We start from the raw sequence: 52,793 nt of genomic DNA on the forward strand, positions 1-52,793 counted from the left end.
CTCTGCAATCAAAGCCTTGCCTAAAAGCCTTTAAATTCTCACTGAGTGAGCAATAATTTAATGTGATTGGTATTACTTTCGATACCGGATTAACCGGTTATGTCTTTAATATTCTTATCGTTTTATGTGCTCTGCAGCATATATTTTAATCAGCATCGCTATTAACGCCTACCGCTATTAACGCATATTGCTTAGTTAGGTTTTGGAATTTTTGTTACGATCGCCACCACGCGGCAACGTCTCTTCCAGGTCATTCAAACTTTTTTTGCGGATCGGGTGCGCGCTTTTTTGTAGCATCGACAGGTTGCCAATGATGATGCCGAGGCCCAGAACAATGATCAGGACGATTAACCAAGTACTCATTATTTTCCAGCTCTAATATTTGTTTAGTGGAATTAAGCCGTTATTCTAACATACCTTGTCACGATTGAAGGTAACAAGTTTGCAACGTCATCGACAGCATCCGTTGGGTTGTCTGCCAGGCATTGAGACAATATTTCAACAGTCAGTTGTTGTTCAAATTGCTTTGCCAATGGACCATAGGACAGGTGCCAGGGCTCAGGGGCAACGCCACCGCTGAACGAAGCATAGGGTTTATAAAATCCATACTGTTCGATATTGCATTCCAGCCAGGCATTGAGTGGAGCCATCGGACCATTATCCTGGTACTCCCAGGGTTCAAGTTGCAACGATGCGCCATCTAATAAATCCGGATCAAAAACATCAATGTCAGTACCCCAATGGTGGCGACTGGCTCCGGGTAATGCTGAATAGAGTAAAATGGCATGAATTTTCTCATTCATAGGCAATGCGTTCAGGTCCACTCTGCCATTGTTGATATCCCGTACCGGACGCTGACCGCTCAGTTTGGCATTAAAGATACCAAGCTGGCGCTCAAACGATCGAAAACCACTGGCAATGTGTAAATTGAATCCATCGCGGGCGGCCGCAGCCTGCAACGCCTGCCAGGGCTCAACCACTTGATGATGCAAGCCGATATTACCTTCAATAAAAGTAATATGTTGTTGAGTTCTTCCTGTCAGCTGTTCTGGAGTCATGCTATTTCGCCAATAAATTCACTAAGGTGTGGTAATACATGTCAGTTAGCTGCATCAATTCTTCACACTTTACCTGTTCGTTGACTTTGTGAATGGTGGCATTGCATGGACCGAGCTCAACAACCTGAGCACCGGTTGGTGCAATAAAACGGCCATCGGATGTACCACCTGCGGTGGAAGGTGTGGTGCGCAGCCCATTGGCGGTAAAAATGGCATCGGTAACGGCATTTAGCAATAAACCTTCACCAGTGATAAATGGTTGGCCATTGAAGGTCCATTTTATGTCATAGTTCAGTTGATGTTTATCAAGGATATTGGTGACTCTATCGATGATTTGCTGATCGTTGATTTCGGTAGAATAGCGCAGATTAAAAATGGCGTGTAACTCGCCGGGCACGACATTGGTGGCGCCAGTCCCGGAATTAACATTCGATAGCTGAAAACTGGTGGGAGGGAAGTAATCGTTGCCATGATCCCATACGGTTTGACTCAGTTCCGCCAGTGCTGGCGCGGCATCATGAATCGGGTTTTTGACCAGTTCAGGGTAGGCCACATGGCCTTGAATGCCGTGCACGGTCAAATCACCGGTAATCGACCCTCGTCGACCATTCTTTACAATATCGCCAACTTCATTGGTACTGGAAGGTTCGCCAACGATACACCAGTCAATTTTCTCGTTACGCGCTTCAAGGGTATCAATGACGCGGGTGGTACCATTGATAAACGGACCTTCTTCATCACTGGTGATCAAAAATGCAATTGAGCCTTTATGATCAGGATAATCTTTTACAAAACGCTCGGTGGCGACTACCATCGCCGCCAATGAGCCTTTCATATCGGCGGTGCCACGGCCATAGAGAACACCGTCTTTAATGGTTGGTTCAAATGGCGGGGTATGCCATTTATCTAACGGCCCGGTCGGCACAACATCGGTGTGGCCGGCAAAACAGAACACCGGCTTTTCAGTGCCCCGGCGCGACCACATGTTGGTGGTATCTTCAAACACCATGGATTCATTATTAAATCCCAAAGGCGCCAATCGGCTCGCCATTAATTGTTGGCAACCGGCATCTTCAGGAGTGACAGATTCGCGGGAAATCAGATCACAGGCCAATTCAATCACGTCTGGTAGATTACTCATTGGCGAAAATATCCTGATATTGATCGGCCTTAAAGCCTAGGTGAAACTGACCGGCGGTTTTTAACAGAGGTCTTTTCAGTAAGGTGGGGTGCTCGACAAGCACGGCTGCGCCAGCGCTGGTTTCAAGTTGAGCTTTAACGCTGTCTTCCAGTTGGCGAAATGTGGTGCTGCGTTTATTCAGCAATTTATCCCACTCATTACCTTCAACAAATTCGAGAATTAGCTCACAACTAACACCATCTTTTCGTAAATCATGGAATTGGTAATCAATACCGTTTTGTTCCAACCACTTACTGGCTTTTTTCACGGTGTCACAATTGTGGATACCATAGACGACAGGTTGTTTCATAGTTCCTTACTGCTCTTGTTGTTTGATTTGACTGGCTTTATTAAACCATATTCTTGCTGGCTTCGCAGTAATAAGGTGAGGCAAAATTTGATTATCAGTTTTTGGAAAAAACTCCATATTAAGCGCTTGTGAACTATTGTAAATTACTGTTTAATATGCTTTTATTGTTGGCGCTATTAAGAGTTTCGTAGTTTATTTAGCCCCCAAAGGACTGTGAACGTAATGATATTAAGGAAAATAATGAAAGCATTTAAACACCCTTTGGCGTCCGCAGCGCTATTGTCCTCTTTGCCGTTTGCGATATCGGCTAACGCAGAAGAAAACGCTTCTGCTGGTTTTCAACATCAAGTGAGTTACTACAACATAGATAATACGCTTAGCTTACAAGGCTCGGATATTGTTGGTTATCGCTATTACTTCGAACAAGTTGATGACAGCACGATTCCTGTATTACTCGTTGAACAATTGGCACAAACTGGCTTTGTGAATGCTAACTGGGTCACTGGTTCCGGAGCCGATATTTTTGCAGTTTCAGGAGAGGCGTATTTGACTGACGATTGGTATCTTGGTGGCCAAGTATCCTATTTTGACATGAAGAGCTTGTTCGACAGCGTTGATTTAGATACCTATTCGTTTGAAATTTGGGGCGGGTACGATTTCAGCAAGTATACCAGTGTCAGCACTTCAGTGTTCTATTCAAAAGATGACGAACGAGTCTCTAGCTCAGCATCAGCAAGCGATTATCTAGGTGTAGTTTTTTTTGATCCCGGATTTTATAACACGCTTGAACGTTTTGCAGGTGTTCCTCCAGTTGCCGTTCACTTTCGATCTACAAATGATACTCGGGCTTTAGAAACTGAAAGCTACATAGTTCGCCTAGACGCCACCCACTATCTCAAGTTATCTGACAATCAAGGTGTAAATTTTAAGGGTGTGTATAGCTATTACGATGTGCGCAATGTATCAGAGCTAAGCATTCCAATCAGTTCTGGTGGAGGCAGGAGTATCAATTATCATCACTTTGATTTGGCTGCCGATTGGTTTATCACTCCGAACTGGAGTATCGGAGCCACATATAATTACTTGGACACGTCAGGGCGAGACAGTTTGGATTCATGGAGAGCACAAACTGCTTATCAGTATCGATTTGATAACGGTGTTTATCTTGGCATCGAGTATTTGTACAACTTTGAAACCGAAACAGATTTATTCTATTTAAACGCAGGCTGGCGTTTCTAGGGTTGGATCACCATGTAGCCGTCAGCGCGCAAGGCGTTGATGGCTTGCTGCACTTTATCCTGTTTAATTAAAATGTAATCGGTATCGAAGGTTGATATTGCAAAGATACTGATTTGTTCAGCCGCAAGTACGCCGGATATATTTGACATGATACCGGTTAAAGAAAAACCCAGCGGTCCTAACACTTCCAAAGCCCGCCAATCGCTTTCCATTTCCTGGCTGTCTAATGCCAGGGTATTGGGTACGACAACGGATAACTCTTCATAAGTCTTAGCAATGAAAAAAACGGAAGCTGAAAATACCTGTGCCGGAATCGGGGAGTCTTGTTCGAAACTGTGGATGTCGAATACGTCCTCAAGTAATTGCAGGGTTTGTTTGGTCATAGGGGATAAACAACAATTGCTAATATATATGTTGAGCCATTGTTTCGTTATTGAGGATGAAATGCAACTTGCAGTATTTAACGCGCCACGCCCGGGTAATAATTGCCGCAAGCTTTATCCTTCAGCGGTTGTTCCTGACATGTTAACAATGCGTATAGACGATACTGTGGTTTCAGGTTGCTGATGTGGTGATTGTGGATGAAATGGATATCCTCTCGATAATTATCCACACCTGCTGTGGGTAGCCTTGTGAATAAGCTCTGCTATACGCGTTAATGCATTGGATTAAAAGGATATTTTCTCTTGGTTGTATTTCGAACAAATTTTTACAAATTCACAACAATGTTGTAGCTATTACCGCTTTTATCCGTACCACCCGATTGTTGTAATGGTTGTCGTAGCCTTTATCCCAATCACATTAAGTTTGTGCACATCTCAGAGTTAGGGCCGTAAATGGGCCTTAAGGTAAACTCCCTTCAGGTGAGTTTTAAAGGCTTGAATACAGCGTTACTGATTTTGGCCGATTTTGAGATAGTGGAGCGACCATTGTTGGCAATCAACGCCTTGCCAAACAGCATTTTAAATTCTCACTGAGAGGGAAAATAAAAAGCGGAATTGGTATTAGCCTTGGCCAGATTTAAGGTTTGCCGGCATTTGTGAACAATGATTTGCAACTATTTATCAACTTTATCTGTCATATCATGTACTATTAAAGGGTTCGACACGGTTCTTTTATGGCCTATCGCCTGAAGGATTGATTCGAACAGTCAGAAAGCGTTAGTGAATGGGTGATGATGAAAACTTCCTTGATGCAGCAATTAAAACTGGGTAATGACTACGTAAAACTTTGGCCGGAGCGGGTTGAGCTCGGTCGTTATTTTTCCCAATATCAAGCGGTTGTAGCATGTCGATTTACCAAAAAATACTGTCTGCCTCTGGCTTTGATCGTTCTGTTCGTGCCGATTATGGCGTTTGGCAGTGAGTATCTCAACACAAGTTCAGTGTATGCCCTGTTCATCGCGTCTTTGCCGATTCAGGCGCTGTTATTTATGGCCAACCAGTCGAAGCAAACTTTACCACCCTCGCTGGCAAACTGGTACAAACAGGGTGTTGAGCGCATACAGCAGCATGCGGATGAGTCAGGCAAAGTCAACTTTAAGCGGGTAAAGCCTAGCTTTATGGACCTTGCCAAGTTACTCGATTATTCCTATAAAACGATGAAGCATTAACATCGAGTTTATCGAAACTGAGCAAAACAACGCTCTCACTCATCCCTGTTAACACATTCACCGTGCCTTTATTGTGCCGTCTCTGGACACATCAATGGCGTTTATAGCGCCGAATAATAAAATCGGTTTCGCAGGTAAACTGCTGAGCATCGGTCAATGCTTTGGTTAATGCGTCGGAAGATTTAAACGCAAACGGGGTCATGGCTAACAGGTTAAATCTGTCTTCAATATTTGCCATGTTCATCTCATAGGCTAGTCGGGTTTGTTCAATCAATTCAAAACCCGGCATTTGAGGTGGCGACTCATCATGGGGTTGTGGGGTTCGGTAGATAAGCGATTTTAACTGCCACAAATGTTTTTCGCCTGGAGAAACCACGACTAAATCACCACCGGTTTTGATGATCCGATGAAATTCTTCCACTTTAATGGGCGCATAAACCGAATATGCCCAGTCGATGGATGCATCGGCAAATGGCAGTTGGGCGATAGACGCGACACTAAACTGACAATCCTGATATTTTTTTGCTGCGATGCGGATGGCGTTTTTGGCGATATCGATACCATAAACCTGGTTGCCGGGGGTTTTATGGGCCGAGGTGTAATAGCCTTCGCCACAACCGATATCCAGCACGTTAGGCTCAGTGGATTGAACGGCTTCTTTATAGATAGTGACGAGTTTGTTTCGCAGTGGCAGATAGAAATCCTGTTCCAGAAACGCCCGACGAGCATTTACCATTTGTTTGTTGTCGCCCGGGTCTTTGGAATGCTTAAACTGCACCGGTAGCAGATTAACATAGCCTTCTTTAGCCATATCAAAACTGTGATTATTTTCGCACCTGAAGGTTGTTGCGTGCAGGTGCAATGGGTTTTGACACAGCGGACAACGATAGTGTGGATTTTGCATAACAGGGTTCCTACACCAATTCTGTTAGGAACTGGTGTTAAATGTTGCCCAAATTGGCGCGTGATCCGACGGTTTTTCAATGCCGCGTAGCTCATAATCGATATCAGATTCGATGCATTTTTTCGCCAGTGCCGGGGTTGCTAATACCACATCAATCCGCAGACCACGGTTGTCGTCAAAACCGCGTGAACGATAATCAAACCAGGAATATCGTTCCGTAGCCTCTGGCGTTAGTGCGCGGAAGGTATCGACAAAGCCCCAATCCATTAATGTTGCCAGCCATTGTCTTTCTTCCGGTTGAAAGCTGCATTTGCCGGTTTTTAACCAGCGTTTACGGTTCGGTTCACCAATCCCTATGTCTAAATCCGTCGGCGAGATATTAATATCGCCCATAACGACGATTTGTTCGTCATTTTGATGATGTTCATTTAAGTGCGTCATCAAATCTTTATAGAACTGACGTTTGTATGGGAATTTTGTTTCATGAGCGATGTTGTCACCCTGGGGAAAATAGCCGTTCATAATCGTGACATCATTTCCCTGTTCATCGGCAACGGTTACCGTGATCATTCGCCGTTGCGAGTCTTCGGTATCCGTCGCAAAGCCTTTCTGGACGTTTTTCGCTGGGTTTTTACATAGCATAGCGACACCGTAATGGGCTTTCTGGCCATGAAAATAGACGTGATACCCCATCGCTTCAACATCGTCTAGTGGAAAGGCTTCATCATGTACTTTGATTTCCTGCAGACCAATAACGTCTGGCTGATGCTTGTCAATCAGAGCTTGGAGTTGATGTAGTCGTGCTCGCAACCCATTGATATTAAATGAAACAACTTTCATGGCATGTCCTTCTTTGTCGAAATTTTTTACAGTTACAAGTGCGCTTGTTATGAACCCGTCAGGGGGCTTAGCAAGATGACGGCTTAACTGGAAAAATTGCGGTTAATGCATTGATTTTGAGTGCCGGCAATTCTATCACGGGGAAAAAACCAACGGAAGAAACATAGAGAAAGATAAAGGATACTCTGAAACATAGGCCGTTAGCTGAAACGATAAGGAAATTGCTTCAACCTACAGTCATTTTGGTCTCTGGCATTCTTTCGTGTTTACGAGTCATTGTTAGGGTTCTGGGACGAATAAGTTTTTAACAGATTTAAATATAACCAGAATTTGAGACTAAACTTGTATTTTATCTCAACCAATCTATTAAATGGGGGCGAACCCTGTTTAAAGTTTTCATCAAGGCCGGTCAATAGCAACCGGTTTTAGGAGAAAAGGTATGTCAGAAAGTCCAGCGAGCCTAACGAAAATATTGCTTGTCGAGGATGATCGCCAATTATCCGATCTGATCAAAGATTTTTTAGTTGCCGAAGATTTCCATGTAAAGCAGGAGTTTCGCGGTGATACAGTAGAAAAGGTGGTGGAAACATTCTCTCCGGATCTCATTGTGCTAGATGTAATGCTTCCGGGTAAAGACGGCTTTACCGTATGCCGGGATTTACGCATGACGTATCAAAACCCTATTTTGATGCTCACCGCGAAAAGTACCGACTTTGATCAGGTTCTGGGGTTGGAAATTGGCGCTGACGATTACGTGGCGAAACCGGTTGAACCCAGAGTGTTGTTAGCGCGCATCCACGCGCTGCTGCGTCGGGGACGGATGGCTCAGGGCGCACAGGATAAAGGCGAGGTTACCTGTGGCAAACTATACGTGAATAAAAACTCCCGACAGGTGATTCTTGACGGAGAAAACATTGAACTTACATCGCAGGAATTTGATTTGCTCTGGCTATTAGCCAATCGCGCTGGCGAAGTTCAGAACCGTGATTATATCTACAAGGCGGTTGTCGGACGTGAATATGATGGCATGGATCGCAGTGTTGATGTGAGAATTTCGCGGCTGCGCAAAAAGTTACATGATTCCAATGAAAGTCCATTCAGAATCAAAACGATATGGGGCCAGGGATACTTGTTTGTGGCTGATGCATGGGATTAACCCATGAGTTTAGGGCGTTCATTCTTTGCTCTTTATTGTGTGATCATTTTTGGCCTGGGTATTCTTAATTGGGTTCTTGATGAATTCTGGAGTATGCAGGTTGAACAGGATGTCGAATCATATACGGGCTATAAAACAGTATTACGGGCGGTAGAAGAAGATCTTCTTGAACGGCCTGTGTATCAATGGCCTGACATTGTTGAGCAAGCTTCGTTACGGTATGCCTTGCCAATAAAGGTAGAAGACAGGGCCAATATTCACCTGATAGCACCCGATTCGAACCATATCGTGTTTGATAACATCAGCGTTTATTACGATGACAAGCGCATAACCTTATTTCATGTCATGGAAGAGCAAGATAAGGTGCTGGTGTTAGGCCCGGTGAAATCGCCGACCCGGCCGCGAACAGCAGCCATTATCAGGCTGTTTATCATTATGTCTCTTGGTCTCGTGTTATTTGTTTGGATCTGGCCGATTTCCCGAGACTTGACCATGTTCGATCGAGCCTTACAGCAATTCACTCGGGGAAATTTTAACGCTAAAGTGTTAAATACCCGTTCCGCAGTCATTCGCCCGATAGCGCAAACTTTCAATAAAATGTCGGGGCGCATTAATTCGCTTGTCACATCACACAAAGAACTTACCAATGCCGTCGCCCATGAATTGCGTACGCCGCTAGCGCGCAGTCGCTTTTCTCTTGAGGTATTAAAAGCTGCCCGCGATGATAGCGATCGTGATAAATATATAGAAAATATTACAAACGATATCAATGAGCTAGAGATCCTGGTCAAGGAAATGCTGGTTTATGCGTCGTTTGAAAACGAACAACCGAATCTGAGCTTTTCGATGGGCAATCTGACCGAGCTACTACGTCATCAAGTTCATAGCGCAGCATTGCATTTCGATGGTTCATTGGAGCTAAAACCACCGGAATCTGAACTGTTGATAGAATATGACCCACATTTTCTCAATCGGGCAGTATCTAATCTAATCGAGAATGCCATTAAATATACCAAGGATCGGATATTGGTTTCCGTTACGGCTGATAATCAGTATTGCCAGATATGTGTTGAAGATAATGGTGATGGAGTGGATGACCAATTTAAAAAGGTTATTTTTGATGCTTTTTCACGTTTTGACCAAAGTCGGGGTAAAGATACGGGGGGCTTGGGTTTAGGACTGGCGATCACCAACAAAATTATGATTTGGCACCATGGCAAGGCCAGTATTGAAGATTCTCCCCTTGGCGGTGCTAAATTTCTACTCACCTGGCCCCGTAAACAGCAAGGGCAACTAGAAACATTCCGGGAAGATGAATAATGACAATGCCTGTACGATTACTTTTAAACGGAAAAAAAGCAGGATTGGATGCGGTAAGAGCTGCTATCCGTGAATGCCGTAAGTGTTTCGACCTTGATGTACGGGTGACGTTTGAGGGCGGTGATATTCATCGCTTCGTACAAGAAGCCAGTGCAGAAGGGGTGTCGCGTATCATCGCCGGTGGCGGAGATGGCACGGTAAAAGAAACAGTTGCAGCATTAATGGCGCTTGCTAAAGAGCAGCGACCTGAATTGGGGATCATGCCGTTGGGTACAGCCAACGATTTAGCCAGTGCTGCAATGATACCAGAAGATTTGCAGGAGGCTTTAACGTTAGCGGCAACGGGAGAGGTGCATTGGGTCGATGTGGCAAAGGCCAATGATCATTATTTTATCAATGTTGCCAGTGGCGGGTTTGGCGCTCAGGTTACGACAGAAACCCCGGTAGCGTTAAAGAATTTTCTCGGTGGTGGCGCTTATACTTTGTCCGGATTGATCCAAGCGGTTAAGTTCACGCCATTTCCTGGCACCGTTAAAGTCAATGATACCTCAGAAGATATGGATGTCATTGTTGCGGCAGTGTGCAATGGCAGGCAGGCCGGTGGTGGGCAGCTGTTAGCGCCTCAGGCATTTATCAATGATGGATTGCTTGATGTGGTAACCATTAATGACTTTCCCGTTGAAGCGGTATCCGATGTCATCTCTGAATTATTGGATATTCAGGATAAAGCGCAGTTTGAGGGCCGCTATGTAAAACGTTTACAGACCGAATCGGTGATATGGCACTCGAAGGAAGCGATGCCAGTAAACCTAGACGGTGAGCCTATTACCGAGAAGGAAATTACATTCTCGGTATGTAAAGCGCAAATTTCTCTGGTGTTACCAGAAAAATGTCCGCTTCTAACGTCATAAATTAACTAGACTTTATTGAAAACTTCTAAAATTTCGCACTGTTAGGAGGCATGATTGAAAAATGTGCTAATGGTTGTCGTCGTGTTTTTAATATCAGGGTGTGAACAGCGCCGGTCTAACGTTGCACTGGGCACCCTGGAAAGGGATCGTATTGCTCATACGGCGACCATTAATGAAGTCTTGGTGGCGTTGCCAGTCGCCCAAGGCAGCATGGTAGAAAAAGGCACGATACTGGCCAAACTCGACGATACTGCACAAACAGCGGAAGTTGCCAGAGCCCATGCCGATGTTGCCGAAGCAATGGCAAATCTGGATAAACTTCGTAATGGAGCCCGTGAAGAAGAGGTTGCCGCCGCCAGTGCTAAAGTGGCGGGCAACCGAGCAGCCTTGGTTGATAGTCAGGCTAACTACCTGCGGGCAGAGGAGTTAGCGGCACAAAATCTGATGTCGAAAGCGAATCTTTCTAGAGCGTTAGCGAAACGCGATTCTGACCAAGCTGCGTTAGATTCTGCCGAAGAAGAGCTTCGTGAACTTACCAATGGTTCGCGACCCGAGGACATTCAAATGGCAGAAGCACATTTGGATGCCACCAAAGCCGCGTTGTTTTCTCAACAAAAGAAATTGCAAGATTTAACCATTCGCGCCACCCGCAATGGCATTTTAGATAACTTACCCTGGAATCTGGGGGAGCGGGTTACCATGGGCAGCCCCCTTGCCATTGTTATGGCGGGCAATGCGCCCTATGCCAGAGTCTACGTGCCCGAACCTTATCGGGTAAGAATTTCGGTGGGTGATGAACTAACCATGCATGTCGATGGTCTGGAAAAAACGTTAACGGGCAAGGTCCGCTGGATTTCTCATGAACCAGCCTTTACGCCTTACTATGCGTTAAACCAGGATGAACGAGCGCGGTTAATGTTCCTGGCAGAAATCCAGCTTTCAAACGAACACCAAAATCTGGCGAGCGGTATTCCAGTACAGGTCGATTTACCATGAGTAATCCTCCTCAGGGAGATAAAGAGCTCGTCATCAAAGCCCGTGGCTTGGGCAAGGACTTTGGTTCACTTAAAGCCATTCAAAATCTCGATTTGGATATAGAACGTGGCAAAATCTATGGCTTTTTAGGGCCAAATGGCTGCGGCAAAACTACGTCTATTCGAATGCTTACCGGACTGTTGACACCGACCTATGGCGATATTGATGTGCTTGGCCTGAAATTGCCCGAACAGGCTAACAAGTTGCGTTATCATATTGGCTATATGACGCAAATCTTCTCTATGTATCGAGATCTTACGGTAAAGGAAAATTTGAGCTTTGTTGCCAAAGTCTATGGTATTCATGGCCGAGCCCAAACGCGTCGTATTGACGAGCTTTTGAATATTTACCATCTGACGGGCCAGGCCAATCAATTTGCCGGTAGTATGAGTGGTGGACAACGCCAGCGTCTGGCGTTAGCTGCTGCCGTTTTGCATCAACCCGAATTGTTATTTCTCGATGAACCCACATCTGCCGTTGATCCGGAATCTCGACGGGATTTTTGGGAGCAACTGTTTGATTTGAGTGAATCGGGCACCAGTATTTTAGTATCGACTCATTACATGGATGAAGCCGAACGCTGTCATGCTCTGGCGATCCTCGAAGCGGGTATTAAGCGAGCTGATGGGAGTCCGGAAGCGTTAATGGCAAAAATGAACGCGAATGTGTTTGAAGTGCAAAGTGAACGTATCCGGCCATTAAAACAACATTTGCTAAAAACCCCCCATGTGATCAGTGCGGCACAGTTAGGTACCCGTTTACGGGTACTGATTGATAAAACCATTGCCAAACCCAAAGAACATCTAACCTCGGTATTGTTAGAAGCGGAGGCGAGCTCTTTGGTCATGGTACGGCCAAGTTTGGAGGATGTCTTTGTCACCTGCACAGGGGAAGGCCGACAATGAATTTTTTGTATCGTATTCAAGCGATTTTTTATAAAGAATTGATGCAATTAAAACGAGACCGTATGACGTTTGGCATGGTAGTGATGATCCCGTTAATTCAGTTGTTGCTATTCGGGTTTGCGATAAACACTAACGTTCGCCATATCCCGGTAGGTTTGGTTGATCAAAGCCAAACAGCGTTAAGCCGGATATTGGTGCAAACGGTAACGGCAACGCAGGTGGTGGCGTTTACCCAGCAATATGCCACGGTAGAGCAAGCCCAAGATGCTATCGCGAGTCAGGATGTGCGGGCGGTGTTAATTATTCCAACCGATGTTAGCCAAAGGTTGGTCAGGCATCAGGCGGTAGGTATGGCAACACCGCCATCCACCGATCAGGAAACCTCCAGGCCGATTGCACAGTGGCTGACGGATGGCTCAGATACCATGATTGCGGCAAGCATCAAAAGCCTGCGAAATATGCCGTTAGCAGAATTGATGAGCAAACCTGCCAATCGCAGCACACCTACATTTGAAGTCACTTTGCTGTATAACCCTGAACAAAGAACCGTGGTGAATATCGTCCCTGGCCTGGTAGCGGTAATTTTAACCATGACGATGATCATGTTTACTTCGGCAGCGATTGTACGGGAAAAAGAGCAAGGTAACCTTGAGTTATTGATCAATACACCATTAAAATCCATTGAACTTATGTTAGGGAAAATTATTCCCTATATTTTTATCGGTCTGGTACAGGTGTCGCTGATCCTCAGTTTGGGCTATTTTATTTTTCATGTACCGATTAATGGCAGTATGTTGGCGCTGGCGGGGATCACACTGTTATTCATTGCAGCATCTTTGGTGCTTGGACTGGTCATTTCTACTATTGCGAAGAACCAATTGCAATCGATGCAGATGACAGTTTTTGTATTATTACCTTCAATACTATTGTCTGGATTTATGTTCCCTTATGAAGGTATGCCCAGAGCCGCGCAGTTGATTGCAGAAGCACTTCCCGCTACCCACTTTATGCGACTAATTCGCGGCGTTGTGTTGCGTGATGTCGAGCTTTTTACAATGACATTTGATTTATATTGGCTGGCTGGTTTTACCGTGATTGGATTGATGGTCGCAGCGCTCAGGTTTAAAAAAAGCCTGGATTAAGCCGTTATCCGGTTTTTCATTTCGCTTACAGTTTCAGATTGTAAAATAACTGCTTTTCCAGTAGGTTAAGCATTAGTAGAAATTGCCTGATACATGGATGCACCGTTGCTATGAGTATTAAACCCTCCCTCAAAAACCTGGCGTATCTGTTGTTAGTATTATTGATATCCGCGCTATTTACATCGGTAAAATCTCCTGCCTTTTATCTATCAGATATTCATGCAGACAGGCAAAATCATAAATCGTTGCAGGGTACCTGGAAGTTAATTGACGGTGAATACGTTAATGAGAGCGGCGAAGTTAAACGCTATGCGGATTTAAAAATGACCGCATTAAAGGTGTTAGATGACAAGCACTTTAGTTTTATTAGTATGGCCAATGGCAAGTTTTGGGCGTCGGGTGCAGGGACCTATTTGGTCGATGAAAACCAGTACCAGGAAACGTTGACCTTAGCGTCGTTTACTCAAAACCCTGATGAACGCTACGTGTTTACCTTTCGAATGGAAGGGGATTTATGGATTGTTGAACGTTTCGACGAGCAGGGTAAACGGGTAGAGCTTGAACATTGGCAACGCCAGTAGAGCGCTTGAACAACGAAAAAAAGCGAAATTGAACATCAGTCGATGCGCAGCATATGACATTTTTTGAATTTTTTACCGCTGCCACAAGGACAAGCATCGTTGCGTTTTAATTCAGGAAGTAGTTGGTGTTCTTTAACGTCGCCGTCGAGGTAACGCCACTGACCATCTTCCAGACAGAAACGAGAATTTTCCTGCATTAACCATCGTTTGCCCTGATGCAGATACTGAGCGCTAAATTCAACAAAATGAAAATTATCAGCACTGTAGTCAGTAGAAATGATCTCAAGCTTTAGCCAGATGGTTTGTTCTGCCCATTCTTGAATGTCCGCTTGTGAATTGTTGGCTCGCTCTTGTTGAGCCCAGGTTTGCACCAGATAAGGTGCTAGTTTTAAGGCATAGGCGCTATAACGAGAACGCATCAGCTGTTCAGCAGTTTCTGCAACGGCTTGTCCAAGGTGCAAAGGTTGGCAGCAATCGGCGTAACTTCGGGTGGAACCGCAAGGACAGATTTGAGACATTAAAATTACTTAATACAGATAGATATAGCGCACATTGTATCAGTATTAGCCTGATAAATGTTAGAACCTAGCAACATAACTACGTTGGATAGGAAACCATTGAACTTAATTGATGGAGTCATTATGAAACTCAACAAGTTGTTATTCGCAATCTTGTTTTTACAATTTCCAGCCATTGCATATGCCAAGGATAATGGAACACCGAATATCGATTTTTCCAAGCAGGTTAACCCAGCATTGGCGAAAGAGATTTATCAGCAGGATCAAGGCTTGTTTAACGCCTTTAATGCGAAAGATGCTGAAGGCGTGCTTCATTATTTCAGTGAAGATCTTGAGTTTTATCACGATACCGGGGGCCTTAGTCATTACCAACAGAATGTTGTTAATACCGGCAATTTGTTGAGCCGGGAAGATAGTCCAACCAGGCGTTTGATCAGTGAGGACTTTGAAGTACATCCCATTAAAGATTTTGGTGCGATTCAAACCGGTTCACATCAGTTTTGTCATATGGCAAATGGTAAAAATGACTGTGGTACCTTCAAGTTCTTACACATCTGGAAAAAGACAGATCAGGGCTGGAAAATTACCCGCGTGGTGAGTTATGACCATTAACACTGAGCAGGTTTATGCGGTAATATTTACCGCCACCATGAAGCAAGTCGATGACCAATACCTGCAAATGGCAAATCGTTTACGAGATCTGGCTTTCGCGGAGTTTAGCTGTTTAGAATTTAATGCAGTTACTGAAGGGGATAAAGAGGTCGCGATTTCCTATTGGCCATCAAAGCAACATATCCTAGATTGGAAACAACACCCATTACATAAAAAAGCTCAAAAGCTAGGGCAGGAGCGTTGGTATTCGGATTATCGCGTCCAGGTTGTGCATGTTGAGCGGGAGTATAAATTTGCAAACCAAGATTAATCCTTTTCATTACGCCTTTAAGGTGAAAGATTTAGCAAGCACCAGAGCGTTTTATATTGATATTCTGGGTTGCAAAGAAGGGCGTTCGACCGAGACCTGGGTTGATTTTGATTTTGATTTTGATTTCTTGGGGCATCAACTATCAGGGCACCTTGGCAAAGTTGAATCACTGGATTTTATCGATAAAGTCGATGGCATCGATGTACCTATTCCACATTTCGGTTGTTTATTAACGAGTGAGCAATTTAATACGTTAGCCGAACGCTTAGAGAACGCGAATGTGGAATTTCTTGTCAAACCACAAACCCGGTATGAAGGCAAAAGCGGCCAGCAGCAAACCATGTTTGTACTGGATGTCAGCGGCAAGCCATTAGAATTCAAATCCTTCAACGATGATTCAGAAATCTTCATGGGGTCAGAGTCAATTTCCAAAAAACAATATCCATAAATATCATTAGGTTAGTGCCTATTGGTTGATGACTGTGTCCCCATTATCATCGATATAGGCAAAGCAAATCATTTGTTTGTCAGCTTAAATAATATGCATGCTTAAGTGGTCTACCTTAATCACCGGAATAGGTATGATGAGTTTCGTAACTATCTGATAATAAACAAGGATTGTTTCATGGTTCGTAGTATTTTGATTTTAGCGTCAGCTGCTGTTTTGTCTGCCTGTGGTGGTAGCAAGGATGGCACCGAAGAATGTCCAACCATTGTCGAACCCGTCGTAATCCCAGCCATAAGTGTGAATTTCTATGATATGGACATGGAAGCACCCAATGTCTGTGACGCCATCGTAACCATTTCCAGTCCTGACAATTCAGAAACCATTTATGGTTCTGCACTTAGTGATTGTGAAAACACCAATAGCATTGTTGGTGGTTATGATTTGGTTGGACACGATGTCCTTGTTGAAAAGGCTGGGTTCGTCAGTCAATCCTTCGAAGAAATTACCTTTATCGAAACCACATGTTCCTACGAAACCTTCGAGTTGGATGTGTATTTAGAAAAAAATTAACGCTGGAATACTTTTGAGCGAAATTCTCCATATTCTTTTCAGTAAACACTTTGGTTTTATAGAGTCTTTGAGATTTTCAATGAAACGGTTCCAAGCGTAACGCCTGATGGCAAATATTTGTTTTTTTAGCCGCGATGACGAAGAGGGTAGCTTACTATCAAATATTTATTGGGTAAGTACAAAAGTCATTGAAAGCCTCAGACCACAATAATAATTCTTTAGCGGTAGTAATAAACGCACTTGGAATTTTCTTTTAGATTAGTGCGCCACTGCCATTAAATTCATTTCTTCTTCAATCACAATACAACGACAATCGTGTTGCTCCGCGGTTATCGTTAGCAAACGTAATTGCTGTTCACTGAACTGCTGATCTGCAATCATTAATGTTGAACAGTTCCCGGCTTTAATTGTGTTAATTAGGGTCGCAAATTTCACTTCTTTTTTCGGGTTAACTGCCAACATATTGTTGGTGTTTTCGAGAATCGATAATGCCTTTAGTTGAGCCTTGTTGGCATTAATTACCATCACCCATTTGTCACTTTGATGGCGAATTAAATTTTGTTGATACACACCTTTCCAAGAACAAACTAGCTGGCTTGTTTCGCCTTTCTGGAAGTTGCTACCTGGAAACGGAACTACATTTGCTGCCGATGAAACTAGACCAGAACTTGTCACTAAAGCTTTATTTTCAATAGCTTGCAGAGTTTCTTTGTTAATGTTTTTTGCTGCGTTAATCATCTGTGTTTCCTTAAATGCAAATATACTGTATGAATGTACAGTATTTAATTTTTGCACAAAACGCAAGCGTTTTTTTGATAAAAAGTGAGTGGAAGAAGATGGAGGAGGTGGAAGGTGGAAGTGACAGATTCAAAGGTGACAATATACGAACAGTGCAAGGTGACAATATACGAGGCTTTGGGCTATCGGTTTTCGTATATGCTGAAGAGTTGACAAAACACAGTGCTGTGGTCTGCGAGTTTTTGTGTTTGCTGGTGAGTTGTTGTTTAGTTGTTCGTTAGTTAGTTTTGCAGTTTGAGATCAAAAAAGGCTAGCTCATTGCTAGCCTTTTGGTTTTGTTTATCGCTTAATCGGTGATTTTACGATAGATGGCGCGGCCAATCATTCGCACTTTAGTACCTAGTGGCATGCGTTTTAAGTTGGTTTTTACGATGCCTTGGGTAAATGCCGTGGCTTTTGTGTAATCAATATTGATATCCAAAATCACCGGGCGATTGCGCTTGGCTAATTCTCTTGCCTCGCTAATGGCAACGTTAAGATCGTCATTAGTTTCTACTCTGACATAATCAGCACCGGTAGCTATGGCAATGCCTTGCAGTTTTGTCTGTGGCAAAACGGTACAGGTTTTACGGTTGTATGGAATTTGTTGAGCCTGAGATATTTGGGATAGCTCACCATCGTTAAAGACACCAATAATGACACCGATTTCGTTATTTACGGCAGTCGCCAGTTCCATGCAGGTCATCATAAACGCACCATCGCCAACGATGGCGACGGTTTCCTGCTCTGGGTGAGCAAAAGCGGTGGCAATCGCCGCAGGCGTTGCGTAACCCATGCAGTTAAAATCTGTTGGCGAGATGAATCCTCGGGCTTTATGAATCGGCATTAACTCAGCAGATAAGAACGTATGGTTGCCATCATCAACAACGATATTTGCATCATCATCTAATTGGCTACGTAATTCATCGAAGAACAGGGCAGGGTTAACGCGTTCTTTGCTGTCATGATCGTACCAGCTTTTACGATATGCGGCCTTGTTAGCGGCAATTTCCGCAGCAGTTGCACTGCTATCTTTGCCATCACCCTGTGCCAGTAATTCAGTCAAAAGCGCTTGAGCTACCTGCTGCGCATCGCCTTCAATCGCAATTTGGGTGGGAAAGTTTTTACCGAATACTTCTGGGTTGATATCAATATGAATGAGGTCATCAGGAAGTTCACCACCGAAGCTACCTGTTGCGATTTCTGCAAATCGGGTTCCAATTGCGAGTACACAATCGGCTTTGGCGAAGGCTTTTTGCGGTGCATCGGCTGCCGCCGGACCGAAACAAAAACCTGCATGCATCGGATGATTTGCAGGAAAAGCACTGATCCCCTGTAAAGAGGTGGAAACCGGAGAACCAATATGTTCGGCAATTTTTACCAACTCATCAAATGCACCGACGGCGCCCCAACCAGCAAAGATTACGGGATTTTTCGCTTGATATAAACTTTGTGCAGCAGAGCGAATGGCCGTCATTTGTGCATCAGAAAGGTCGTTTTTTGCGACTCTCACATAGGAAGGCAGAGACGTAATCGCCGCTTTATCCAATTGCAGATTTACCGGTAGTTCAACAAAAACCGGACCTGGCTCACCACTTATCGCAATATCATAAGCCTTATAAATGGTATCGATAATGTCTTCATGGGTGGCAATTTTAAACTGCGCTTTGGTAAAACCCTCAACCAGCTTTAACTGATCCAGCTGGTGTAATTGATAATCGAATTTAGAGTCATTACGGATGCCACCGGATATTACCAACATCGGAATACCATCAAGATACGCTTCGGCAACACCACTTGCAGCGTGAGTGATACCTGCAGCGGGGACAATTAACATAGAGCCAATGCCATCTGTGGTTCTGGAAATGGCATCAGCCATAAAGCCACCATGGGCTTCATGGGTTACCAGATACGGAGTGATTTGCTCTGAGTTATTTAGCTCATCATAAAGCTCGGTATTATGCACGCCCGGTATCCCAAACGTGTATTTAACGCCGACCTGTTCCATGGCGTAACGTGCTAACCAGGCACCTGTTTTCTTCATCATTAATCCTATAAATTGTTATTCGTTTGTTGTAATCGCACGTGCTGCTTGTTGTGCGGTTAGAATACATCCTGACAGGAAAGTTCCTTCTAACGACCTTGCACCACTGGCGCCACCGCCGCCAAAGCCCGCCGCTTCACCAACGGCATACAAGCCTGGAATAGGCTGCTGGGATGAGTCTAGTACCTGAGAACTGAGGTTGGTCTGAATGCCGCCTAAGCTTTTTCTGGAAATCAGAGCCACTTTAATGGCAATCAACGGACCATGTTTTTCATCCTGAATCGGATGTGGCTTACAGGTTCTTAGCTTATCGGCTTTCCATTTTCTGGCGTGCTCGATATGGCGAATTTGATCATCATTCCACTGACTCTCGGGACGCGCCAGTATCTCGTCGTAATCATCTAAGGTTTGTTGCAGCACAACGGGGTCGATATCTTGGGTGCCAGCAAGCTTATTCATTGCATTACAAAGCTCGCTAAGATTATCCGCAACGATAAAATGATCGCTGCTATCCTGCATTTCTTTGACGAATCGATGATTACCGAGCACAGTTTCTTTGAGGAAGGTTAAAAACTTCTTATCGCGGATCATCACATTGTGTTCAGAGCCGGAAACGGCAAATTCTTTACTGGCTATTTTCCAGTTAAGAACATGCCAGGCATAACCTTTTTCCTGATCCGCCATACGCTGGCAAAGATAGTTGGTATCAAAGCCTGTTACCAAAGGATCCGGTCCGATCCTTTTTCCCTGATAATCAAGCCAAAGGGCTGATTTACATGGGATCAAACTCAAACCATGTCCCTCAAAGTGCGGCTTAGGGTGGGGGATGCCCGCCGCATAGTTCCACATTTTGTCCATGTGGGTTAGCTGAGCACCATGACGATTCACTTCATCATGCATGGCACCATCGCTGCTTGGATGTGTTCCGTTCAGTAACGTATCTGGAGCGGGTGACCAGTGTGCCGGCCAGTTTGCTTTCACCTTTTCGATATTTCCGGTAAAGCCTCCTGTCGCAACCACTAACTGCGAGCCGATAAATTCATTAATCTGGCCATCGCCAGACCTTGCGATACAACCGATGATCCTGTCTTCGTGATGAATAAGTTCGGTGGCTTTACAGTGAAAATCAAAGGTAAGTTTGTGCTGCTGTTGAAAGGGCTTTAGAGCCGATAGAACCACGTTTACCAGTTCTAACGACGTGCCCCAGATAACATGGTAACGGGGCACGGAATTACCGGGAGAAAACAAGCCGCGCTCCACCCAGTTAACCGCAGGTAAAAATTTGATCCCCAAATCGCGAAGGTAACAGTAAACATCCTGATAGCTGCGGTTTACATAAAACTCCGCCCATTGTTTGGGAAACACATCCTGTTCGCTAAAATCAGCAAATGCCTGCCAGTCTTTCAAGGCAATGTCTGGCGTGTCGACTATACCATTGCGTTTTTGCTCCGGGGTGCCGACTAAAGCCATACCACCGAACGCCCAACGCGCAAGGCCGCCAATCTCCGCTTCACCCTGGGCATCGATAATATGTACTGTCTTGCCTTTACGCAGCAATTCTAACGCACAGGTTAAACCCGCAATACCCGCGCCTATGATGATGACATCAGCTTTTTTTTGCATAGAAAACCTTTTAGATCTTTAACGAATTTGCCTGTCTGTTGCGTGAACTCGCCCAGAAAGACATAATGCGATTAACTTCATAATAATAAATGTGCGCCACAGCGCTATAGTAAAAATTACCCAATGGTTGTCATTTCATGATCACACAAGACTTAAACGCTGCAATGGCCTTGCCGATGCAACAACTCATTTCCCGCTTGTATACGGCAACCAGTCGCATTGAATTGCAGGAATTTCGCCATTGGGCATTGGCACAATTACAAGGCGTTATTGATTTTGATGGCGCCATTTGGAGTAATGGCCATCAGCAAACCTTAACTTTTCACAATCGCACCCGGTTTAACGTTCCTGAACAACTATCTGAGCGGTTATTAAAATATCTGGCCATTAATCCAATGGCGGATGTATTGTTAAGCAATCTTGGTAAGCCCATTGATATGCAGGACTTACTTGATGACGAGGCGTTTTACCAGTCTCAAATTTATCAACAATGTTTTCAACCGTTAGGTATTGAACGCATTCTCGCTTCCATGCATCTTGATGAGCGCAGCGGTTTATTCACTTTGTTAACCTTGTATCGCTTTGAACGAGATAAACCTTTCTCAGCAGCCGATAAAGCCAATCAGTCAATTGCTTTGTACCATTTGCTAAAAAGTGCAGAGCACGCGCTGTTTATTACATTAGAACAGCAACCTGACAGCGCTGCTCTTAGTCACAAAGGTATCTGTGATAGTCAGGGCTATTTTCATCAGGTGCAATCGAGCATGCTGGATTTACTGGAGCAACATTATCCTGATCCCGGGAAAAGCTATGATCGCTTACCGGATGATTTATTGGCTACGTTTAGCAAACAGCTGCAATCACCAAACGCCATTGAAGAGTTTGCTGCAGGTGACAACCTGCAATTAAAAGTCACGGATTTTAATGAGCTGTTTATTGTAGAACTTTGGCCAAATGGACCACTGGATATTTTGAGCAATCGCGAAAAGCAGGTCGTGGCGGCGATTAATCAAGGGATGACATTTAAACAGGCGGCTCAGGTTTTGAATCTTTCCCCTTCAACCGTCTCCAATCATCTCTATCGCATCTATCAAAAACTTAATATTGGCTCAAAGGCACAACTGCGCTCGCTTTCCTCCCCAAACGCCCATATCTAACCAATGGTTACGCGTAACTTTAATCGGTGTTTTTCGACCAATATTTGATTCGTTTTTCTGTTGATTGGCGATGCCTAACATCCGCATATAGACTTAACATATTTGTTAAGGTTAGGTGACGATACCGTGTGGCTTCCAAGTAAACTTTTATTTATCTACAACGAAGAAAATGACAATCGCAATGCGCTAATGCAAGCCTTAATCATGGCGAAAAATTCGCAAGCAAGCGTCACCATTGCCTCTGTACTTCCCAGCATCCTAAATACCGAAGCACTAATTAGCAGCGAGTTTGAAGACTCGGACCTCTACCAATCAATGATGCAGGCGCACCTAAATCTGCTCGATAGTCTTGGTGACTATGCCGAGGGGGTTGAGGTGCATCATAAATTGCTGCTTGGTATGCCATTTATCGAGGTAATTAAAGAAGCGATGGCGGCTAAATACGATTTGGTTGTTAAAGCCGCCGATAATGAGGGGCTCTTGAATCGGGTATTTGGTAGTGAAGATATGCGTTTGATGCGCAAGTGCCCAGTTCCGGTTTGGTTGGTACAGCAAAAATTAACCGGTGATGAAAACAGTGATAAGAAACCGGTTATCCTTGCAACGGTTGATGCCAGTGAAGATTATCCCGAACAGGAACTACAAACCCGGCAGTCATTAAATTTTAGTGTGATTGAAATTGCGGTATCGATCGCATTGGCAGAAGGCGCTGAACTGCATCTCTTGTCCGTTTGGACGGCCAATTATGAAAGTAGTATGCGTGGCCCACTAATTGGGACGGCAACAGACCAGGTAGATCGGTATGTTGATGATCTGAAACATCAGCACGATGAATCTCTAAACAGAATGCTTGAACACACTTATAGCTTGTTAGGGGATGATGTCGAGCAATACATCAAACCTAAAGTGATTTCGTTAAAAGGATCGCCGCGCAAGAAAATTGCTGAATACGCGCTGCAGATTGACGCCAGCCTCGTGGTTATGGGCACGGTAGCAAGAACGGGTATTGCTGGCTTTATTATGGGCAATACCGCGGAAAATATTCTTTTACAACTGCAACAATCGGTCATTGCCGTAAAACCCCAGGGGTTTGTATCACCGGTAGCCTTGTGATGGGTTAAGCTGAAAAAATATCAGCCATAACAAGTGGTTGAAATCCAAGTTAGCTTTGAGTCAGATCAAACTTGAATGTTACACTGCACGCTATACTAAGGTTTATGCAAACTCGCACGGGTTCAAACCGCAACTCTATAAAAAACGATAGAGAAAACTCAATAAACAAATTTAATCATTCTTAGCAATTACAGGATGTCTGAAATGACAAAAGATTGTGTGTTGGTCATTAACTGTGGCAGCTCTTCATTAAAATTTTCTTTGATTATGCCCGAAAGTGGCGACACCTTATTAACAGGACTTGCAGAAAGACTGCTGTCGGCAGATGCCAGTATTACCATTAACATTCAAGGTGAGAAAACAAGGTCTAGCTTACCAGAGCCCTTTGATCATCAAAGTGCTTTATCCCATTTGGTATCTTTTCTGTATCAACACAAATATGAACAGCGCTTGCTGGCGATAGGCCATAGAGTGGTACATGGTGGCGAGAACTACAGCACACCAGAATTGATAACACAAGTGGTCGAGCGCACCATTGACGCGCTCTCAGCGTTAGCCCCCTTACATAATCCGGTCAATTTGATAGGGATACGAGCGGCAAAGCAAGCGTTTAATCATCTCCCGCAAGTTGCCGTATTTGATACGGCATTTCATCAAACCATGCCGAAAACGGCATATTTATATGGCTTACCCTACAAACTATACGAGCAGCACAGCATTCGCCGTTACGGCTTTCATGGCACCAGTCATTATTTTGTCAGTAAAAAATTTGCAGAGCTAAATGAGCAATCCATCGATAGTACGTCTGTGATCACGGCCCATTTAGGTAACGGATGTTCGGTCGCAGCCATTGACCATGGTAAATGTGTCGATACCTCGATGGGTTTGACACCGTTAGAGGGGCTGGTGATGGGAACACGCAGTGGTAGCCTGGATCCGGGGATCGTTTTTCACCTATGCAAGCAGCTCGGTTATCGCATTGAACAGGTCGATGACCTGCTAAATAAAGAAAGTGGTTTACTGGGCATATCCGAGTTGAGTAACGACTGTCGGACACTTGAACAAGCCATGGAAAACGAAGACGATGAAAAAGCGAAACTGGCGATGGATATCTTCTGTTATCAAATCAGCAAAACTATCGCCAGTTACAGTGCCAGTTTAAGCAAGCTTGACGGTATCATATTTACCGGCGGCATCGGCGAGAATTCATCCTTGGTGCGTGAACGGGTTGTCAATCGTCTTAAATTGTTGAATGTGTTGATTGATGACACAGCCAATGAGGCCACCCGGTTTGGCAAATGTGGCAATATTGGCAAAGTCGGCCATACCGGCTGTTGGGTGATCCCGACCAATGAAGAATGGGTTATCGCCGAACAAACCTATCAATTAATTAATGAGGGCAGCTAATGGCTCGTCGTATTATGTTCGTCCCGGTCGGCTTTGGCGTTGGCCTTAGTAGTGTTTCCTATGGTTTCTATCATAAGCTTCAGCAGCTTGGTGTTAATGTTGGTTATTTCAAGCCGATAGATCAACCGTCTCGAAGCGTCATGAAAACTCAAAACAACAATAAAAATAGTACGCTACATCAACATTCTATTTCTTTGTCTTACTTGGAAGAACAGGTTGGGGAAGGGCAACAGGATGTGGTGCTTGAAGAGATTGTTGGCAATTGTCAGCAATATGATCAGGATGTGTTAGTCATCGAGGGTTTAATACCAACCACACGCCAACCTTACGCGGCACGTATTAATCAATTGGTGGCGCAAACCTTATCGGCCGATGTGATTTTAGTGGCGGCACCGGACACCGACACTCCGGAAGAATTTGAAGACAGAATTGATGTCAGTGCGAAAACGTTTGGCGGTTTGGAAAATCGCAGGTTATTGGGATGTGTGATCAATAAACTGAACTCGCCGGACAAAGATGTGTTTGGGTTATTACCCCGGGAAACTGACATTAATCGCGAATTTGACCCGCAACCCTGGTTGGATTTAGCTATTTTTCATCGTCCGGAATTTGATTTGATTGGTGCCATTCCCTGGGAAATTGATTTAGTCGCGCCAAGAGTTTTAGATGTTTGCCAATATTTGCAGGCGAGTATCGTAAACCGTGGCGATATTGAACATCGTCGCATTCGCTCGATCAGTTTTTGTGCTCGTACTGTCGCCAACCTCACCAGTCATCTGGCAGCTGGCCGCCTGGTTGTAACCCCCGGTGATCGCACCGATATTATTATTGCCACCTGTTTATCAGCCATGAATGGCACCAAAGTGGGCGCTTTATTGCTCACCAATGGCATTCAGCCTCAAGGGAAAGTGCTCGAACTTTGTCAGCAAGCGTTTGATACGGGATTGCCGGTACTTTCCGTACCTTGGGATACCTGGCAGACTTCACGTCATTTGATGAGCTATAACCCGGAAATTCCAGAAGAAGATGAACAGCGCATGAACCGAATTAAGGATTATGTTGCCGATAATCTGGATCATGACTGGGTCAGTCAGTTTGAAGTGCAAGATGGCAAAGAGGGGCTAATGTCGCCGCCAGCGTTTCGATTTAAACTGACAGAGTTAGCGCGTAAAGCCCATAAGCTGGTGGTGCTTCCAGAAGGAAATGAAGTGAGAACCATCAAAGCTGCGGCGATCTGTGCGCAGCGCAATATTGCCCGTTGTCAGCTGTTAGGCAATAAGGAAGAAATTCTGCGAATAGCGGAGCAGCAGGGTATCACTCTTCCTCCTGGGGTCATTATTACCGAGCCTGAGGCTATCCGAGAAAATTATGTCGGGCCCATGGTAAACCTTCGTAAACACAAGGGATTAACGGATATTGTTGCTCGTGAAGAGCTGAAAGATAATGTCGTACTTGGTACGATGATGCTGCAATTAGGCCAAGTGGATGGCCTGGTTTCCGGCGCGGTGCACACCACGGCCAATACGATCCGTCCGGCACTACAATTAGTCAAAACGGCGCCGGGCACGTCGTTAGTATCGTCGGTGTTCTTTATGCTGTTGCCTGAGCAGGTGTTTGTCTATGGCGATTGCGCGATTAATCCAGATCCTAACGCTGAGCAGTTAGCCGATATTGCGATCCAGTCCGCCGATTCCGCGGCAAAATTTGGTATAGAGCCTAAAGTGGCGATGATTTCCTACAGTACCGGGCAATCGGGTACTGGACAGGATGTTGAGAAAGTGGCCAAAGCCACCAAAATTGCCCAGCAGAAACGCCCGGATCTGTTAATTGACGGACCGCTTCAATATGACGCTGCGGTAATGGAAAATGTGGCTAAGAAAAAAGCGCCCAACAGTAAGGTTGCGGGTAAGGCTACGGTATTTATCTTTCCGGATCTTAATACCGGGAACACCACTTACAAAGCGGTACAGCGATCTGCCGATCTTGTCAGTATTGGACCTATGTTGCAGGGGATGAATAAGCCGGTGAATGATTTATCTCGTGGCGCTTTAGTTGATGATATTGTCTATACCATCGCTTTGACGGCAATTCAGGCTGGCGAATAACGATATAGGATCAGAGTCTGTAAACGGCTCTGATCCTTTTTCATTTTCTCTCTTTCAAAAAACGTGCTGGCTAGGATCTGGCGTGCAGCTAAAGGTGATTGGTATGAAGTACCAGCAAGCTAATAAGTCCGCATTATTCCGTGGCTCGACGAAACCATAATCCGGCTTTTTAAACCGCCATCCCGCGGGGCGACGAAGTCATAATCATACTTTTCGCTAAACCGTCATCCCGTGATGTCTTTACACGGGATCTCATATCAAATCGAACAGTTATATATTTTTGCTTACATATTATGAAAAAATAACCTTTGTAAATCGCTGATATAGCTTTTAAATTTCATAATATGCAGCAATCAAGGAGCAGTCTATTGGCCATTTTATCAAACGAACCAAAAGCGAATACAGGGCCTGACAATAGCAATTCACAACCATCGGACCCACAATCGGTGTCGTCGAGTATGGGCGCAATGAATGAAGTTGATGACGAACAAGCGGCAAAGTCTTATGTATTGAAACTGACTTGTCCGGACGATCTTGGCGTGATGGCAAAAATCACCGGCCACCTGTATCAACATGGTGCATTTATTATTAATGCGCGTCATTATGCCGATCCTGAAAAGCTGCTATTTAACATGCGTATCGAGTTTGACGACAGACAGCTAACTTGCAGTGCTGAACAGTTTGCACGCGACTTTGCAGCGTTTGCTGAAGTGATGCAAATGACTTATCAGCTTCGTTGTGCCAAACAACGTCCGAAAATAGTCATTATGGTAAGTCGCGACGATCATTGTCTGCACCTGTTGTTAAGCAAATGGCAATCCGGTGTACTCAAAGTAGATATCAGCGCCATTGTATCTAACCATCAAAGTGCAAAGAAAATCGCTGAATTTTACGGTATCGACTTTCATCACCTACCAGTCGATAAAGCCAACAAACCGCAACAAGAAGCCCGATTGTGGCAACTATTCTCGGAATATCAGGCTGATTTACTGGTGCTGGCGCGTTATATGCAAATTCTGTCTGATGACCTTTGTCAGAAGCTGCGCGGCAGAGCTATCAATATTCACCACTCGTTTCTTCCCGGCTTTAAAGGTGCTAAGCCCTATCAGCAGGCCCATGATCGTGGCGTGAAAATCATCGGAGCGACCGCTCATTATGTCACCGAAGATCTTGACGAAGGACCTATTATCGTGCAGGAAGTTAAACCGGTTGATCATGCAACGACCGTCCGCGATATGATAGAAATAGGGCACGATATTGAAGCTACAGCGTTAGCACGCGCTGTTCGCTGGCATGTGGAAGATAGGATCTTACTGAACGGTCATCGTACCGTGGTATTGTAAGAGCAAATTAATACAGATGGATATCGATTAGGGCTCTTGAGGTTTTGATAAGCAGCGCGTACCATCGCTGAAAACAAAAACCACAGGATTGCCTTTATGACCTGGCTGAAAACCCTATTTTTTACATTAATCGCACTTTTCATCGCGGTACTTCTTCTTTTAAAACCCATTGCTGGCGTATCACCTATGTCGCTTGGCGCTGCAGCCGATGTTGCTACTGGACTTGGGGCTAAGATTGCATGCTCCGGGCGCTATATTACAGGTCTTGATGATAGCCAGGTAATGGCTGATTTGGCATCTTATTCGCCGGCATACTCATTGGTCGAAGTTGACTATGACGATAAACAGAAAAAAGCGTATGCAAACCTGTTAGGTTTGTCGCCAATGAGCGCTACGTTTCGAGACGGCATTGGTTGTACGCTGGATATTGGTGACACGAAAACACTTGATGCGGTAAAGGTTGTTGCCATTAAAGCCTCTGAGAAATCCTGGCCAGAGGGTAGTGCGCTCAATGATATCGATGCCGATCTACAAACTCGTATTGAAGAACTCGTCGCCGAAGATAATACCCAGGGGTACCAAACTCGTTCATTACTGGTTGTTAAACATGGGAAAGTGGTGAGTTACGCAACCCAAGAAGGCTTTGAACAACATACACCTCATCTTGGTTGGTCAATGGGAAAAAGCTTTACCGCAATGATGGTTGGTAACTTAATATATCAGCAGCAGCTTGCACTAAACGAAAATCAGTTATTTGAAGCCTGGCAACACGATGAGCGTCGCAACATTGACCTGGAGAGCTTATTGCAAATGTCATCGGGTCTTGATTTTGATGAGACTTATGCGCCAGGCAGTGATTCTACCCGCATGTTGTTTTACACCTATTCAGCATCAGATATCGCCATGCAAAGCCCTTTAATTTATACACCTGGTGAACATTTTTCCTACTCTTCCGGTACCACTAACCTATTGTCCAGACTGGTTTTTGAAACGTTAGGTGGCAGTGTTCAACAGCAAATGGACTATTTGTATGAGCAATGGTTTGAGCCGCTTAATATGGCGCAATCGACATTCGAACCGGATCCAAGCGGTGTGTTAGTGGGTAGTTCATATATCTACGCCAGTGCCCCCGATTGGGCGAAACTCGGTCAGGTCATGTTAAACGGCGGCGAGCTAAATGGTTCGCGTTTTTTGAGTGAAGCGTGGGTTGCTCAGGCGCAATCCGCAAATTCATCGAAAAATGATCCGCGCTATGGATATCAGTTTTGGTTAAATGGCGGTGGCAGTGAATTACGTTGGCACGAATTACCCGAAGATGCTTATGCAATGTCGGGTAACCGTTCGCAGATAGTGATGATTATCCCGTCACAGGACATGGTTATTGTGCGCCTTGGCTGGAGTGCTGAGCCATACCCAACCTCGGAAAAACTGGCTAAGGTGATCGATCTGATCCCGAACTAGCCTTGCAAATAGGCAACTGAGACAAGGTCAAATCGATTAGCCAAGTAAAAAAGGGAAAAGTCACCGACTCTTCCCTTTTTAGTGTTAAGCGATCATTCTTAACTATGGTGAACCGCTGACCAGACCATCAGCAAATGGCATCACGCCAATAAGGTTTCGAAATTCACTTTTGTCTGCAGAACCACAGCTCATTATCTCTTCACATGTTCGCCCAACAATACGAGTACCTGTCCCTGTATTGTATTTATCTGGTCGTGTACTCCGGAAATGTTGTATTTCATTGTTAAGCAGATCCTGTAAATTAGGTGAGCTTACTTCTACAACTTCCATTTCATTCTCAGGCCATGCGATTTGAGTGGTTGCTAGGGTTGACGCTTTATCATCAGCTGCAATATTCGTCTTTTCTATTGGCTTTGTATACTTACTTACAATTTCGTATATGTCTGGAAAATTTGTTTCATTAAATGAAGATTGATTACTTAAATGACTGATAAATAATCGAGATCTAAGGTGGTTATGCTTGTAAGCCTTGGTTAACCACTTATCTGTTTCATCGTAGTCTCGGATTCCATAGGAGTCGTCCGAATGGATTACCGCCAGAATATACATTGATTCGCGATGATTATCTCGGGCAGCCATCTTAAGGTATTTAACGGCATTATCGAGGTCTTTAATTGAGCTATCTGTTAGATAGATGTAACCAAGTTTATATGCTGCTGTTTGCGATCCGTACTTGGCACCACGTTTAAAACTTCTTATCGCGCTATTTGTATCTGGTTCGGTTCCAAAACCATGGTAATACATCTCACCTAGACCAGAATGGGCATCGGCATAGCCTTTCTTTGCATATTTCTTGTATTCCTTAAAATAAATCTTGCAAGGTTCGGTCATACAAGGACCTATGTTTGTGGCTAACGCTTGACCAGAAAGCACGGTAAAGCACAACAATAATGATAGATAGAAAAAACGCATTCCATTGTCTCCTTTTAAATTCAGTTTAAAACATTAGCAAAAGGAAATAACCATTACAATTTATTAACGTGTTGTTTTATATCTATTTATATGTTTTTTTAAATTGATTTCTGGTTGACTATTTATACAGATAGAGCGCATGATTACTGTGAAGGCCCGTTCACGGATAGGGTACGTTCGCGACGATCCAAAATGGAAAAAGCAATTCGTGCTACTGTATGTTCAAGGAACTTGGTAGATTTCAGAACAAGGCCTTGCCAACAGCCATAGAGTGATTTTTAACCAGGTGCGGGGTAAATATATTGTCATTTCTATCGATAGAAAGGTCTGGTTGTTTTGCCAAATCTATCGCCAGTTGAGTTGAGCGTTCAGCCATCTTTTTAATTGGAGTATGTATGGTGTGAAAATTTGGAACAGTCATTTTACTATATGTTGAATCATTAAAACCGATTACAGACACCTCTTTAGGAATCGATATCCCTTGCTTTTGTAAGAAGTTAACTGCGCCATATGCAGTTGCATCATTGAAACAAACTACGGCTGTAAATTTTTGGCCAGACGCTAATAAATTATAAATCGCATCTTGCCCTCCTTGTATAGTGCCATCGGTTTGTTCAATAAGTCCTGCTGAGAGTGTGATACCCCTGGCTTTTAAAATTTGTTTAAAATATAAAAAACGCCTACTCGAATGCAGTAAAGAATCCGGTAAATCAAGCACGGCAATATGTTGGTGTTGGAATTTAACTAACTCGTCAACCATTAGCTGTGCCGCAATCTGATCGTCTAACCATATGCATCGGTGCTCAATCTCTTTGATTTTTCTGTCAAAAATGACTAAGCCTGGGACTTTGTCCGCGTACTCTACGATCCGTTGATCGCTGATAGATGTGGAGAAAAGTATAACCGACTGGTAACGTTGCTGAATTAACGTATTTAGTGCGCCCAACTCTTTATCTTGATCAAAAGAAGAGGAATTCAACACAATTTGAACCTCATTATGTGAGGTGACGTTTTCAATACCACTGACAATTGATGAAAAGTAGGGGGTTATAATGTTAGGTAAAATTACACCAATGGCAGACAAATTGCCTTTATTGAGCGCTCTAGCATTTTGGTTAGGATAGTAGTTCAGCTCGTTAATGGCCGTTTGGATCTTCTCTCTGGCGAGCGCACTAACGCCTGGTTTGTTATTCAGTACTCTAGAAACTAACGCCGGTGAGACGCCAGCTTTTACCGCAACATCCTTAATTGTTTTCACTGTGGGCTCACTATGGTTTGAGTACTCGAACGGAGCTTCAAAACAGGGAAGTATTGGTATCCCGATTCGTTAAGACTATTTTGTTGAGATATTATATTCCATGCAACTTCTACTGCTTTTCTGGCCATGATGTTGACGGGGTAATGAATGGTAGTTAATGGCGGTTCACATTTTTGTGCGATCAGTAAATCGTCAAAACCAACCACAGATATTTGTTGAGGAATAGATATACCAGCTTGCCTTAACTTAGCAATGACGCCAATAGCCATCGAATCGTTAAAACATATTACGGCGCTATAGGTTTGTGACTTTCTTAATAATTGTTCAGCACAACTATAGCCTCCCCAAAAATTACTTTCACCATATTCAATATTGGCTTTATTTAACTTTCGTCGATGCTTTTCGAACGTACTTTTAATGCCATTTAATCTTTTTTGGGCGTCAACAGGTTTATTGTTTGCAGATACAATCGCAATATTTTGATGACCATTCGACAATAAATATTCGGTAACCAAGGCAGCTCCTGCCTGGTTATCAAAACTAAGGCAACGACTAGCGATATCAGAGATATATCGATTTAATACAATTAACCCTTTTACTTCTTTGCTTAACTGCAAAAGCTCCGGGTCTGAGAGCGCAACACTGTAAATTATGACTGAGTTGCAGCCATCAGCTTGTAGACGCCGTATCGCCTGAGTTTCTTTATTTTTATTGCTACAACCTGTACTTACCAATACCTGTATGCCTAATTGCCGGGCGAAGTGTTCTACTTCATGAACAATCGTCGCATTGAACGGATCGGATAACTCAGACAGTACAACGCCTATCATGACCTTGTCGTCTTTGACTAATTGCCTCGCATTGGCATTTGGAATGTACTTTAGGTCAACAATGGCTTGCTGGACCTTCAATTTAGTTTCAAGCGTTACATGTTCTGGGGTGTTTACTACTCTGGAAACGGTCGCAGTCGAAACATTCGCCAGTCTTGCAACGTCTTTAATTGTCGGCATAGTTTTGTCATTACTTAGCTATTTCGATCACTCTAGAACAAATCAAAATCAATGTAAAACGTTTACATTGATTTCGACATGGATATGATTTTTATGGTGCTGTAAATTATTGAAACTCCCGGTTGACTGCGTTTCCTCACTTTCTATATGGGGTAAATGTAAAGTTTCTAGAAATTACATCCGCATTTTTCTTGTTTGATCTGTGTGCTCCGTTTACATTGATTGTTAACAATTAACTTTTTAGTTGGTTTGTTGCATAGCTCCAACGCAATAAAATCAATGGGATAGTTATATGTCGTAGGCGAATTATAAAAATAGAAAACGCCGACAATAAAAATAACAGGGGGAGTAAATGAAAAAACTTAAATGGATAACATTATTGGCTGCACTCGGTATCGAGGTAGTACCTGCTTATGCGAATCAAGTTAAGGTTGATGTAAATTTAAACATAAAACATGAAGTAAATGGGGTCTCAGACTTCAACCGTAAAAAACACATTACGGTCCACTCTGCGCTCACTGAAAGTGATTGGCACAACGAAGCAGAGACGATGAATTACCTAATGAATGACCTTGATGTATATTTTGGTCGTGATAACGGCATGGCATCTTGGATATTTAAAGCCACTGCGCAAGATCCAAACACCCCTGGAAGACCTCATATCGAAGACCTGGCTAATTTTGGTCAATGGCACAAAGACAATATGTATGACAATTTAGCAGAGTCATTACGTGCTTATGAGGACCGAAGTGATGAAATGATCATGGGCATTACACCTCATGGTCCTTTTCCAACCCAGTCGTATTGGGAAAAAGACTTAGCGGGCAAAGACGATGAAGCCGGGAAATATGTATTACGTCATATAGATTACGGTGCAGAATGGGTCGGTGAATATCTAGATCAATTCATGCGTAAATCTGGTGAGACAAGTGGCGTGTTAATGCCAAAATACTGGGAAGTGATTAACGAACCCGATATGGACATCAATGTCGGTCGAACCTTTGTTATGTCGAGTTTTGAGCAATTGTTCGAATACCATAATTTGGTTGCTGATCAAATCAAAACAAAACTTCCAGAATCAGAACGCCCTTTAATCGGCGGTATGACATGGGGTTTACATGATTTAGAAAATGGCGATTTGTCAGAGCGTTTTCCGACTCAGGATAGAGCGGTTCGAAGTCGCTATGCGTATGAAGAGGGCGATTTAGAAGACTTCTTGCAAGCCATAACGTCATCTGAGTATTGGGTAAGCCAAGACGATAAGTACTTCCAATGGGATGCTATCTGGAAAGGCTTCATGGATGCATCTGGTCACAATATGGATTTTTATTCTCTTCATTTATATGACTGGGCACACTTAGGCGATGATCCTCGTCAAGGCAGTACGTTTCGTCGAGGTATGAAAACAGAAGCTATATTAGATATGGTGGAATGGTACGACGCACAGGTTAATGGTGCGGATAATCTTAAACCCTGGGTGATCTCGGAATATGGTGCCATAGCATCAAAGCACGGCAAATTAGAGTTTCTTGAGAATGATTACCGATACTCAGACTGGTTACACCTGAGAACATTCAACCAAATGTTTATGCAGATCTTAACGCGGCCTTCGCAAGTAGTTAAGTCTATGCCATTTGCGCCTATCAAAGCCAAATGGGGATTATTAACCGGTCCAAATGGAGAAGCCATTCGATACGAAGCGGCGTTAATGCACACCGACGAAGCACTTTCTGCAAACTACGACACGGCTGATTGGTATGTTACCGACAAAATTCAGTGGTATGAGTTATGGTCAGATGTGAAAGGTACACGGATTGATACCCATTCAAGTGATCCGGATGTACAGGTTGATGCTTATGTTGACGGTAATCATACCTATCTTATTTTAAACAATCTCGAGTGGTACAACATTCCGGTAGACCTTTCATTTATTGGCGCAAATAACAATAATGTCGTTAGTGTCAATATGAAACATTCTTATTTAGCCGAAGGATTAAGCCCAACCAATTTAGGACGACCAATTTTAGCAGAGGCTAGAATGGACACGTTGCCTGAGTCTGTGACATTGGAACCAGGCTCAACCATTATTCTTGATATTGAATATCATGATGAAATCGCTATCACTTCTACTATGACAGAGAAGAAGTTTTACGGGGAAAGTTTATCGGGAGCCGGCAAAGGTGAAGCTGCAAAGGGTCAGGTACATCGAATATTAGGTACAAATATGACAGGCAACATTAATAATGTTGTCGTACCCAAATTTGGTGAGGCCCGATTAAGAATCGCAGCAGAATTTTATCCTTTCCATGCGTCAAAACCGGCTAACAATACATTTACCATAAATGGTTATACGATTGACGTGCCAACTCAGGTTAATGCAAATGCCAGTGGTTTAATGACCGAACATTATGACTACATGGGGCCAGAAGTTGATGAAACTAGCGTTTCTCTAAACCTGATAGATATCCCGGTTCCATTAGAGTATCTACAACAAAACAATGAAGTGACGGCAACCGTAGCTTCTGCACGTGCATTTACTGCGATCAGTTTATCCATTTGGAGTGCTGAACAAGAAATTGTTCGTTCTGCAAACGAGGAATGCGATACCGCGTGCACAATACCCTATGAATTGACGATAACTGGCGAGTCGAGTGTTTTATACGGAGAAACGATCAAGCTAACGGCGAACGTTTTACCACTAAATGCAGAAAATAAAAACGTTATTTGGTCTACGTCTGACGTAAAAGTCGCGGCGGTAGATCAAAATGGTTTAGTTACAGCAACTGGCACTGGCTCTGCCACCATTTCCGCAATAACTGCGCAAGGCATGTTAGAGTCAGTACACGATGTGAATGTGGTTGCGGTTGCTCCTACACACATTGAAATAACCCCTGTCAGTGTTAATTTAGCGCTGCATGAAACGTTAAAGCTCAATGCCACGATCACTCCGAATAATGCCACGATTAAGGCAATAACCTGGCATTCATCTAATGATGAAGTCGTGTCGGTTGATAACAACGGTTTGATAACCGCGTTAGCAAATGGCGTTGCCGATATCACTGTCACTACCGTAGATGGCAACGTTTCAGATGTCGTAACAGTATCTGTTGCAAGTGTTCCTCTAGAGTCCATTAATTTAGCAAGTAATGCGGTAATTGTGTTACCTGGCACATATCAAGCTAAGGTTGATTTTATCCCAAGCAATGCCACAGATACGTCTGTCACATGGCAGTCCGATAATTATACGATTGCAACGGTTGACGCAGATGGTTTGATCACTGGTGTTGCACCAGGGGCCACTACGATAACGATTACTTCGACAGATGGAAATCACAGTCAAGATATTATCGTAAATGTAATAGAGGCATCGTCAATTCCATCTGACGGTTTTGTTGTCGAAGCCGAAACCATGACAGCAACCGGCGGTATCTATGACGGTTTTACCGCAAGTTCCGTGGGGATTAACAATAATCAGACTGGCGACTGGGCTGAATACCAGGTTAACTTCCCTGAAGCGGGTGTGTATCAATTAACATTAGATGCCGGAACACCAACGGCTCCGGTTAATGGCGCGTCTGTTTATGTAAATGGTGTAAATTCTGGCTCTGCAGAGATACTTACGTCTGGTGACTGGGATGTCATGTTAAGTAATGTGATAAGTCAAAATGTTCTTATTTCATCTGCAGGCACACATACCATTCGTATTGAAAGCGTCGGGGCTGCAGGAAAGTGGCAGTGGAACGCGGATAAATTAACCTTTACGTTGTTAAGTCCACTGGATCCTGAGTTGGCACCCGAGCTAGAACCCGAGTCTCCAACGGATCCTGACGTGCCGGCATCACTCACTTTGCACAATGCACAACAATATTTAAATACGGATTATATTGTCGGTGATGTTCTTTCGGTCTTTGCCGATTACCATGCTGGCACGAATCAAACGGTTACGTCAGAAAATGGTGGGGTTAAGTTTTATCTTCGTGAAATGACTTCTAGCTGGAGTTTGGTTAATGATTACGAGGCATTTGATGCGTCCGCTATTGATAAAGAATCTGGGGTGGCAAGTGCGAATATATCTTTAGCAAACTTAACGCCTTCAGCGGACTTGCCCGCTGGAAATTTCTACTTCCTGTTTGCAAGCTTTGTCTCTAGTGATGGACAAACCTACAAAATTCCAGGTGTGAGTCCGATTACTATATTAGCGGATGGTGAAAATGAGCCAGAAGAGCCGACGGAACCTGAAATCCCTTCTGAACCAGGAATTGGTGTAGACGATGAAAGTAAATACTTAACCAGCGTTTTTGCAAAAGGCGGCAACATCAATTTAACCGCGGTTTTCTCAGCGGGTACCGGTAATACGGTGGTGGAGAGTGCTTTTGGAGGCGTTAATGGTGGATTATTATTTATCATTCAAGAGTTAAGAGCGGATGGCTCCCAAGTTAAGCGCGTCGTGGTTGGTGATTCAAGCTCTATTGGTCAACAAAGTGGCACACTCAATATTAGTCTACCGTTAGTTCACCCAACTCAAGGCGATTTAAAATTAACCTCTGAGTTAAACGCAGGGCATTATTACAACCTGACAGCTCGTTTTAAATCGAGTGATGGTAGTACGCAAATTCTACCGGGTATTTCTCCAATAATTATTGGTGAAGTTGCTTCGTCAACGGATCCAGAAGAACCAATGGATCCAGAAGAGCCAAGCGATCCTGATACACCAACGGAACCGGAAGAGCCGAATGATAATGGTGGCCTTGTCGACGGTGATGCGTTCACCATTGAAGCAGAATCCTTTAATGAAACTGGCGGACGTGTAGCTGGCGTTACTATCGGCGAGCGAGGCATCCCAACAGACAGACGTACAGTGACTGACAGTAACCAAAACGGTGACTGGGTAGATTACTATATAGAATTCCCAAGTGATGGCTTCTATCGCATCGAAATGGTCGCTTCCAGTCAAAATGCTAACTCACAGGCTGCAACCTATGTTGACGGAGTCTTGGTAGACGAAGTTCCCGTATTTACTGGCAATCAGGGGATATTTGAAAATTTTGTTCTGGCTGATTCTGTATTCGTTACGGCTGGGGTTCATACGGTTCGTATCGAAGCGACCTCAGCTGCTGGCAACGGTTGGATGTGGTTCGGTGATACGGTAACGTTCACGCATTTAATCGCGGATACACCGAATGTAGAATCTAGCTTTAGTTTTGCAAATAAGCAGGCGCTAACCTCAACGGTTTTTACGGTTGGTGGCGAGTTAGTTGTTGAAACAACCTTCGAAGCAGGAAGTGACAATGTCGTTTCTGATGCGTTTGCTGGTATCGAATACATGTTAATGGAAATGACCGCTGATCTTGATGTTGTGAATACGGTTTCTGTCTATGACGGTGATGCTATCGGACAACAAACGGGTACCTCAGCGGTGACAATGTCTTTAGCTGGTTTAACGCCTTCAAATGCGTTATCGAGTGGGAATTATTACTATTTAGTTGCTCGTTTTGATAGAAGTGTTAATGGTGAACAACGCCTAGAAGGTATTTCACCAATCATCATTGAATCAGATTTTGACCAAGATGGAATTGCTGACTCTTTGGATACCGATGATGATAATGATGGCGTTGAAGATTTAGTGGATACTTTCCCAATGGACGACACGGAATGGATTGATACTGACGGCGACGGTACAGGTAACAATGCTGATACAGATGATGACAACGATAACGTTGACGATGTATCAGATGCGTTTCCCTTAGATGCTTCTGAGTCACTAGACACAGATAATGATGGCATTGGAAATAATACAGACACTGACGACGACAATGATGGCGTTGCAGATATCTTAGATGCTTTCCCTTTAGATAATGCAGAGTCGGCGGATTTTGATGGTGATCGAATAGGCGACAATCGTGACACTGATGATGACAATGACGGCGTAAAAGATGACGTTGATGAACATGCTGGTGTGGTGAGCGGAAATGTTTTGCTTGACGGCATTGATACTGGTATCAAAGATCGTGTGAATGCACAAGGTGTACCGTTAAGTGTTGAACTTAATCAGTTATTAATCATCTGTGAAGGTAAAAACGCGGCAATAGATATGGGTTGTGGGATGAGCAACTTGAATAAATTACGCAAAGAGGGCCGCATAACCAGTAGTGAAGTACACCAGATCAATCGTGTATTAATCACACTGAAGCGAAATTAATTTGCGTTAGCCATTGCACAAAAAGCCTACTCTACCTATCAGAGTAGGCTCTTTTTTTTCAAACAGAACAATGAATTAAAATCTAGACCAAGACAAAAAGCAGGACAACAACAATGAGTAAGACAGTAACTCGACGTGATACATTTAAATTTATTGCCGCAGGGTTAGCAGCGACGAGCGTGGCTTGTTCAACAAAAACCGTTAAAGCACCCACAACAAGACCGGTATTGCTTAACCCGATTAACGATCGCTGGAGTAACACTCATGATAGAGTTTGGTTAGGTGGTGAATACTGGGCGAATCCAATGGAAGATTGGCGGATCAGCAATGGTGCGGCAGAGTGTGTCACTACCGGCGGCCAGCGAAGCGTGCATGCTTTACAACATCAGTTGGTGGATACTTCGAAAACCTTCAAAACTTCGGTTCGCGTTAAATTGCTCGAAACAGGTAAAGAAGATGGTGGTGTTGCTATTCGGTTAGGTGTGCGTAGTGAAATCAACGAATACCGCAGTAATTGCTTTGTGCAACAAGGGTTGGATATTGGTGTCATTAACAATCAAATCGCACTGGGCAGTAAACGAAAATCCCTGACAAGAGCCATCAATAATGACGAGATTGACATAATCATTACGGGCTCACCTCAAGCTCAGTTAGTTGCGCTTAATGTTGAAATAATATCCGTGTCTAGTAGCGAGTCACTTGGTCAAATGGCGGCATTGGTCGGAACTGAAGAGTTGCTCGGCAATATTGCTGTCGTGAGTAATTTCAATATTCCTTCTTTTGATTCTGGACCAAATCAATCACGTAGCGATGCTGGTCGATATCAATTTCGCAACTGGCATATTGAAGGTGAAGCGTTTAGCAATAACGTAGAGCAAAAATTTGGCCCAATCCTCTGGACTATGTATACCTTGAGCGATAGCAGAAGTGATGAAGGATTCATTATGAAGCTTAGTGCGCTTACCGGGCCTTTAGGAGAAAAAGATTCAAAAGACGTGGTTTTGCAAGTACGTAAAAATGGCAAGTGGGTAGAAATAAGTAAGGCGGATCTTGATACCGATGGGTGGGTCGCTACTTTTAGAATACCTAATTGGGACGAAAGCCAGGCAACGCCTTACCGAGTCATATACATGGAAAGTCAGGTTGATGGTTCGATCAAACCTGATATATATGAAGGCACCATTAAAGCAAATCCGGCAGGCAGAAAAATGCGTATGGCGGCGCTTACGTGCCAGAATGATTATGCGTTCCCTTATGAGCCCGTTGCGAAAAATGTCGCCAAATTAGATCCCGACTTAGTCTTTTTCTCTGGTGACCAACTTTATGAATCTCATGGCGGATTTGGCATTATTCGCGTGCCCGCTAAGATGGCAATTTTAAACTACCTGCGTAAATACTATCAATTTGGATGGGCGTTCAAAGACGCAATGCGAAATGCGCCTACCATTTGTTTACCTGATGATCATGATGTATTGCAAGGCAACCTTTGGGGAGAAGGAGGTGCGCCAATGCCAATGGCGGCACATGATGAGAATCGTGTCGATAAAGCCGGTGGCTACATTGAGCCTATTAAAATGGTCAACGTGGTTCATAAAACGCATACTGCGCATCATATGGAACCTGTAGAGCCAAATCCGTCGAAACGAGGCATGAGTGTATACTACGGTGAATTGATTTATGGTGATGTTAGTTTTGCCATTGTTGCAGATAGACAATGGAAAAGCGGCCCGGAAAGACTAAACGTTATTGTTGGAACATCGGGCAATGACGAAGAGCCTAATTTTATTAATCCCAAATGGAATTCCAAGGAATTACATTTATTGGGCGATCGCCAGGAGCAATTTTTAAAACGTTGGGCACAAGATTGGCGCGGACATAAATTAAAGGCGTTGTTATCACAAACGATTTTTGCCAGTTTAGCCACTCACCAGATGAATCCGCAACACTATTTAAAATATGACTTTGACGCCAATGGATGGCCAGCTTCCGGCAGAGATCGAGCGATTTCAGCAATAAAAGGCTCAAAAGCGTTACACATTTGTGGTGATACTCACCTGCCTAGTGTGTCTCAATATGGACTAGAGCAACAACGCGACAGTAACTGGGCATTTTGTACGCCGGCAATTGCGGTCGGTTGGCAGCGTTGGTGGCGCCCAGATGATATCGGCTTAAATTATGCAAATCGACCACAACACGGCATGCCTAATACGGGCGAGTATTTAGATAGCTTTGGTAATAAAAACTATATTTATGCGATAGGGGATCCTGAAGTTAGTCGCTCTAAAAACAGATATGTTATGGCCCATGAAAAATGCAGTGGATTCGGGTTTATCACGTTTGACAAGGAAGACATGACTTACAAGATGGACGCGTATAAATTCATGATTGACGCAACCGATGGTAAAGCTTCAAATCAATTTGAAGGTTGGCCATTAACGATCAAGCAATCGGATAATCAAAGCGCTTAATTTTATCGGTAAAAACTAAGAGGGAGTTACGTCCCTCTTAGTGAGTCAAAAACATCAATTTGTCGGCAGTCGGCTATTTTGGGGTAGGTTCGGGAAGCGTCCAAATCGATATCTCTATTGTATTCATCTACTTCTATATAATTAATGTAGATACGTCATTTATCCGTTGCGAAATACCTAATACCTAATACCTAATACCTAATACCTAATACCTAATACCTAATACCTTGACCTTGCTGAAATAATTACATAGCGCTTGACCCAGTGGCGCTATAAAGCTTTCGGCTATTGCTACTGCGATACCATTTTTATTTCACAAATTTCCTCTAAGGCCGGTTTTAAATTTAACGCTTTTCGCTGCCAAGGTTATAGGAATGCTGTGTTTACACTCGACTAGTATGTGAAAGGATCACATCACAGTGTTACCTTGCAAATCGATTGGTGATGTTGGGAGGGGGCTTGGTTGTCGCCCTGCTTGGCAGCTTGTTTTGTTGAAATTGATAAGGCTAAAACGAAAAAAGCAGCCATAAGGCTGCTTTTCGGAATATGTTTGGTACGACCGAGTGGACTCGAACCACCGACCCCTACCATGTCAAGGTAGTGCTCTAACCAGCTGAGCTACGGTCGTACTATAAGCGGTTAACACAAGAGGTTAACGACTCAACGGCGGCTATGTTAATGGCAGATATGATTCCTTGCAAGTGCTTTTGTGAAGATTTTTACAAATAACCGTTTGTTTGCGTAATTCTTCGACAACTCACCTCACAAATGGTTAATTCGTCGTCAATAGACCCAGTTTGGCGCGACGTTGAATGACCTTTAATCGCCAGGCCAACAAAATTGCCGCGGTTGTCAGGCCGAGAATAAAACCAATCCAGAACCCGGCAGGCCCTAATTGCGGTACTATCCAATCGGTGATCCCTAAAATCGTTCCTAGTGACAGGCCAACAACCCAATAAGAAACAAAGGTAATATAGAGGATAGACTTAGTGTCTTTATATCCACGTAAGGCACCTGCCGATATCACCTGGATAAAATCGGAAAACTGAAACAGTGCCGCCAGAAACATTAAATTAGCAGCCAATGACACCACCGCCATTTCTGTTGTGTAAATCAATGCGATCTGCTCTCGAAAAATAATGGTTGCGCTGGCGGTGACAATGGCGATGATAAAGCCGAGCCACATACTGGTGGTACACATCTGTTTGGCTTCTTCGAGTTTATTCTCTCCGACCGCAAAACCGACCTTAATGGTCACCGCCATGGCAATTGACAATGGCACCATAAAAATCATCCCGGAAAAGTTAATGGCAATTTGATGACTGGCAACTACCTCGGAGCCAAAGGGGGCAAGTATGATGGCCACCACTGAGAATAAGGATACTTCAAATAGTAATGACAGGGCGATAGGGACGCCGAGTCGTAAAATACTGAATATCTCTTGAACGTCTGGGCGGGCAATGGCATTTCGTAACGACACTTTTTTAAGGTTTTTAGAAATAGACACATACACCAGCAAGCCGAAAAACATCGCCCAATACACGATTGCCGTGGCGATGCCACAACCGGCTCCGCCTAATTCAGGGAAACCAAACTCGCCATAGATAAATACATAGTTGGCTGGGATGTTAATCAGCAAGCCAATGATCGAAATGATCATGGTTGGTTTGGTATAACTCATGCCTTCGGCGAAGTTTCTTAAGACAACATATAAGCAAAAGCCCGGGCCACCCCAGACAATATAGCCAAGGTAATCGAGCATCAGTTGTTGTAGCTTTGGCTCGAGATCCAAATTCGGTTCAATCAGAGGCTTTAAGCCATAAAATAACCCGATCACCAAAATTGAAAGAATGATAGCGATCCAACCTGTTTGTACGGTGGAACGGGCGATCCCAGTATAATTTTTTCGACCTGAAAATTGCGAGACAATGGCCGACAACGCCATAATGACGCCATAGATGGTAAGGATGATGGGTAACCAGACACTACTTGCCACGGCAACGGCTGCCATATCGGTTGCACTGACTCGGCCAGCCATGACGGTATCGGCAAAACTCATTAAGTTTTGGATAAGCTGCGCAATTAAAATTGGGTAGGCCAATTTTACTAATGAGCGAGTGTCAGCAAAAAATTTTTCTAGAGTCATTCGGTTAAAGATAAGATAATAACGGCAAGTCAGGAATGAGGATCATATATGTTTACAGGAATTGTGCAAATAAAAGCGCAAGTTAGTGAAATCAAAAAAGGTAACGAATTTCTGCATATTCAGATAAAGGTGCCACTATCTTTTGCCCAGGATTTGCAACTGGGTGCGAGTGTCGCGTGCAATGGCGTGTGCCTGACCGTTGTTGAAATACAGCCGTGCGAGCAGGAAACCACAACGCTGCATTTTGATGTGATTGACGAAACCCTGAAACTGACTAATTTGGGTGAACTGGCCCATTCAAGCTGGGTAAATTTAGAGCGTTCCATGCGTTTTGGCGATGAAGTGGGCGGCCATATTGTCAGCGGCCATATTCACGATCAGGCAACGTTGATATCAATAACGAAAACCGACGATAACACTCAGATGTGTTTTTCATTTGACCGCAAATGGCGTCCTTATATTTTGCGAAAGGGCTTTATCGCCGTCAATGGTGCAAGTTTAACCTTAGGTAATGTCAGCGAAGACACCTTTGATTTGCATTTGATACCGGAAACGTTAGAACGGACCAATCTGCAAAGCTTCGTGGTCGGTGATAAAGCCAATATTGAGATTGATCAACAAACGATGACCATCGTTGATACCATTGAACGCATTATGGCAGATCGAATGACGCACTCTGTGACGCCAAGTTGATTGATTCCCTGGCTCGGCTTCAATACCGACTAAAAAATTTGTTCATCATCACTGTCGATGCGTAACATTATCGTTTGCGAATAATCATCAATGTGCATATTCATATGGATATCATTGCAACAGGTGGGGCAGGATTCATAGTAATTTTGATCCCCCTGAGTGGTATCAAGGGTGACATCAAGGTGATGGCCACAATGGGGACATTCGATAATTTTTCTGCTGATATGCTGCGGCATGAGAGCCTCCTACAACGTTACACTTGAGCATCACATGGTCTACCTACAATTATGGTTTGTTTCTGTGATTTTGCTCGACATCAATCAAGCCATTTTTTCGATGCTGGCAACAATATCTTTGGCTTGTTCCAGGTATATACCCGCAAATAAATTGGCATGATTGAAAATGTGATAAGCATTGTAGATGGATTTGCGTGTCTCATAGTGTTTATGCAGCGGCGAAATGTGTTGATATCCTTGATAAAACGCTGCTGGAAACTTACCGAATAGCTCGGTCATAGCGATATCGACTTCCGGGTCACCATAATAACAGGATGGGTCGTAAATACTGGGGCCCTTTGATGTAAAGCCCACGTTACCCTGCCATAAATCACCATGTAATAAGCATGGCTTGGGGTGATGATGACTGAGCAGCTGCTGACAATGGGAGACAAACGCATCGATATTGGTTAACTGAATGCCCCGGTTGGCGAGTTCTTGCAATTGCACGCCAAGTCGTTGTTCTGCAAAAAACGTACTCCAGTTTTTTTGCCAGGGATTGGCCTGCGACGTCTTGCCAATAAAATTGTCTTCACTCCAGCCAAATTCACCTTGTTGATTGTTTTGATGCATATGAGCTAGTGTTTTCCCCATGGTAAACCAAGGGTTTTCATTTGCTTGCTGTTCATCTGCAGGGTGGGGCAGTAATCTCAGGTATTGTAATACCAGAAAGCTGGCATCCTGGCTTTCGCCACAACAGATAACATCGGGAATAATAAAATCACTCCCCTGGCTTAGGTGCTCAAGGGAATACATTTCCGTTTGAAAATTAAGTAATTGTGACGGGGTATTGGTTTTAACGAAAAACTGTTGAGCACCCGCGGTCAATCGAAACGATGCGTTTATATCACCGCCAGTCACTTTTTCGGGCTCAGAAAAGGATAATTCTACTTTGAGGGTTTGCGAAATTTCATCAGCGATGGCGGACCACATAATTACTCCAATTTCTTATAACTTTAGCGAATGCATAAAGGTACACCCACGACTCATTAGGGATATAGGGTCATTATAGGTTAGTTAGTGCTCTTATGAATCTACATAAATTTTAGTTAAGCTTATATAGGGTTAGCGGAAGCAGGGAAAATAGTTTTCATCCTGAATAAGGGTTGCAACTTTGTCATTAACATACTCTACGGCTTTTGCTTCACCAAAAGTTGCCCAATGTTTTAGCCAGTCACGTGTTAACTCTTCGTCCACCTTTAAAAAGTTTATGCCAGCGTGGTTGCTATGGCGCCGAGCCGTAAATTCTTTTTCGATTTTGCTAATGGTCGCCAATGCATTTTGATTTGATTGTTGACTATGAATTAACTTCATTAACGACAAACCAATTTCGGTATTTAAATCAGAACCGCCGCGCTCGTATAACACTTGCGCAAATATTAGACAGGCTTCAGCGACTAAACTGTCAGTACTGTGTTTATTGCAAAAATGCATTCTTGAAGAGAATGACGGCACACTTTTCAGTGCCAGATAAAACGCCGTATCAAATATGTCGATAAAATTACCGACGCCGGCTTGCGATAGCGTTTCGATATAGAGACTTACCGTGTCGGCAAAATCGCTATCGATACCTTGTGTTTTATTTAATTCATCCGCTGCCCAGACAAAACCTTGTATGTTTTCCTTGTTGGCGAAATAATCTAACAGGCCCAACCATAACGAGGGATTGTCATGATTGGCGATTACGGTCTCAATTAATTTGTCTTCATTACACAATGGTTGATCATTTTTTTGAGTTGAACACAGGCGAATCATTTCTTGGGATACGAGTCTGTGGTGAGGGAAATTTCGTTCGAAATCCGATAGTCTCTGGAGTCTCGTTGTGTCGTTTTCCACCTCACTAAATAAAGCAAAAGAAAGCTGGCTGTTCATTGCAGGATCTTCGACCAGTTTATTAATATACTGCTCCTGAAAACCTTCTGGGGCTTTATTTGCTTCATACTCGTTAATAAGAGCGATTTGACACATCAAATCGTCTGTTCTTTGCTTATATTCTGGACTGACATTAGGGGACTCGGTGTTTGAACCGTTGATATTTTGGGATGTTGCCGACGCATTGGAAGCTTTATCTGGCGAGACTATAGCCATATCCTGATTGATATCTGAAATATCTTTGGTTAAAGGTGATTGATGGAGGGGGTCTCTTGTTTGATTTACCAAATATATGCCTAAACCGCCAATTATAAGCAGGCAACAAACTATCCGTTTTTTCATGCGACTGTCCTTGATTATTATTTCGTATAACCCATGGCGTTAATAGCTTTCAATCATAAACAGGTGATACGGCCTTTTAGCATTCCTTGCATAATCATGGTGTTTGTAAATTCACTAGGTTAAAGCCAGCATAAATGCTTTATCGGTTTCATTCAACCACCGCCAATTTGAACGAGGATTGTCGCTGTCACGTACCGTTCTATTCAGCGTTACCGCCTTGTTGCTCACTGACGGCTTTCAAATTATTTAAACTTTTGCTGATGAGCACTAAAAATATTTCATTACTCAGCCAGACTGGGAGACTGCCGCCAGGTTGAAAGTACCCCAAATAATCGATTACAACACGGTTGTCGTTAGTTTGTTGAACCTGCCATTGCACATCAATTTGCTTGACTCGAATACGGGCAGGGTTGAGTTTCAGGTACTGATTATTGTCTTGCACCGTGAGGGAGAATTGATCGGCAGATTCTATCAAAATGTTGGTTGTTAGCATTTCTCGGGCCTGCACCGGCCAAATGGGATCTAAAATCGTTAATTGCACCCGCTTATTCTCGGATGTTTCTAACACCACGATACGTTTAACCCCTTCAACCCAGGTTAACACGGCTTTTTTATCAGTAAGTAGATGACGCACCGATGCTAAATCGGCATTTAACATCAGCTGGGCCTTTATTTCGACAAAACCGGTGATTGGATTGTCTCGATATTGAATCCAGCCCCAATCGTTTTGTTGATGGGTATACCAAGGTTGTGGAAGTTTTGTTTGTTGATGGGGTTGGGTAACCGTTTCGCTATCGGATCTTGCATGAGCAAGGGTCCCAAGCAGATTGCAACAAAGCACGAAAGTAACGAGAACCAGTAACCTTGGATGTTTGTATACGCCTTGCATCATGATGCTATTCTCGCTTTGTAGTGGTCTTATACAAACCAGAGGTGCTTATCCGCGTGATTTTTGATGATTGCGGTAGTCAATGGTACCAACTTAAGTTGATTGTTGGTGATCAAGGACCCAAACTAAACCGTGATAGCTAGACGTTATCGCAGCAAAGTCGTTGTCTTGCATTGCAAATTAGTCAAAATTCCCCTATATTGCTCGGCTTATGGGTTCCGCTGACCGTTCGATAACACGGTAGGTTTATCGATACCAGGATCCCGCAACATATTTTTACGCATTTAAAACCTCAGGCTTTGAATGCTTTGATTTTAATACATGTGGCATTACGTAGGTGTCACCACTGTAAAAGGAACTATTGTGCCAGTAATTACTCTTCCTGACGGCAGTCAACGCAGTTTTGAACAACCTGTCTCTGTTATGCAAGTTGCCGAGGACATCGGTCCCGGTTTAGCTAAAGCCACAATCGCCGGTCGTGTAAACGGCGAACTGGTCGATGCTTGTGAAGTCATCGAGCAAAACGCAGACCTTCAGCTTATTACCAGTAAAGACCAGGACGGCATCGAAATTATTCGCCATTCTTGTGCGCATTTATTAGGTCATGCCATTAAGCAATTATGGCCTGATACGAAAATGGCCATCGGTCCGGTCATTGATAATGGCTTTTATTATGACATAGATCTAGAACATTCTTTAAATGATGAAGATCTGGTAAAGCTTGAAAAACGCATGATGGAATTGGCCAAGACCAATTATCCGGTGATTAAAAAGCGTGTGAGCTGGCAAGAAGCCCGCGATGCTTTTGCCGCGCGCGGCGAAAGTTACAAGATGGAAATTCTTGATGAGAATATCGAGAAAACTGACCGTCCGGGCTTGTATCATCATGAAGAATACGTAGATATGTGTCGTGGACCGCACGTGCCAAGCATGCGTCATTGTCATCACTTTAAACTGATGAAGGTATCCGGAGCTTACTGGCGCGGTAATAGCGACAATAAAATGCTACAACGCATTTATGGCACAGCCTGGGCCGATAAAAAACAGCTTAAAGCTTATATCCAGCGTCTGGCCGAAGCCGAAAAACGTGATCATCGTAAAATTGGTAAAGCTCTGGATTTATTCCATTGGCAAGAAGAAGCCCCTGGGATGGTGTTTTGGCACAACGACGGCTGGACTATCTACACCGAATTAGAAAAATTTGTGCGTGAAAAACTGCATGAATATGATTACGACGAAGTAAAAGGTCCATTAATGATGGATCGTGTACTTTGGGAAAAATCCGGTCACTGGGACAAGTACGCAGAAAACATGTTCACCACGGAGTCGGAAAAGCGTGAATACGCCATTAAACCGATGAACTGTCCGGGACACGTTCAGATCTTTAACCAGGGGCTAAAATCTTACCGCGATTTACCGTTACGAATGGCAGAATTTGGTTGTTGTCATCGTAATGAACCCAGTGGTGCGTTACACGGCTTAATGCGTGTCCGTGGCTTTACTCAGGATGATGCTCATATTTTCTGTACCGAAGAACAGGTCCAGGATGAAGTCAGCAAATGTATCAAGATGGTTTATGATGTTTATCAATCTTTCGGTTTTGAAGACATTATCGTAAAACTGTCGACGCGCCCAGAAAAGCGTATTGGTAGTGATGAAAGCTGGGATAAAGCGGAAGAAGGTTTAGCTAATGCACTGCAAGCCAATGGTATTGAGTTTGAATATCAGCCGGGCGAGGGTGCCTTCTACGGTCCTAAGATTGAATTTACCTTAATGGATTGTTTAGGTCGCGCATGGCAATGTGGTACAGTACAGTTAGACTTTGCATTACCCGGTCGTCTTGGTGCCACCTATGTTGGTGAAGACAATGAGCGATACGTGCCGGTGATGATTCACCGTGCTATCCTTGGTTCACTAGAGCGCTTTATCGGTATTTTGATTGAACAGTACGCAGGTTTGTTTCCAACATGGTTGGCACCAACTCAGGCAGTAGTGTTGAATATTACGGATAAGCAAAGCGATTACTGTAATCAAGTTGTAAAAAAATTGAAAGAAAGTGGTTTTAGAGCCAAAGCTGACTTGCGTAATGAGAAGATTGGCTTTAAAATCCGCGAGCATACCTTGAAACGTATTCCATACTTACTGGTTGTAGGTGATAAAGAAATGGAAAATGGCGAAATTGCCGTACGTTCACGAAAAGGTGAAGATTTAGGAAAACTGTCGGTGGATGATTTCATTAAACAATTAAATGATGAAGTAAAATCACGGACGCAAGCATAGTTCTTTAGGAGGAACCGACTATTAAAGGTGGTCAAAGAGGCGGACAAAAAGAGCCGCAACACAAATTGAATGGTGCAATTACTGCACAAGAAATTCGTTTGATTGGTATTGATGGAGAAGCACTCGGCGTTGTTTCTCTGGATGACGGTCTTGAAAGGGCAGAATCAGCTGGTGTCGATCTGGTTGAAATCAGTCCTACAGCGCAACCACCAGTATGTCGAGTAATGGATTACGGTAAGTTCCTTTACGAAAAGAGTAAAGAGCTTAAAGAACAGCGTAAAAAGCAAAAACAGATCCAGGTTAAGGAAATTAAATTCCGTCCTGGAACTGATGAGGGCGATTATCAGGTCAAACTACGCAACCTGAAGCGCTTCCTCGAAGGCGGCGACAAGGCCAAGGTAACATTACGTTTCCGCGGTCGTGAAATGGCGCACCAAGAACTGGGTATTGAACTTCTGACTCGCGTTAAAAACGATTTGGAAGACATTGCTCAGGTCGAGTCTTTCCCTAGACGGGTAGAAGGTCGACAAATGGTGATGGTCCTAGCCCCTATTAAACGATAATAACTGGTCTGAAAGTATTGCCAGCTTGCTGGCAATCACCACTATTATCGAATCACTGGTAACCGAGGCATACAAGTAATCGTTTTCGATTCGCCCCAGGTTACTTTACTTTTTGGCATAAACAATGCGGAGTTATTTCCATGCCTAAAATGAAAAGCAATAAAGGTGCTGCGAAGCGCTTTAAGAAAACTGCTTCTGGTGGTTTCAAATGCAAACAAGCCGGTCTACGTCACATCTTGACTAAAAGACGTACCAAAGTTAAGCGTCACTTACGTGCAAAAAGTATGATTGCTAAGTCTGACCTTAAGTCAGTCGTATCAATGTTACCTTACGCTTAATTAGAGGAGTAGACACAAATGGCTAGAGTAAAACGCGGTGTTGTAGCACGCGCACGTCATAAAAAAGTTCTTAAGCAAGCGAAAGGTTACTACGGTGCTCGTAGTCGCGTATATCGCGTTGCTTTCCAAGCTGTAACCAAAGCTGGTCAATACGCTTACCGCGACCGTCGTCAACGTAAACGTCAGTTCCGTCAACTTTGGATTGCTCGTATTAACGCGGCAGCTCGTCAAAATGGTTTGTCTTACAGCAAATTCATCAACGGTTTGAAAAAAGCGTCGATTGAAATTGATCGTAAGATCCTTGCTGACATCGCCGTATACGATAAAGCAGCTTTCACGGTTTTAGTTGAAAAAGCACAAGCTGCTTTAGCTTAATCGGAAAGACTTTGACAGATAAGGACGCTTCGGCGTCCTTTTCTATTTGTTGGCAAAGCTTTAATATCTTCGCATAGAAGGTTTTGCCAAAAAATAGAAGATAGGTGGTCGTCCCTCGTTGATACGACATTTTAGTTAGGAAAGCTCGATGAACCTTGCCGATAAAGTTTTAGCTGTAAATAATGATTTGCCCATTCGTACCGATGCGCCAGTGCATAGTGGTAAAGTGCGTAGTGTCTATTGGTTAACGGCAGAAGATTCTGCTCGCCTTATCCAGGAAAAAGGGTATGCCGTACCAACGGATACACCTCTGGCGATTATGGTGATCTCGGATCGCATTTCAGCCTTTGATTGTATCTGGCATGGTGAAGGCGGGATCCAAGGCGTACCTGGTAAAGGTGCGGCGTTAAATGCTATCTCAAATCATTGGTTTAAGCGTTTCAAAGAAAGTGGACTTGCTGACAGTCATATTCTGGATATACCGCACCCTTTTGTGTGGATCGTACAAAAAGCCAAGCCGGTAAAAATTGAAGCCATTGCTCGCCAGTACATTACCGGTTCTATGTGGCGCAGTTATGAAAAAGGTGAACGTAGGTTTTGTGGCATTGAGATCGCCGACGGCCTTGGCCGCGATCAAAAACTGCCAGAGCTTTTGATAACGCCATCTACCAAAGGTATTTTAACCGGGATTGAAGGGGTTCCAGCTCAGGATGATGTCAATATCACCCGGAAAAATATCGAAGATAACTATGCCGCATTCAATTTTGAATCGGTTGCTGATATTGCCCTGTATGAGAAGCTTCTAAAAGAAGGCTTTGCATTAATCAGTGAAGAATTGGCGTCGTTGGATCAAATCTTTGTCGATACTAAGTTTGAATTTGGTTATGTCAAAGATGTTGATGGCAATGATAAGCTGATTTATATGGATGAAGTGGGCACACCGGATTCCTCTCGTATGTGGGATGGGGCTGAATACCGTCAAGGCAATATTGTTGAAAATTCAAAAGAAGGGTTTCGTCAGTTGTTGCTAAAATATTTCCCGGACCCCGATATTTTATTGAATAAAGACCGGATGGACGAGCGAGAAGCTCTGGCTCGTGACAATGCCTTACCCGTTGACGTGTTAATGCAGGTGTCGAAGACTTATGTTGGCATTGCTGAAAAAATTACCGGTGAAAATATCGTTATTAGTGATAATCCAAAAGCCGAAATCATTGAAATTTTGAAAAAGGATTATGGACTGGTCGATTAGTCAGTTGCTTCATGCATCGTGATTTATGAGGTTAATTAACCCATGGATTATAGTGCAGCAAAGACGCTGACTAATTAGTGACAGGCAACACTGCCTGTCACCTTATGTGTTATACCAATCACATTAAATTATTGCTCACTCAGTGAGAATTTAAAGGCTTTTAGACAAGGCTTTGATTGC

The 52,793-nt window shown here is 43.7% G+C and carries 46 protein-coding genes and 1 tRNA gene; 27 read left to right on the forward strand and 20 right to left on the reverse strand.

The genetic code is table 11. From position 1 onward, the window contains the following. Nucleotides 1-195: 195 nt before the first annotated feature. The 4 genes from ACHUFQ_RS10490 to ACHUFQ_RS10505 are packed head-to-tail and all read right to left on the reverse strand — an operon-like array spanning nt 196 to nt 2,548. The gene (locus ACHUFQ_RS10490; protein WP_394175367.1) at nt 196-363 is read right to left on the reverse strand and encodes a DUF2897 family protein; all 168 of its coding nucleotides are present in this window, start codon (nt 361-363) and stop codon (nt 196-198) included. 32 nt (nt 364-395) lie between these two features. Further along, nucleotides 396-1,058 (reverse strand): M15 family metallopeptidase, encoded by a 663-nt coding sequence (locus ACHUFQ_RS10495; protein WP_394175369.1) that lies wholly within the window; start codon nt 1,056-1,058, stop codon nt 396-398. A 1-nt stretch (nt 1,059) separates the two neighbouring features. Then, on the reverse strand, nt 1,060-2,199 hold the full coding sequence (dapE, locus tag ACHUFQ_RS10500) for a succinyl-diaminopimelate desuccinylase (protein ID WP_394175371.1): 1,140 nt from the start codon (nt 2,197-2,199) through the stop codon (nt 1,060-1,062). Continuing rightward, nucleotides 2,192-2,548 carry an ArsC family reductase gene (locus tag ACHUFQ_RS10505; protein ID WP_394175373.1) on the reverse strand — a complete coding sequence of 119 codons (357 nt, stop codon included), beginning with the start codon at nt 2,546-2,548 and terminating at the stop codon, nt 2,192-2,194. Before ACHUFQ_RS10505 ends, dapE begins: the two co-directional genes overlap by 8 nt. A gap of 240 nt (nt 2,549-2,788) precedes the next feature. Here ACHUFQ_RS10505 and ACHUFQ_RS10510 point away from each other — a divergent pair, with 240 nt between their 5' ends. Further along, nucleotides 2,789-3,787 carry a hypothetical protein gene (locus tag ACHUFQ_RS10510; RefSeq protein WP_394175375.1) on the forward strand — a complete coding sequence of 333 codons (999 nt, stop codon included), beginning with the start codon at nt 2,789-2,791 and terminating at the stop codon, nt 3,785-3,787. Here ACHUFQ_RS10510 and ACHUFQ_RS10515 read toward each other — a convergent pair. Beyond that, nucleotides 3,784-4,170 (reverse strand): ACT domain-containing protein, encoded by a 387-nt coding sequence (locus ACHUFQ_RS10515; protein WP_394175377.1) that lies wholly within the window; start codon nt 4,168-4,170, stop codon nt 3,784-3,786. The genes ACHUFQ_RS10510 and ACHUFQ_RS10515 overlap by 4 nt on opposite strands. A gap of 791 nt (nt 4,171-4,961) precedes the next feature. Here ACHUFQ_RS10515 and yfbV point away from each other — a divergent pair. Further along, entirely contained in the window at nt 4,962-5,399 is a 438-nt protein-coding gene (gene yfbV, locus ACHUFQ_RS10520; RefSeq protein ID WP_394175379.1) for a terminus macrodomain insulation protein YfbV, read from the forward strand. A gap of 91 nt (nt 5,400-5,490) precedes the next feature. On the opposite strand, the gene rlmA is transcribed toward yfbV, so the two are convergent. Together rlmA and xthA are read right to left on the reverse strand one after the other, a co-directional pair. Next, nucleotides 5,491-6,303 carry a 23S rRNA (guanine(745)-N(1))-methyltransferase gene (gene rlmA, locus ACHUFQ_RS10525; RefSeq protein WP_394175380.1) on the reverse strand — a complete coding sequence of 271 codons (813 nt, stop codon included), beginning with the start codon at nt 6,301-6,303 and terminating at the stop codon, nt 5,491-5,493. Between the two features lie 24 nt (nt 6,304-6,327). Beyond that, nucleotides 6,328-7,143, reverse strand: coding sequence for an exodeoxyribonuclease III (xthA, locus tag ACHUFQ_RS10530; RefSeq protein WP_394175382.1), 816 nt, complete (start codon nt 7,141-7,143; stop codon nt 6,328-6,330). 439 nt (nt 7,144-7,582) lie between these two features. On the opposite strand from xthA, the gene ACHUFQ_RS10535 reads away from it, so the two are divergent. The 7 genes from ACHUFQ_RS10535 to ACHUFQ_RS10565 all read left to right on the forward strand — a co-directional run bounded on the left by ACHUFQ_RS10535 (nt 7,583) and on the right by ACHUFQ_RS10565 (nt 14,193). Further along, nucleotides 7,583-8,299 (forward strand): winged helix-turn-helix domain-containing protein, encoded by a 717-nt coding sequence (locus ACHUFQ_RS10535; RefSeq protein WP_394175384.1) that lies wholly within the window; start codon nt 7,583-7,585, stop codon nt 8,297-8,299. 3 nt (nt 8,300-8,302) lie between these two features. Beyond that, complete coding sequence (locus tag ACHUFQ_RS10540; RefSeq protein ID WP_394175386.1) at nt 8,303-9,619, forward strand: ATP-binding protein; 1,317 nt, start codon at nt 8,303-8,305, stop codon at nt 9,617-9,619. Beyond that, complete coding sequence (yegS, locus tag ACHUFQ_RS10545) at nt 9,619-10,530, forward strand: lipid kinase YegS (RefSeq protein WP_394175387.1); 912 nt, start codon at nt 9,619-9,621, stop codon at nt 10,528-10,530. The genes ACHUFQ_RS10540 and yegS overlap by 1 nt, the downstream gene beginning before the upstream one ends. A 63-nt stretch (nt 10,531-10,593) precedes the next feature. After that, nucleotides 10,594-11,526: an HlyD family secretion protein gene (locus ACHUFQ_RS10550; RefSeq protein ID WP_394175437.1), complete on the forward strand. Its 933-nt coding sequence runs from the start codon at nt 10,594-10,596 to the stop codon at nt 11,524-11,526. Then, nucleotides 11,523-12,470 carry an ABC transporter ATP-binding protein gene (locus ACHUFQ_RS10555; protein ID WP_394175389.1) on the forward strand — a complete coding sequence of 316 codons (948 nt, stop codon included), beginning with the start codon at nt 11,523-11,525 and terminating at the stop codon, nt 12,468-12,470. The genes ACHUFQ_RS10550 and ACHUFQ_RS10555 overlap by 4 nt, the downstream gene beginning before the upstream one ends. After that, nucleotides 12,467-13,612: an ABC transporter permease gene (locus ACHUFQ_RS10560; protein ID WP_394175391.1), complete on the forward strand. Its 1,146-nt coding sequence runs from the start codon at nt 12,467-12,469 to the stop codon at nt 13,610-13,612. Before ACHUFQ_RS10555 ends, ACHUFQ_RS10560 begins: the two co-directional genes overlap by 4 nt. 110 nt (nt 13,613-13,722) lie before the next feature. Continuing rightward, on the forward strand, nt 13,723-14,193 hold the full coding sequence (locus tag ACHUFQ_RS10565) for a hypothetical protein (RefSeq protein WP_394175392.1): 471 nt from the start codon (nt 13,723-13,725) through the stop codon (nt 14,191-14,193). 35 nt (nt 14,194-14,228) lie between these two features. Here the strand turns inward: ACHUFQ_RS10565 and ACHUFQ_RS10570 are convergent, their stop codons facing one another. Continuing rightward, nucleotides 14,229-14,711 (reverse strand): YchJ family protein, encoded by a 483-nt coding sequence (locus ACHUFQ_RS10570; protein ID WP_394175393.1) that lies wholly within the window; start codon nt 14,709-14,711, stop codon nt 14,229-14,231. Nucleotides 14,712-14,834: 123 nt separating this feature from the next. Here ACHUFQ_RS10570 and ACHUFQ_RS10575 point away from each other — a divergent pair, with 123 nt between their 5' ends. From ACHUFQ_RS10575 to ACHUFQ_RS10590, 4 genes are all read left to right on the forward strand, one after another. Further along, a complete protein-coding gene (locus tag ACHUFQ_RS10575; RefSeq protein WP_394175395.1) occupies nt 14,835-15,323 on the forward strand; it encodes a nuclear transport factor 2 family protein in 489 nt (162 codons plus the stop codon). Beyond that, nucleotides 15,313-15,633, forward strand: a complete 321-nt coding sequence (locus ACHUFQ_RS10580; RefSeq protein WP_394175397.1) for an antibiotic biosynthesis monooxygenase family protein — start codon at nt 15,313-15,315, stop codon at nt 15,631-15,633. The genes ACHUFQ_RS10575 and ACHUFQ_RS10580 overlap by 11 nt, the downstream gene beginning before the upstream one ends. Then, nucleotides 15,617-16,081, forward strand: coding sequence for a VOC family protein (locus ACHUFQ_RS10585; RefSeq protein WP_394175398.1), 465 nt, complete (start codon nt 15,617-15,619; stop codon nt 16,079-16,081). Before ACHUFQ_RS10580 ends, ACHUFQ_RS10585 begins: the two co-directional genes overlap by 17 nt. A gap of 177 nt (nt 16,082-16,258) precedes the next feature. Further along, nucleotides 16,259-16,651: a hypothetical protein gene (locus ACHUFQ_RS10590; protein ID WP_394175400.1), complete on the forward strand. Its 393-nt coding sequence runs from the start codon at nt 16,259-16,261 to the stop codon at nt 16,649-16,651. Between the two features lie 258 nt (nt 16,652-16,909). On the opposite strand, the gene ACHUFQ_RS10595 is transcribed toward ACHUFQ_RS10590, so the two are convergent. The 3 genes from ACHUFQ_RS10595 to ACHUFQ_RS10605 all read right to left on the reverse strand — a co-directional run bounded on the left by ACHUFQ_RS10595 (nt 16,910) and on the right by ACHUFQ_RS10605 (nt 21,095). Further along, complete coding sequence (locus ACHUFQ_RS10595; protein WP_394175402.1) at nt 16,910-17,446, reverse strand: hypothetical protein; 537 nt, start codon at nt 17,444-17,446, stop codon at nt 16,910-16,912. 289 nt (nt 17,447-17,735) lie between these two features. Further along, nucleotides 17,736-19,472, reverse strand: a complete 1,737-nt coding sequence (locus ACHUFQ_RS10600; RefSeq protein ID WP_394175403.1) for a thiamine pyrophosphate-binding protein — start codon at nt 19,470-19,472, stop codon at nt 17,736-17,738. Nucleotides 19,473-19,490: 18 nt separating this feature from the next. After that, nucleotides 19,491-21,095: an FAD-binding dehydrogenase gene (locus ACHUFQ_RS10605; protein WP_394175405.1), complete on the reverse strand. Its 1,605-nt coding sequence runs from the start codon at nt 21,093-21,095 to the stop codon at nt 19,491-19,493. A gap of 137 nt (nt 21,096-21,232) precedes the next feature. On the opposite strand from ACHUFQ_RS10605, the gene ACHUFQ_RS10610 reads away from it, so the two are divergent. The 6 genes from ACHUFQ_RS10610 (at nt 21,233) to ACHUFQ_RS10635 (ending at nt 29,681) form a co-directional block, all read left to right on the forward strand. Beyond that, entirely contained in the window at nt 21,233-22,252 is a 1,020-nt protein-coding gene (locus ACHUFQ_RS10610; RefSeq protein ID WP_394175406.1) for a helix-turn-helix transcriptional regulator, read from the forward strand. A 126-nt stretch (nt 22,253-22,378) separates the two neighbouring features. Next, on the forward strand, nt 22,379-23,365 hold the full coding sequence (locus ACHUFQ_RS10615) for a universal stress protein (protein WP_394175407.1): 987 nt from the start codon (nt 22,379-22,381) through the stop codon (nt 23,363-23,365). 204 nt (nt 23,366-23,569) lie between these two features. Next, a complete protein-coding gene (locus ACHUFQ_RS10620; RefSeq protein ID WP_394175410.1) occupies nt 23,570-24,772 on the forward strand; it encodes an acetate/propionate family kinase in 1,203 nt (400 codons plus the stop codon). Continuing rightward, a complete protein-coding gene (gene pta / locus ACHUFQ_RS10625) occupies nt 24,772-26,877 on the forward strand; it encodes a phosphate acetyltransferase (protein ID WP_394175411.1) in 2,106 nt (701 codons plus the stop codon). The genes ACHUFQ_RS10620 and pta overlap by 1 nt, the downstream gene beginning before the upstream one ends. A gap of 368 nt (nt 26,878-27,245) precedes the next feature. Further along, on the forward strand, nt 27,246-28,220 hold the full coding sequence (gene purU, locus ACHUFQ_RS10630; protein ID WP_394175413.1) for a formyltetrahydrofolate deformylase: 975 nt from the start codon (nt 27,246-27,248) through the stop codon (nt 28,218-28,220). A 96-nt stretch (nt 28,221-28,316) separates the two neighbouring features. Further along, nucleotides 28,317-29,681 (forward strand): serine hydrolase domain-containing protein, encoded by a 1,365-nt coding sequence (locus ACHUFQ_RS10635; protein ID WP_394175414.1) that lies wholly within the window; start codon nt 28,317-28,319, stop codon nt 29,679-29,681. Between the two features lie 102 nt (nt 29,682-29,783). Here the strand turns inward: ACHUFQ_RS10635 and ACHUFQ_RS10640 are convergent, their stop codons facing one another. The 3 genes from ACHUFQ_RS10640 to ACHUFQ_RS10650 form a co-directional block, all read right to left on the reverse strand. Further along, complete coding sequence (locus ACHUFQ_RS10640; RefSeq protein ID WP_394175416.1) at nt 29,784-30,653, reverse strand: tetratricopeptide repeat protein; 870 nt, start codon at nt 30,651-30,653, stop codon at nt 29,784-29,786. Nucleotides 30,654-30,894: 241 nt separating this feature from the next. After that, a complete protein-coding gene (locus tag ACHUFQ_RS10645) occupies nt 30,895-31,911 on the reverse strand; it encodes a LacI family DNA-binding transcriptional regulator (protein ID WP_394175418.1) in 1,017 nt (338 codons plus the stop codon). Next, nucleotides 31,908-32,921 (reverse strand): LacI family DNA-binding transcriptional regulator, encoded by a 1,014-nt coding sequence (locus ACHUFQ_RS10650; protein WP_394175419.1) that lies wholly within the window; start codon nt 32,919-32,921, stop codon nt 31,908-31,910. Before ACHUFQ_RS10650 ends, ACHUFQ_RS10645 begins: the two co-directional genes overlap by 4 nt. A gap of 352 nt (nt 32,922-33,273) precedes the next feature. Between ACHUFQ_RS10650 and ACHUFQ_RS10655 the strand changes: the two genes are divergently transcribed. After that, nucleotides 33,274-39,120, forward strand: coding sequence for an Ig-like domain-containing protein (locus ACHUFQ_RS10655; RefSeq protein WP_394175420.1), 5,847 nt, complete (start codon nt 33,274-33,276; stop codon nt 39,118-39,120). 113 nt (nt 39,121-39,233) lie between these two features. Next, nucleotides 39,234-41,588, forward strand: a complete 2,355-nt coding sequence (locus tag ACHUFQ_RS10660; protein WP_394175421.1) for an alkaline phosphatase D family protein — start codon at nt 39,234-39,236, stop codon at nt 41,586-41,588. A 551-nt stretch (nt 41,589-42,139) separates the two neighbouring features. Here ACHUFQ_RS10660 and ACHUFQ_RS10665 read toward each other — a convergent pair. Together ACHUFQ_RS10665 and ACHUFQ_RS10670 are read right to left on the reverse strand one after the other, a co-directional pair. After that, nucleotides 42,140-42,216: transfer RNA gene (locus ACHUFQ_RS10665), tRNA-Val, on the reverse strand. A gap of 144 nt (nt 42,217-42,360) precedes the next feature. Then, complete coding sequence (locus ACHUFQ_RS10670) at nt 42,361-43,734, reverse strand: MATE family efflux transporter (RefSeq protein WP_394175422.1); 1,374 nt, start codon at nt 43,732-43,734, stop codon at nt 42,361-42,363. A gap of 48 nt (nt 43,735-43,782) precedes the next feature. Here ACHUFQ_RS10670 and ACHUFQ_RS10675 point away from each other — a divergent pair, with 48 nt between their 5' ends. After that, nucleotides 43,783-44,427: a riboflavin synthase subunit alpha gene (locus ACHUFQ_RS10675; protein WP_394175424.1), complete on the forward strand. Its 645-nt coding sequence runs from the start codon at nt 43,783-43,785 to the stop codon at nt 44,425-44,427. 29 nt (nt 44,428-44,456) lie between these two features. Here the strand turns inward: ACHUFQ_RS10675 and ACHUFQ_RS10680 are convergent, their stop codons facing one another. The 4 genes from ACHUFQ_RS10680 to ACHUFQ_RS10695 form a co-directional block, all read right to left on the reverse strand. Continuing rightward, complete coding sequence (locus tag ACHUFQ_RS10680) at nt 44,457-44,663, reverse strand: CPXCG motif-containing cysteine-rich protein (protein ID WP_394175426.1); 207 nt, start codon at nt 44,661-44,663, stop codon at nt 44,457-44,459. Nucleotides 44,664-44,747: 84 nt separating this feature from the next. Then, nucleotides 44,748-45,635, reverse strand: coding sequence for a fructosamine kinase family protein (locus tag ACHUFQ_RS10685; RefSeq protein ID WP_394175428.1), 888 nt, complete (start codon nt 45,633-45,635; stop codon nt 44,748-44,750). Between the two features lie 132 nt (nt 45,636-45,767). After that, nucleotides 45,768-46,862: a hypothetical protein gene (locus ACHUFQ_RS10690; RefSeq protein ID WP_394175429.1), complete on the reverse strand. Its 1,095-nt coding sequence runs from the start codon at nt 46,860-46,862 to the stop codon at nt 45,768-45,770. Between the two features lie 253 nt (nt 46,863-47,115). Continuing rightward, nucleotides 47,116-47,808, reverse strand: a complete 693-nt coding sequence (locus tag ACHUFQ_RS10695; RefSeq protein WP_394175431.1) for an SRPBCC family protein — start codon at nt 47,806-47,808, stop codon at nt 47,116-47,118. Between the two features lie 360 nt (nt 47,809-48,168). On the opposite strand from ACHUFQ_RS10695, the gene thrS reads away from it, so the two are divergent. The 5 genes from thrS to ACHUFQ_RS10720 all read left to right on the forward strand — a co-directional run bounded on the left by thrS (nt 48,169) and on the right by ACHUFQ_RS10720 (nt 52,613). After that, a complete protein-coding gene (gene thrS / locus ACHUFQ_RS10700; RefSeq protein ID WP_394175433.1) occupies nt 48,169-50,085 on the forward strand; it encodes a threonine--tRNA ligase in 1,917 nt (638 codons plus the stop codon). Nucleotides 50,086-50,105: 20 nt separating this feature from the next. Beyond that, nucleotides 50,106-50,648 carry a translation initiation factor IF-3 gene (infC, locus tag ACHUFQ_RS10705; RefSeq protein WP_394175439.1) on the forward strand — a complete coding sequence of 181 codons (543 nt, stop codon included), beginning with the start codon at nt 50,106-50,108 and terminating at the stop codon, nt 50,646-50,648. Between the two features lie 140 nt (nt 50,649-50,788). Further along, nucleotides 50,789-50,986 carry a 50S ribosomal protein L35 gene (gene rpmI, locus ACHUFQ_RS10710; protein WP_138321391.1) on the forward strand — a complete coding sequence of 66 codons (198 nt, stop codon included), beginning with the start codon at nt 50,789-50,791 and terminating at the stop codon, nt 50,984-50,986. An 18-nt stretch (nt 50,987-51,004) separates the two neighbouring features. Then, nucleotides 51,005-51,361, forward strand: a complete 357-nt coding sequence (rplT, locus tag ACHUFQ_RS10715; protein ID WP_136737138.1) for a 50S ribosomal protein L20 — start codon at nt 51,005-51,007, stop codon at nt 51,359-51,361. A gap of 148 nt (nt 51,362-51,509) precedes the next feature. Beyond that, nucleotides 51,510-52,613, forward strand: coding sequence for a phosphoribosylaminoimidazolesuccinocarboxamide synthase (locus ACHUFQ_RS10720; RefSeq protein ID WP_394175435.1), 1,104 nt, complete (start codon nt 51,510-51,512; stop codon nt 52,611-52,613). The last annotated feature ends 180 nt before the right edge of the window (nt 52,614-52,793 follow it).

The sequence above is a fragment of the Thalassotalea litorea genome, assembly GCF_043642205.1.
Classification (GTDB): domain Bacteria; phylum Pseudomonadota; class Gammaproteobacteria; order Enterobacterales; family Alteromonadaceae; genus Thalassotalea_A; species Thalassotalea_A litorea.

What these genes read in the sequence shown, in the direction of transcription:
- ACHUFQ_RS10490 (WP_394175367.1), bottom strand. Translation starts at nt 363, where the DNA reads ATGAGTACTTGGTTAATCGTCCTGATCATTGTTCTGGGCCTCGGCATC.
- ACHUFQ_RS10495 (WP_394175369.1), bottom strand. Translation starts at nt 1,058, where the DNA reads ATGACTCCAGAACAGCTGACAGGAAGAACTCAACAACATATTACTTTT.
- dapE (WP_394175371.1), bottom strand. Translation starts at nt 2,199, where the DNA reads ATGAGTAATCTACCAGACGTGATTGAATTGGCCTGTGATCTGATTTCC.
- ACHUFQ_RS10505 (WP_394175373.1), bottom strand. Translation starts at nt 2,548, where the DNA reads ATGAAACAACCTGTCGTCTATGGTATCCACAATTGTGACACCGTGAAA.
- ACHUFQ_RS10510 (WP_394175375.1), top strand. Translation starts at nt 2,789, where the DNA reads ATGAAAGCATTTAAACACCCTTTGGCGTCCGCAGCGCTATTGTCCTCT.
- ACHUFQ_RS10515 (WP_394175377.1), bottom strand. Translation starts at nt 4,170, where the DNA reads ATGACCAAACAAACCCTGCAATTACTTGAGGACGTATTCGACATCCAC.
- yfbV (WP_394175379.1), top strand. Translation starts at nt 4,962, where the DNA reads ATGATGAAAACTTCCTTGATGCAGCAATTAAAACTGGGTAATGACTAC.
- rlmA (WP_394175380.1), bottom strand. Translation starts at nt 6,303, where the DNA reads ATGCAAAATCCACACTATCGTTGTCCGCTGTGTCAAAACCCATTGCAC.
- xthA (WP_394175382.1), bottom strand. Translation starts at nt 7,143, where the DNA reads ATGAAAGTTGTTTCATTTAATATCAATGGGTTGCGAGCACGACTACAT.
- ACHUFQ_RS10535 (WP_394175384.1), top strand. Translation starts at nt 7,583, where the DNA reads ATGTCAGAAAGTCCAGCGAGCCTAACGAAAATATTGCTTGTCGAGGAT.
- ACHUFQ_RS10540 (WP_394175386.1), top strand. Translation starts at nt 8,303, where the DNA reads ATGAGTTTAGGGCGTTCATTCTTTGCTCTTTATTGTGTGATCATTTTT.
- yegS (WP_394175387.1), top strand. Translation starts at nt 9,619, where the DNA reads ATGACAATGCCTGTACGATTACTTTTAAACGGAAAAAAAGCAGGATTG.
- ACHUFQ_RS10555 (WP_394175389.1), top strand. Translation starts at nt 11,523, where the DNA reads ATGAGTAATCCTCCTCAGGGAGATAAAGAGCTCGTCATCAAAGCCCGT.
- ACHUFQ_RS10560 (WP_394175391.1), top strand. Translation starts at nt 12,467, where the DNA reads ATGAATTTTTTGTATCGTATTCAAGCGATTTTTTATAAAGAATTGATG.
- ACHUFQ_RS10565 (WP_394175392.1), top strand. Translation starts at nt 13,723, where the DNA reads ATGAGTATTAAACCCTCCCTCAAAAACCTGGCGTATCTGTTGTTAGTA.
- ACHUFQ_RS10570 (WP_394175393.1), bottom strand. Translation starts at nt 14,711, where the DNA reads ATGTCTCAAATCTGTCCTTGCGGTTCCACCCGAAGTTACGCCGATTGC.
- ACHUFQ_RS10575 (WP_394175395.1), top strand. Translation starts at nt 14,835, where the DNA reads ATGAAACTCAACAAGTTGTTATTCGCAATCTTGTTTTTACAATTTCCA.
- ACHUFQ_RS10580 (WP_394175397.1), top strand. Translation starts at nt 15,313, where the DNA reads ATGACCATTAACACTGAGCAGGTTTATGCGGTAATATTTACCGCCACC.
- ACHUFQ_RS10590 (WP_394175400.1), top strand. Translation starts at nt 16,259, where the DNA reads ATGGTTCGTAGTATTTTGATTTTAGCGTCAGCTGCTGTTTTGTCTGCC.
- ACHUFQ_RS10600 (WP_394175403.1), bottom strand. Translation starts at nt 19,472, where the DNA reads ATGAAGAAAACAGGTGCCTGGTTAGCACGTTACGCCATGGAACAGGTC.
- ACHUFQ_RS10605 (WP_394175405.1), bottom strand. Translation starts at nt 21,095, where the DNA reads ATGCAAAAAAAAGCTGATGTCATCATCATAGGCGCGGGTATTGCGGGT.
- ACHUFQ_RS10610 (WP_394175406.1), top strand. Translation starts at nt 21,233, where the DNA reads ATGATCACACAAGACTTAAACGCTGCAATGGCCTTGCCGATGCAACAA.
- ACHUFQ_RS10620 (WP_394175410.1), top strand. Translation starts at nt 23,570, where the DNA reads ATGACAAAAGATTGTGTGTTGGTCATTAACTGTGGCAGCTCTTCATTA.
- pta (WP_394175411.1), top strand. Translation starts at nt 24,772, where the DNA reads ATGGCTCGTCGTATTATGTTCGTCCCGGTCGGCTTTGGCGTTGGCCTT.
- ACHUFQ_RS10635 (WP_394175414.1), top strand. Translation starts at nt 28,317, where the DNA reads ATGACCTGGCTGAAAACCCTATTTTTTACATTAATCGCACTTTTCATC.
- ACHUFQ_RS10640 (WP_394175416.1), bottom strand. Translation starts at nt 30,653, where the DNA reads ATGCGTTTTTTCTATCTATCATTATTGTTGTGCTTTACCGTGCTTTCT.
- ACHUFQ_RS10650 (WP_394175419.1), bottom strand. Translation starts at nt 32,921, where the DNA reads ATGCCGACAATTAAAGACGTTGCAAGACTGGCGAATGTTTCGACTGCG.
- ACHUFQ_RS10655 (WP_394175420.1), top strand. Translation starts at nt 33,274, where the DNA reads ATGAAAAAACTTAAATGGATAACATTATTGGCTGCACTCGGTATCGAG.
- ACHUFQ_RS10660 (WP_394175421.1), top strand. Translation starts at nt 39,234, where the DNA reads ATGAGTAAGACAGTAACTCGACGTGATACATTTAAATTTATTGCCGCA.
- ACHUFQ_RS10670 (WP_394175422.1), bottom strand. Translation starts at nt 43,734, where the DNA reads ATGACTCTAGAAAAATTTTTTGCTGACACTCGCTCATTAGTAAAATTG.
- ACHUFQ_RS10675 (WP_394175424.1), top strand. Translation starts at nt 43,783, where the DNA reads ATGTTTACAGGAATTGTGCAAATAAAAGCGCAAGTTAGTGAAATCAAA.
- ACHUFQ_RS10680 (WP_394175426.1), bottom strand. Translation starts at nt 44,663, where the DNA reads ATGCCGCAGCATATCAGCAGAAAAATTATCGAATGTCCCCATTGTGGC.
- ACHUFQ_RS10685 (WP_394175428.1), bottom strand. Translation starts at nt 45,635, where the DNA reads ATGTGGTCCGCCATCGCTGATGAAATTTCGCAAACCCTCAAAGTAGAA.
- ACHUFQ_RS10695 (WP_394175431.1), bottom strand. Translation starts at nt 47,808, where the DNA reads ATGATGCAAGGCGTATACAAACATCCAAGGTTACTGGTTCTCGTTACT.
- rpmI (WP_138321391.1), top strand. Translation starts at nt 50,789, where the DNA reads ATGCCTAAAATGAAAAGCAATAAAGGTGCTGCGAAGCGCTTTAAGAAA.
- rplT (WP_136737138.1), top strand. Translation starts at nt 51,005, where the DNA reads ATGGCTAGAGTAAAACGCGGTGTTGTAGCACGCGCACGTCATAAAAAA.
- ACHUFQ_RS10720 (WP_394175435.1), top strand. Translation starts at nt 51,510, where the DNA reads ATGAACCTTGCCGATAAAGTTTTAGCTGTAAATAATGATTTGCCCATT.